The sequence below is a fragment of the Microcoleus sp. CZ3-B2 genome, assembly GCF_036705055.1.
In the GTDB taxonomy this organism is placed as follows: domain Bacteria; phylum Cyanobacteriota; class Cyanobacteriia; order Cyanobacteriales; family Microcoleaceae; genus Microcoleus.
The window spans coordinates 57,672-115,342 of sequence record NZ_JAUBTN010000003.1; the positions used below are offsets into that span (position 1 = coordinate 57,672).

General features: G+C 46.1%; 34 protein-coding genes and 2 pseudogenes. 18 read left to right on the forward strand and 18 right to left on the reverse strand.

Going from position 1 to position 57,671, the window contains the following annotated elements; genetic code table 11:
* Nucleotides 1-169: 169 nt before the first annotated feature.
* On the reverse strand, nucleotides 170-1,279 hold the full coding sequence (locus QUA97_RS02065) for a glycosyltransferase (RefSeq protein WP_333192619.1): 1,110 nt from the start codon (nucleotides 1,277-1,279) through the stop codon (nucleotides 170-172).
* A gap of 692 nt (nucleotides 1,280-1,971) precedes the next feature.
* Here QUA97_RS02065 and QUA97_RS02070 point away from each other — a divergent pair.
* Nucleotides 1,972-2,844, forward strand: a complete 873-nt coding sequence (locus QUA97_RS02070; protein WP_194070643.1) for an S-methyl-5'-thioadenosine phosphorylase — start codon at nucleotides 1,972-1,974, stop codon at nucleotides 2,842-2,844.
* A 102-nt stretch (nucleotides 2,845-2,946) separates the two neighbouring features.
* Here QUA97_RS02070 and QUA97_RS02075 read toward each other — a convergent pair whose 3' ends face one another.
* Nucleotides 2,947-4,173, reverse strand: a complete 1,227-nt coding sequence (locus QUA97_RS02075) for a tetratricopeptide repeat protein (RefSeq protein WP_333192622.1) — start codon at nucleotides 4,171-4,173, stop codon at nucleotides 2,947-2,949.
* Nucleotides 4,174-4,249: 76 nt separating this feature from the next.
* Between QUA97_RS02075 and QUA97_RS02080 the strand changes: the two genes are divergently transcribed.
* On the forward strand, nucleotides 4,250-4,741 hold the full coding sequence (locus tag QUA97_RS02080) for a WbuC family cupin fold metalloprotein (protein ID WP_194070641.1): 492 nt from the start codon (nucleotides 4,250-4,252) through the stop codon (nucleotides 4,739-4,741).
* Here QUA97_RS02080 and QUA97_RS02085 read toward each other — a convergent pair.
* A complete protein-coding gene (locus QUA97_RS02085) occupies nucleotides 4,706-4,912 on the reverse strand; it encodes a hypothetical protein (protein WP_333192625.1) in 207 nt (68 codons plus the stop codon). The genes QUA97_RS02080 and QUA97_RS02085 overlap by 36 nt on opposite strands.
* 28 nt (nucleotides 4,913-4,940) lie before the next feature.
* Nucleotides 4,941-5,423: a hypothetical protein gene (locus QUA97_RS02090; protein WP_194070639.1), complete on the reverse strand. Its 483-nt coding sequence runs from the start codon at nucleotides 5,421-5,423 to the stop codon at nucleotides 4,941-4,943.
* Between the two features lie 566 nt (nucleotides 5,424-5,989).
* Between QUA97_RS02090 and QUA97_RS02095 the strand changes: the two genes are divergently transcribed.
* Together QUA97_RS02095 and QUA97_RS02100 are read left to right on the forward strand one after the other, a co-directional pair.
* Complete coding sequence (locus QUA97_RS02095) at nucleotides 5,990-6,784, forward strand: DUF389 domain-containing protein (RefSeq protein ID WP_333192629.1); 795 nt, start codon at nucleotides 5,990-5,992, stop codon at nucleotides 6,782-6,784.
* Nucleotides 6,785-6,789: 5 nt separating this feature from the next.
* A complete protein-coding gene (locus QUA97_RS02100) occupies nucleotides 6,790-7,269 on the forward strand; it encodes a hypothetical protein (RefSeq protein ID WP_333192632.1) in 480 nt (159 codons plus the stop codon).
* 52 nt (nucleotides 7,270-7,321) lie between these two features.
* On the opposite strand, the gene QUA97_RS02105 is transcribed toward QUA97_RS02100, so the two are convergent.
* From QUA97_RS02105 to QUA97_RS02120, 4 genes are all read right to left on the reverse strand, one after another.
* Nucleotides 7,322-9,109, reverse strand: a complete 1,788-nt coding sequence (locus tag QUA97_RS02105; protein ID WP_194070638.1) for a PAS domain-containing sensor histidine kinase — start codon at nucleotides 9,107-9,109, stop codon at nucleotides 7,322-7,324.
* A 21-nt stretch (nucleotides 9,110-9,130) separates the two neighbouring features.
* Nucleotides 9,131-10,426 (reverse strand): RNA-guided endonuclease InsQ/TnpB family protein, encoded by a 1,296-nt coding sequence (locus QUA97_RS02110; protein WP_333192634.1) that lies wholly within the window; start codon nucleotides 10,424-10,426, stop codon nucleotides 9,131-9,133.
* Between the two features lie 135 nt (nucleotides 10,427-10,561).
* The gene (locus tag QUA97_RS02115) at nucleotides 10,562-13,639 is read right to left on the reverse strand and encodes a sensor histidine kinase (protein ID WP_333192637.1); all 3,078 of its coding nucleotides are present in this window, start codon (nucleotides 13,637-13,639) and stop codon (nucleotides 10,562-10,564) included.
* A 318-nt stretch (nucleotides 13,640-13,957) separates the two neighbouring features.
* The gene (locus QUA97_RS02120; RefSeq protein ID WP_194067736.1) at nucleotides 13,958-15,589 is read right to left on the reverse strand and encodes a serine/threonine-protein kinase; all 1,632 of its coding nucleotides are present in this window, start codon (nucleotides 15,587-15,589) and stop codon (nucleotides 13,958-13,960) included.
* A gap of 761 nt (nucleotides 15,590-16,350) precedes the next feature.
* Here QUA97_RS02120 and pheT point away from each other — a divergent pair.
* Nucleotides 16,351-18,795: a phenylalanine--tRNA ligase subunit beta gene (gene pheT / locus QUA97_RS02125; RefSeq protein ID WP_333192640.1), complete on the forward strand. Its 2,445-nt coding sequence runs from the start codon at nucleotides 16,351-16,353 to the stop codon at nucleotides 18,793-18,795.
* 112 nt (nucleotides 18,796-18,907) lie between these two features.
* Here the strand turns inward: pheT and QUA97_RS02130 are convergent, their stop codons facing one another.
* Nucleotides 18,908-19,477, reverse strand: a complete 570-nt coding sequence (locus tag QUA97_RS02130) for a Uma2 family endonuclease (protein ID WP_194067734.1) — start codon at nucleotides 19,475-19,477, stop codon at nucleotides 18,908-18,910.
* Between the two features lie 160 nt (nucleotides 19,478-19,637).
* Here QUA97_RS02130 and QUA97_RS02135 point away from each other — a divergent pair, with 160 nt between their 5' ends.
* The 4 genes from QUA97_RS02135 (at nucleotide 19,638) to QUA97_RS02150 (ending at nucleotide 27,175) form a co-directional block, all read left to right on the forward strand.
* On the forward strand, nucleotides 19,638-19,907 hold the full coding sequence (locus tag QUA97_RS02135; RefSeq protein WP_194067733.1) for a YciI family protein: 270 nt from the start codon (nucleotides 19,638-19,640) through the stop codon (nucleotides 19,905-19,907).
* A 13-nt stretch (nucleotides 19,908-19,920) separates the two neighbouring features.
* The gene (locus tag QUA97_RS02140) at nucleotides 19,921-22,947 is read left to right on the forward strand and encodes a hypothetical protein (RefSeq protein ID WP_333192647.1); all 3,027 of its coding nucleotides are present in this window, start codon (nucleotides 19,921-19,923) and stop codon (nucleotides 22,945-22,947) included.
* A complete protein-coding gene (locus QUA97_RS02145; protein ID WP_194067732.1) occupies nucleotides 22,947-26,615 on the forward strand; it encodes a helicase-related protein in 3,669 nt (1,222 codons plus the stop codon). Before QUA97_RS02140 ends, QUA97_RS02145 begins: the two co-directional genes overlap by 1 nt.
* A 101-nt stretch (nucleotides 26,616-26,716) precedes the next feature.
* Nucleotides 26,717-27,175, forward strand: coding sequence for a peroxiredoxin (locus tag QUA97_RS02150; protein ID WP_194067731.1), 459 nt, complete (start codon nucleotides 26,717-26,719; stop codon nucleotides 27,173-27,175).
* Between the two features lie 100 nt (nucleotides 27,176-27,275).
* Here the strand turns inward: QUA97_RS02150 and QUA97_RS02155 are convergent.
* A pseudogene (locus QUA97_RS02155) lies at nucleotides 27,276-27,393 on the reverse strand (IS1 family transposase); the annotation flags it as partial.
* 37 nt (nucleotides 27,394-27,430) lie between these two features.
* On the opposite strand from QUA97_RS02155, the pseudogene QUA97_RS28245 reads away from it, so the two are divergent.
* Nucleotides 27,431-27,604, forward strand: a pseudogene (locus QUA97_RS28245) (IS1/IS1595 family N-terminal zinc-binding domain-containing protein); the annotation flags it as partial.
* Nucleotides 27,605-27,646: 42 nt separating this feature from the next.
* Here QUA97_RS28245 and QUA97_RS02160 read toward each other — a convergent pair.
* On the reverse strand, nucleotides 27,647-29,119 hold the full coding sequence (locus QUA97_RS02160; protein WP_194067730.1) for a site-2 protease family protein: 1,473 nt from the start codon (nucleotides 29,117-29,119) through the stop codon (nucleotides 27,647-27,649).
* Between the two features lie 16 nt (nucleotides 29,120-29,135).
* Here QUA97_RS02160 and QUA97_RS02165 point away from each other — a divergent pair, with 16 nt between their 5' ends.
* The 5 genes from QUA97_RS02165 (at nucleotide 29,136) to QUA97_RS02185 (ending at nucleotide 35,694) form a co-directional block, all read left to right on the forward strand.
* On the forward strand, nucleotides 29,136-29,810 hold the full coding sequence (locus QUA97_RS02165) for an MBL fold metallo-hydrolase (protein ID WP_333192652.1): 675 nt from the start codon (nucleotides 29,136-29,138) through the stop codon (nucleotides 29,808-29,810).
* A 152-nt stretch (nucleotides 29,811-29,962) separates the two neighbouring features.
* Nucleotides 29,963-30,523: a sugar O-acetyltransferase gene (locus QUA97_RS02170; RefSeq protein ID WP_194067728.1), complete on the forward strand. Its 561-nt coding sequence runs from the start codon at nucleotides 29,963-29,965 to the stop codon at nucleotides 30,521-30,523.
* A 109-nt stretch (nucleotides 30,524-30,632) separates the two neighbouring features.
* Nucleotides 30,633-31,799: an RNA-guided endonuclease InsQ/TnpB family protein gene (locus QUA97_RS02175; protein WP_194067727.1), complete on the forward strand. Its 1,167-nt coding sequence runs from the start codon at nucleotides 30,633-30,635 to the stop codon at nucleotides 31,797-31,799.
* Between the two features lie 252 nt (nucleotides 31,800-32,051).
* A complete protein-coding gene (locus QUA97_RS02180; protein ID WP_194067726.1) occupies nucleotides 32,052-32,516 on the forward strand; it encodes a hypothetical protein in 465 nt (154 codons plus the stop codon).
* Nucleotides 32,517-33,306: 790 nt separating this feature from the next.
* Nucleotides 33,307-35,694: a cache domain-containing protein gene (locus QUA97_RS02185; protein WP_333192657.1), complete on the forward strand. Its 2,388-nt coding sequence runs from the start codon at nucleotides 33,307-33,309 to the stop codon at nucleotides 35,692-35,694.
* 149 nt (nucleotides 35,695-35,843) lie between these two features.
* Here QUA97_RS02185 and QUA97_RS02190 read toward each other — a convergent pair whose 3' ends face one another.
* Complete coding sequence (locus QUA97_RS02190) at nucleotides 35,844-36,443, reverse strand: cytochrome b/b6 domain-containing protein (protein ID WP_194067724.1); 600 nt, start codon at nucleotides 36,441-36,443, stop codon at nucleotides 35,844-35,846.
* A gap of 194 nt (nucleotides 36,444-36,637) precedes the next feature.
* Here QUA97_RS02190 and QUA97_RS02195 point away from each other — a divergent pair, with 194 nt between their 5' ends.
* Together QUA97_RS02195 and QUA97_RS02200 are read left to right on the forward strand one after the other, a co-directional pair.
* Entirely contained in the window at nucleotides 36,638-37,219 is a 582-nt protein-coding gene (locus QUA97_RS02195) for a manganese efflux pump MntP (RefSeq protein ID WP_194067723.1), read from the forward strand.
* Nucleotides 37,220-37,446: 227 nt separating this feature from the next.
* Nucleotides 37,447-38,001 carry a glutathione S-transferase family protein gene (locus QUA97_RS02200; protein ID WP_194067743.1) on the forward strand — a complete coding sequence of 185 codons (555 nt, stop codon included), beginning with the start codon at nucleotides 37,447-37,449 and terminating at the stop codon, nucleotides 37,999-38,001.
* Between the two features lie 174 nt (nucleotides 38,002-38,175).
* On the opposite strand, the gene QUA97_RS02205 is transcribed toward QUA97_RS02200, so the two are convergent.
* The 3 genes from QUA97_RS02205 to QUA97_RS02215 form a co-directional block, all read right to left on the reverse strand.
* Nucleotides 38,176-38,313 carry a photosystem II reaction center protein K gene (locus QUA97_RS02205; protein WP_068815178.1) on the reverse strand — a complete coding sequence of 46 codons (138 nt, stop codon included), beginning with the start codon at nucleotides 38,311-38,313 and terminating at the stop codon, nucleotides 38,176-38,178.
* A gap of 60 nt (nucleotides 38,314-38,373) precedes the next feature.
* A complete protein-coding gene (gene tgt / locus QUA97_RS02210) occupies nucleotides 38,374-39,504 on the reverse strand; it encodes a tRNA guanosine(34) transglycosylase Tgt (RefSeq protein ID WP_194067722.1) in 1,131 nt (376 codons plus the stop codon).
* Between the two features lie 223 nt (nucleotides 39,505-39,727).
* The gene (locus QUA97_RS02215; RefSeq protein WP_194067721.1) at nucleotides 39,728-40,177 is read right to left on the reverse strand and encodes a hypothetical protein; all 450 of its coding nucleotides are present in this window, start codon (nucleotides 40,175-40,177) and stop codon (nucleotides 39,728-39,730) included.
* A 259-nt stretch (nucleotides 40,178-40,436) separates the two neighbouring features.
* Here QUA97_RS02215 and cobS point away from each other — a divergent pair, with 259 nt between their 5' ends.
* A complete protein-coding gene (gene cobS, locus QUA97_RS02220) occupies nucleotides 40,437-41,234 on the forward strand; it encodes an adenosylcobinamide-GDP ribazoletransferase (RefSeq protein ID WP_333192667.1) in 798 nt (265 codons plus the stop codon).
* A 226-nt stretch (nucleotides 41,235-41,460) separates the two neighbouring features.
* Here cobS and QUA97_RS02225 read toward each other — a convergent pair whose 3' ends face one another.
* The 3 genes from QUA97_RS02225 to QUA97_RS02235 all read right to left on the reverse strand — a co-directional run bounded on the left by QUA97_RS02225 (nucleotide 41,461) and on the right by QUA97_RS02235 (nucleotide 57,622).
* Nucleotides 41,461-48,768: an amino acid adenylation domain-containing protein gene (locus QUA97_RS02225; RefSeq protein WP_333192670.1), complete on the reverse strand. Its 7,308-nt coding sequence runs from the start codon at nucleotides 48,766-48,768 to the stop codon at nucleotides 41,461-41,463.
* Between the two features lie 175 nt (nucleotides 48,769-48,943).
* Nucleotides 48,944-54,043 carry an aminotransferase class III-fold pyridoxal phosphate-dependent enzyme gene (locus tag QUA97_RS02230; RefSeq protein WP_333192673.1) on the reverse strand — a complete coding sequence of 1,700 codons (5,100 nt, stop codon included), beginning with the start codon at nucleotides 54,041-54,043 and terminating at the stop codon, nucleotides 48,944-48,946.
* A gap of 237 nt (nucleotides 54,044-54,280) precedes the next feature.
* Nucleotides 54,281-57,622, reverse strand: coding sequence for a non-ribosomal peptide synthetase (locus QUA97_RS02235; RefSeq protein WP_333192675.1), 3,342 nt, complete (start codon nucleotides 57,620-57,622; stop codon nucleotides 54,281-54,283).
* Between the last annotated feature and the right edge of the window lie 49 nt (nucleotides 57,623-57,671).

The window sequence follows — 57,671 nt, forward strand, 5'->3', positions numbered from 1 at the left end:
CCACTTATTTCTCATTATATAAAAAAATAAATCATTTCTACTCCGTTCGGGAATTCATCGCTAATAAACTATTACTAAATATCGGCGATAAATTCACCGTAAAGTTAAGCGTCATCCTGTTGAAATTCAATACTATTCAAATCTATAGCTTTTATTTTTTGACAACTAGCTAGTTTGCGACCAACTTGTTATGAAGCATTTTCAGTTGCAATAATTCTTCACCCAGCAGAGGAGGTAAGGGAATTTGAACTTTCTCCAGCATACTCTGAATCCGATATCTCCAATCGTGACGAGCTAAACTCTCAACATAGTTGCGTTTGTATATCGACTGAAGGCGCTGCGTGTCTTGTAAAAGTTCTTCAACTAACTCCACACTTTTTTGTGGATTGTCTGGTAACTCAATAGTTGCATCTTCCCAGTTCAGCAACTCATCATACAGAGGTGTAGTTGGACGTTTCCCAACAATCGCGCCACCAGTCGCAGCACCGTAAAACCACCGCAGCGTAATAAATGAGTAAGGAAACTTACGCATACCAGGATATATCGTGTCAAATGCTAAGGTAATTTTACTATTTCTCAAAATATGAAATAGTAGGAGAGTATCTTCTTCATCTTGACGTTTTTCGTAAGGCAATTTCGGAAATTTTACTTGGTTCCGGGGTGTCGATCTATAGTAGATTTTTTCGGAACCAGGTTGATTGAATTTATTAAAAAAAGCCTTGTGATACTGTTCGGGTATCCGCCCAAAGCTAGTTAAATCAATGGAACGTTTGACTTGACACGAACCTTGACCAAGAACATCAGCGCCAAAAGGCAGCAGCGATACTGGGATGTTAAAATATTGCTGGAGTTCATCTATAACTTCGGGTAGCGCAACGAATAAATGATCTAAATGATAGACATTTTTAGAGTAAATGTTAGGATTCCAGGAGTCGAACACATAACCGATAACAAGATCAAAACGTTGCCGCCACTTAGGTATGCTTGATAGTAGTTCTAAATCTGAGCCTGAGATGCCAATAGTCAGTAAAACATTGGATTTGTTCGACAATTCAGGTAAAGAGGCTAACTTATAGAAACCTGTAGTAGACTTGATAGCTTTACGGACAATTCGATTAGCTAGTGGAGGCAGTTCCGATGACCACTTTAGTAAGTCCTGACCCGATGGTATCAAAAGTTTTGCGTTGCAGGTTCGTACCAGAATATTTTCTAATTCAAAAACTGTGTCCCAGAAGACGCTAGATGATAAACCCCGTGAAGAGAGTATAAAAATATTCATAGCTAGTTGCTGACCTTAGAGTAGTATCCAAAGTATTATAGAATCCATTTGATATCTTTTGTAAAATCCTTCCTTACAGGGCAACTATTCTAGCCTAAATCTAGGATTATACTGATTCGCCCAAACCTAGTTGTGGTAATAAGTCGGGAATAGATGTCAAAGGGGTTCTATAGTGTGTGTCTGGTGACTATTGTGATGAAATGTTTAAGAATATTTACCGAAAAATTGAGGTAAGAGCCCCGTCATAAGCTCGACGGCTTTTCTATCTCTAAGGAAATTAAGCAATATTGAACTACGTAATATCCCTGAAAGTTTGTAGTAAGATTCAATACAAGTTTTTGAACAGACTTGAGGTAAGGGGTTCTGCCCAGAAGTAGGGTAGGTAAAATTTCAAACGCACCGCGAGAATGTAGTCGAAGGAGTTCAACTGGTATAAAAAGAATCGCCCGGGGTAAAAGCCGGGGTTCAAAATGTCTGTCAGACCTAAAGAAAGAAAACCAGTTCTGGTTGTTTGGAGAAATCCAACTAGGCAGGGCATTGTCTAGTAGGAGAGAGGGTGTCAGACGGGGCTTGCTCCGCATCCTTTGCCAGTATTCTAGAATTCCCACGCCTTCAGGCCCGGGAGTGTGTCAAGCTAATTTAACGGTGGCCCGATATAATCACTGTTGTGAAACTCAGGCATAAGGTAAAAAATGGCACAAGCAAAGATTGGAATTATCGGTGGCAGCGGTTTGTATAAAATGGCAGCCCTCAAAGATGTGGAAGAGGTAAAAATTGATACACCTTTTGGAACGCCGTCGGATGCCGCAATTGTGGGAACCTTGGACGGTACGCCCGTGGCATTTCTGGCAAGACACGGCCGCAACCACACTTTTTTGCCTTCAGAAGTGCCGTATCGGGCAAATATTTATGCAATGAAGAGTTTGGGAGTTGAGTATTTAATCTCAGCGTCGGCGGTTGGTTCTCTGAAAGCAGAGGCAAAACCTTTAGATATGGTAGTGCCGGATCAGTTTATCGATCGCACAAAAAATCGAGATTCTACTTTTTTTGGAGAAGGAATAGTCGGTCACATTACATTTGGCGACCCGATTTGCGGCGAATTGGCTAAAGTGTTGGCAAGTGCGATCGAATCCTTAAACATCCCCGATGTTACCCTGCACCGAGGCGGTACTTACGTCTGCATGGAAGGCCCGGCATTTTCCACAAAAGCAGAATCAAATCTTTACCGCAGTTGGGGGGCGACAGTCATCGGGATGACAAATTTGCCCGAAGCAAAATTAGCCAGAGAAGCAGAAATTGCCTATGCAACTTTAGCATTAGTCACCGATTACGACTGCTGGCACGAAGATCACGACAGCGTAACCGTAGAAATGGTGATTGCCAATTTGCACCGCAATGCAGAAAATGCCCAGAAAGTTATTCAAAAAACTGTAAGGATGCTAACAGAAAATCCTCCCGTTTCCGAGTCGCATTCTGCTTTGAAATATGCAATTCTGACTCCGCTGGATCGAGTGCCTGCCAGAACTAAGGATAAAATGGGTTTGTTGTTGCAGAAGTATTTATAGAGCAGACGCTAGAACCAGAAACCGGGTTTCTTAGATTAGTTTGGCATCCTACCAAAGATTTTTCGAGAGAAATCCGGTTTCTCAATGGTGTTCCAGACGGTATTAATTAATCAACTGCTTGAACGCATCGTGGTCGCGAATTTTTTCTAAATCAACTTCTGTTTGTGCTAACTGTTTACACAAATTAGGATTGAGATTGAGGGCGCGCTTTAAATTTTCAATTGCTAATTCAATTTTACCTTGTAGGGCGTAACATCGGGCTTTATTGTACCAAATTCTGTAGAAATCAGGTCTAATTTTAGCAGCATTGTCGTAGGAGTCGATCGCTGCTTCGTATTTTTGCAGTTTTGAGAGTGCAACGCCTCGATTGTTCCAAGCGTCAGTATAATCGTTCTTGATTTGTAGAGCTTTATTGTAGGAAATTACTGCTTGTTCGTATTCCTGCATTTTGGAAAAAGCAACGCCTCGGTTGTTCCAAGCATCGGCGTAGTCGGGTTTGGCTTGGATGGCTTGTTCGTAACAGCCGATCGCCTCCGGGTACTTCTGCAATTCCAACAATACTACGCCTCGGTTGTTCCAAGCGTCGGGATACTGCGGGCGAATTGTCGTAGCTTGTTCGTAGGAGGCGATCGCCTCTGGATACCGCTGCATTCTAGTGAGCACTACTCCCCGGTTGTTCCAGGTATCTGCTAAATCCGGCTGAATTTGCAGGGCGAGATTGTAAGCTGCGATCGCATCTTCGTAGCGGTTTTCAAAGAAACAAGCATCTCCCTGTTTGGCATAGTCTCCCGCCGTCAATAACTGTTGGTAATTGCCGTAGTTAACCGGAGTAAATTCTTGAATTTGGGCGTCGGGCAATAACAAGTCTGTTTCTGCATCCGCCTGGTGACTTTGGTGTTTAATTTCCCCTAAAATGCCTTCAGCATCGGAAATTAATAGTTTTAATTGAGAGATGGTATCGTAATGGAGACTTTCGATTTCTTGGCGAGCATTTGTTGTCTGCTGGGACAATTTATTAAACAGAAACCAAACCCCGACTCCGGCTGCTGTCGGAAGCAAAGTTAAAGCAATTACCAGCCCGTTTAGCAGTGTCGCCGTGCGCCCGAAAGCAGTGTCAACTTCTTCTTGAACTCGATCGCGAATTTCTGCTTTAATTTGCTGCTCTGGCAATTGTTGCTGCACCAACTGTGCTGCAGCCCTCGGTTGTGAGGCAGAAACGCTGCAGGCGCAGACTAGAATAGTCGAAAGGGCGATCGGGCTAATACTTGCTCTAAAAATACTTGACAAACGCATTGCCTTAGTGATACGCACCTGATTTGCGATTTTCATATGTCAAGAGATGCTGGTAAGTACGATCTCAGACTAGCCCATTTGTTTACAAAGTATTAAATACAGGATATCTGTTGTGCAATCCCCTCCGATTAAGTGCTTGACGCAGGAATTGCTAGACGAAGTTACAGCTTCCTCCCGCAGCAGCCCGCGCCAGCGACAAAACTACAATTTCCACGATTTGTCAGAAAAGGTGCAGCGGTTTGTCAACGTGCTGCAACCGGGTACCTACGTGCGCCCTCACCGACACCTCCGCCCGCCTGCAGTTAACGGTTTTGAGTTTTTTGTAGTGATTCAAGGAGCGGTAGGTATTCTTATTTTGAACGAAAACGGTCAAATCTTGCGATCGTTGCAAGTGGGTGCAGCCGGGCCCACTCGCGCTGTGGAACTTCCCGAGGGTACTATTCACACCTTAGTAGCTTTGGCTGCGGATACTGTGATTTTGGAGTTCAAGGAAGGGCCCTATGACGTGGCTGCGGATAAAGACTTTTTGCCCGGTTTTCCGGCTGAGGGAAGTGCGGCGGCGCGGGAGTTAGTCAGGCTTTGGGAAGCTGAGTTTAAGGGTTGACTGTTGGCTGTTGACTGTTGACTGTTGGCTGTTAACTGTTGACTGTTGGCTGTTGGCGGTTGGCTGTTGGCTGTTAACTGTTGGCTGTTGGCTGTTGACTGTTGGCTGTTGGCTGTTGGCTGTTGGCTGTTGGCTGTTGGCTGTTAACAAATAACAAATAACAAATAACAAATAACAAATAACAAATAACAAATAACAACTAACTAACAAATCTAATTGTTGTCATCCGATTGTATAAATCTGGGGCGGTGCGAATAATTTTTCTCAGAAGTTCATCTGTTACCCAAAAGATGAGGGGAAAGGAAAACTTGTTGCTGAATTCGCTGCAGACTAGGTTGGTAGAAACGAGGAGTCGATCGATCGACTCCACTGATTCCAAGCCGAGAATCATTAATGCTGGGGGCGTTTTGTTGTCTACTTCTGCTGCGATTGTCGTGTAGAGAGTTGTCGCCGATTTTGACAACAGCAGTTGTTGCGGTTTATGGGTACAAGTTGCTTGCAGGCGATCGACTATTTGCTGCCGCAATTCCAGGGAGTTGCAGTTGACTAAAACGAAAGAAAAGTAACCTTGGGAAAGATGGATCGCTCGAATTAAGGTTGAGAATGACCGCTCGTTATATTTAGCTACATCGTACTTAGTTGGAGCGTCTTTGGCTGTATTTTCTGAGTGTTTTTCAACCATAAATTACACTTATTTTATGTTTGATCAATCTTAGGGATTAAATGCTGTCGATCGAGACAATGTGAAGGGATATTTTTACTATAAAAATATTGGGCTTATCATAACACTATTTTCAAATAAAATCAATAGAACAATAGACATATAGCAATTCTCAAGTGAGTGAAGTATTGGCCAACAGACGAATCCTCTCAAAGCCTATGAATAGCAGGCTCGACAAGAATGAGGGGAAAAATCTAATTAATTAACAATTCTTCAATTTCTAAATCCCCCCAATCTAAAATCCTTCGATGCGGGCGCTGACGGCGAAGTCTCAAATCTCAAACTTTTACGATCGCGAAGCCGAAGTATCTAAATTCGTACCTCCAGAAACCTGAGAAAGGCTATGTTATTATGATATCTCTCACAGATATTTCCAGGTTAACCTCGACAGTGAGGAAGCGCAAGCACGCTTAGAAGAATGCTTGTCTAAACTGAAACATTCTAGGTTTTCCGGGTTTGCCTGGATTTGTTGAAGCTGCTTTCTCTAGAGAGAAGGTCTCGATCGAATTAGCAGATGAGTGAAGACGATGCGCCAACTATTTGTACAAGTTCCTCGGGCTTCTGGAAAAACAGTTTTAGAGATAGCGAAAGCCTGTAAAGGCACGAACTTAGCACAAATTGAAGCGACGGGAGTCGATCGAGGGCTGGATCTGGTGCTGATCCACGTTTCTAATGGCGAGGTTGAGGAACTTCTCGGAAAACTGCAAGATTTGCCGGACTTAAGTGTTACTCTGCTTCCCACAGGTGTGATGTCGCTGCATCCCCCAGCCAGTGACGCTGCGGAGCAAGTTACCAATGTTGAGGAACGCAGCCCGATCGAGATTTTTCTGGCTGGTTTGCAGAGTACAGGTTCTTGGAAAGGATTTCTTAGCTATGCCTTTTTCGCGGGAATCATTGTTTGGATTGGTTTGTACACTAATACCAGCTACCTGCTAGTTGCCGCTATGTTGCTGGCGCCGTTTGCAGGGCCTGCCATGAATACCGCCTTGGCTACGGCAAGGGGCGATCTCAAACTCTTGGGGTGCAGCATTTTACGCTACTTTGCGGCCCTGAGTGTCACGATCGTTACTACGGGATTGTTGAGTTTGATTCTGCAACAGCAAAACCCCACCAGCTTGATGATTGACGGCAGCCAAATTTCTTCGGTATCGGTGCTGATTCTCCTTGCAGCCGGAGCCGCCGGAGCGCTATCCCTGATTAAGTCCGATCGCAGCAGCTTGGTGTCAGGAGCGGCTACCGGAATGCTGGTATCGGCTTCCCTAGCTCCCCCTGCTGGTTTGATTGGCATGGGGCGGCAATTGGTCGTCGGGATCTGGCCGTAAACGGCGTGTTTTTACTGCTGTTGCAACTCGGCGGCATTAATTTAGCGGCGTCTTTGATGTTTCGTCTGTTTGGGCTATCGACTGAAGGAACTCGCTACGTGCGGGGGAAACGCGGTGTGTTCCCGGCGGCGGTGGGAGTTAGTGCGATCGTACTCACGGCATTAATCATCTGGCAATTTTCCAATTCGCCTAACCTCGAGCGTTCTAGTCTCGCTCAACGGGCAAATTCTCAACTGCAGCAGGTTGTAAAGCAAAGTGATTTAGCCAAGCTGGTAGAATCCAACGTTCGCTTCACCAGAGCCGACAATCCGGGGGATGATATTTTGCTGTCTCAAGTCTACGTTCAGCGTCAGCCGCAAGTCGCGCGATCAGCTCAACAAATTCGCGCTGACTTGACCAAAGCCATCCAAACTCGCTTGTTGAAAGAAGATTTTAAGGCAACACCATTGGTAGATGTCACCGTGTTAGAAGCCCCTCGGATTTAATACAATTTAAATCCAGTACAGCCGATCGCATTTAGTTAAAAATACCAAAAAATCAACTACCATTCTCGGCCAGCGGCAGAGTAAACCAAAAAATTGCCCCAGCACCGGGACTGCTAATTACCCCAATTTCCCCGCCGTGAGCGCCAATAATTTGCCTGCAAAGATATAAACCCAAACCCAAACCGACCGAATGTCGGGATTGATAACCCCTCACATAAAGGTCAAACAGATGTTCGCACTGTTCCGGCAATATTCCCACTCCGTCATCTTCAACCGTACAGTAAATCATGCTATTTTGGGAATTTGTAATTGCTAATTGGTAATTAGTAATTGGTAATTTTTCTATATTTTCTTTCGTTTTGCTTTGATTAATTTTGATTTGTTTTGCCGTTATTATTTGAGCGGAAACCGTTAAATTTAATCCGGGCATATTGTGTTTCAAAGCATTAGAAATTAAATTAGAAAACACCCGCCACAACTGAGTAGCATCAGCATTCACGGCGGGGAAATCATCCGGCACTAAATTTTTAAAAGTAGCTTGAGCCTCATTCATTAAAGGCTCCAAATCAGCCGCCGCTGCTTCCACTACCGCCCTCAAATCTACCCGCTCGCAATGCAGAAACAAACCGCCCAATTCTCCGGCGTGAATTTCCAACAGCGAATTGATCAAGCGCAACTGCTGTTCGCTACCTTGAATCATCCGATCCAAAACAGAACGGGGAATTGCGATCGAATCTCCAGTTTTTGTTTGCCAATTTTTTAGCACCATTAACATTCCCGCTACCGGGTTTCGCAAGTCGTGAGAAAGAGCGTGAATAAACAACCGCTGCGATTCTTGGGCTTGTTTCCGCTGCGTGATATCCTCAATTAAACCCTCATGATAAAGCACCGAGCCGGTGCTATCTCGTACCGCCCGCACTTTCTCGGAAATCCAGACAATACTGCCGTCACAGCGGTAAATTTTAGATTCAAAATCCGATACTGTGCCGCTTTCCTCGATCGATCGCAAAAACTCATTTCTGCGATCGGGATCGACGTACAACTGCCGATCGATATCAGTAAATTTTGCCGTCACCTCTTCGGGAGAATTGCAGCCATAAATCCGCGCCAAAGCTGGATTTGCAGTAATATAGCGTCCGTCGGGAGTGCTTTGAAAAATTCCCTCGCCGGCATTCTCAAAAATACTGCGATACTTCACCTCCGCCACCTCCAATTGTTGGTAAGCAGATTCCAACTTGCGTCTGGTACTAAACTCTTTTCGTTGCAGACATTCGTACCAATAAACCGACAAATCGCAAATCAAACAAAACCAAAACAAATACAAGTAAAACCCGGTCAGCCTAAAAGCACTATACTTAGCAAAACTTAAATTTAAAACCAAATTTATCCCGATGTGGCAGCACAAAACGCCGAGTTGAGAAATCAGGTGGAGTCGCCAGCGGACTGGCATCAGCGTAGCTTGGATCAGAAACGCTAAAGTCCAGGTAAAAATCGGTAATTCTCCGGCTCCTGCGACAGCTAACCCAAGCTGTATAATGACCGTCAGCGACCACGAAAACCCCAAAAACAGCAAACCGGGATAGCGCTGTCCAAAGGAGGTTTTTTGCAGCACAAAACAGGTCAGCAAACCCATTTCTACAGCAGCACTCGTGTACAAATAAACACTTTTAAATTCCTGGCGGACGAAGAATGCTTCGCCCATAAAATAGACAGTTATTGTCAAGGCAAAAAAGATGGCAATTCCGACAGCAGGGCGCAGCCTATCTTGGAGGAAGCGATTGCGCCACACCTCGTAAGCTGTTAACACCTGAACTGATTTTGCATTGCCCAAATAGTTCATAGCTAGTAAAAGTATAGTCATTTATGACATGACATAGGAGGCATTGAGTCCCTCCCCTTTCGCTCGTACTTTGAGCGGATTGACCCGCCTTGGCTGAACTACGCAGCTCTCTATCCCATTGCTAAACGCATTTGGGATTGCTTTTCTCAGGATGTTGTAAGAAGCATTAATATCGGAATTAATTAATTTACCGACCGATGTCTTGTACAATCCTCTCTTGATTCGCTTACCACTAAAGACGACACCATCAGCGCCAATATGCCCGTACACAGGAATCGGATCGAGATTCATGAAGCTCGACTTCGAGGTATAAGATTCTTCTTGCACAATCACCTTAATTCCCACCAATTTAGCTTTGTATTCTAACATTTCAATTACCAGATTATGAGGAATGCCGACAAAGTTTTGATTGTTTTGCTTTCCTAAGTTGATCTCGCTTTTCCATTGTGCATTCTTGCCAATCACTAGCGTTCCAATTTGTCCGGCGACCAAAATATCGACTATTAGCCGACTGGTATGATGCAAGTAATTATCGACTTTTTGGTGGCGACAGCGAGTTAAACGCTGAATGCGAGGTGAACTCTTGCGGCTTCCTTTTAACTGAGATTGTAACTGTGCTTTACGTTTGTTATAGAACTGATTAATCGATTTTAATGGTCGCCCGTTAATCAGGAGAGGGATAAAACCCGGCTGATTTGAAGTTAGCGCCACCAAATTATTCAGTCCTAAATCAATACTAGCTATAAATTTATCGTCGCTGACGGTGGACTCCGGTTCACTTCGACTACGCTCAGTACAAGCATTATAAATTACCTCGACTATATAAGAATCGCATTTGGGAACCAGTCTAACTTGACAAATCCGATCGGGATTTACTTTGGTCTTTATCAGGATTTCCGTACCCGAAAGTTTGATGATTCCTTTCTTCAATTGCTTGCTACTAATTGCCTGAATTGTATAGACAAGAATATTCCGACCCTTGACTTTATCTTTATACTTCGGTAGTTTCGGGCGACCCGTGAATTTAGAAGAATCAATTTTGTAAGCTTTGACTGCTTCAAAAAACGATTTCCAATTCTTGTCCAATATCATCAAGATTTGTTGACTGACCTTGGCGGGCATTGCCTTGTATGCTTGATGAGATTTCATCAAACGGTTCATCTCGTTATAATTGACATAACCCCATCCATAGACAAAACTCTGACGAATGACGTAGTTAGCGGAGTTGTAGAGATTCTTGGATTTAAAAGCTAATTCATCAATCGGGGCGAAACGGTGTTCCGTAGATTTAATGATGTGCCTCTCTGCTAGTTGCATCCAAAGTCTCCCTTTTTCAACGAGCGCAATTATTCTTTTATTTGACTTCCCTGACTATATGATACTACCATTGTTTATTGATGCTTACAATCTTAATGAAGTTTCATAATACCATTTTAGATTTTAGATTAAAGATTAAAGAATTGGGAAAGATCGATCGCCCGAATTGACAGCAGGTAGCGAAAACCAGAAAGTCGAACCGCCTCCGGGACTGCTTTCGACACCGATTTCGCCGCCGTGAGCTTTGATAATTTGCTTGGAGAGGTAAAGTCCCAAACCCAGTCCTGTTAATTGTCGGCTATTGGGGTCTCGAACGTAAAGTTCAAACAGAGATTCCCGCTGTTTGGCGCTGATTCCTACTCCATTATCTGTTACAGTACAGCGAACCATTTTTACGGTAGCTTCGGGCAATTTGTCGCCGATATTGCCAATTTGAGCCTGATACGGGGGGATTTGACAACTGCTTTCGGGGTGAAGTTCGGTTAGGGTTTCTGGACTTTTCTGGGCGGTGTCGCGCATCCCCGGACGATCGCCCGCAGCAGGTATCCGGTTAGCGATACAGCGGGCGATCGGATTATTGGAAGATGTTAAAAATTGTGAATTTTCTTCAAGATTTAGCGTTTTGTCAACTTCAATTACCTCAGCTTTAAAAGTGATATTGACTCCCGGATGATTGTGTTTGATCGCATTAGTTAGCAGATTTTCCAGCACCCGCTGTAAGTGTTTGCGATCGGCACAGACTAGCGGCAAATTTAGCGGAATTTCGTGAGTAAAAATTGCTTGATTTTTGGCTAGCATCGGTGCTAAATCGCCAATAATTGCTGAAGTTAAAGGCTGCAATTCCAGCGGTTCGGGATGGATAAAAATACCTTTTACTTCGCTAGCGTGAGCGTCGAGGAGGGCATTAACCATAGTCAATTGGTGTTCGCTGGCCTGAACGATGCGCTGCAAAATCGATCGCGAAACCGGAACATCCTGTACAGACTCACAGGACGATTTGTTGAGCAAATTTTTCAGCAATATCAACATTCCCATCACTGGAGTGCGGAGATTGTGAGAAACTGCGTGCAAAAATAAATCTTTGAGACGGTTGCTTTCTTGCAGTTCGTGCATTTTTTGCTGCAGTTGGCTGGTGCGTTCTTCGACTTGAGATTCTAAGTTGGCATTGAGTTCTTTTACTTGCTGCAAAAGTTGGGCTTGCTGGAGGGCGATCGCCACTTGGGTAGCGAGTTTTTCTAACAAATCAATTTCAAATTCCTGCCACTGGCGGGGCCCAGAACACTGGTTGACGGCCAAGATCCCGAAAAGTTCATCGCCGAGGACGATCGGCACATTTAACGTCGCCCGAATTTGATAGTCGCTGTATAATTGGACAACTCGATCGGCCCCTTGCACCGTAGCAGCATCGGAGACAATTCGGACGCGGTTGTTAGCATAAAAAGTTTTCTGCGTTTCGAGGTGATTCTCGTCAGTGAGCACCAACCCCACAATAGAACGGTATTGGACACCGACAGACTCAGCGACAATTTTACCGTACACCGGGCTGGGAAGATTTGCGGCCACAGCGTCCATAATACCGATGAAAGCGCGATCGGCCTTGAAAAATTGCCGGACTTCGGCAACAGTAGTATTAAGAATTTCTTCGAGGTCGAGGGAGTGGCGAATTCGCAGGGCCATTTCTGAGAGCAGCCGATCGCGCTCGGAGGATGTCCGCAAAGCAGCTTCGGCGCGGTGACGTTCGGTAACGTCTTGGACTGTGGCGGCTATGATGTTTGAGTGAATTGCTGACTGTTCGCAGACAGCGCGCACTCCGCCGTCAGGGAGCACAATTCGATAGTTAATGGAATAGGGTTTGCCCTCAAACATCGCTTGACATTGCGATCGCGCCACCAATTCTCGGTCTTCTGGATGTACGGCTTGCAAAAAAACGGATGGTGTCGGTTTGACAGTTCCCGGAACCAAGCCCAAGAGGCGATAAAGCTCGTCCGACCACCGCAGTTCGATATTGGATGATATATTGTTTTCTGCCGATTGTTCGCAACGATCGGCTGGCTTGATGGCGGTGAAATTTAAATCCCAATTTCCTAACTGAGCGATGCGCTGAGCGTTAGCTAAACTGGCTTCGCGATCGCGCAACAGAGCGGCCGTGCGGCGCACGAACTCCAGCGCTTGCTCGCGTTCAGCCACGGCTGCAGCCAACATCAGGGCCACAAGGGCGATCGTACCAGTAAAAGCTTGTAAAAATAAAACCGCCTGTTGCATATTTTCGCTTCTGACCAAAAACGGGCCGCCTCCCTGCACCGCTCCCAAAATCGCGATATAAGACACGATCGAATAAGCAAAAATCGCTCCCGGCTGACGAAATCGCAAAGCGGCCCAAACTATCAGAGGAAAAGGCAAATATTCCAGTGGATACAGAGCGCTCGCCGCCTGTGCTTTCGAGCAAAAAACTATCGAACTAACACTCAGTAATAAAGTTAGCCATAGAGCTATTTCTGAATAATTTAAAAGTGCATTTTGCACTTTATAACGATTATTGTTCTGAAATATTGATAAATAATTAGTAATTGGCAAGCGGTAATTTGCCCAGTTTAAAAATGCTAAAAAATTTGAAATAATTCGATCTTTTCTTGAAACATGAAAACTTTTAAAGGCGTGATTTAAAGTCAGCAGCACCGGTGTGACGATCAAGATTCCCATACCGTCTCCGAGCCATGTAGTCCACCAATTCCGAGAGAAATTGCTCCACTGAGCCCAACCAAAAATGCAAGTGCCCAAATTGCCGAGGGTAGAACCCACCAAAGTAGACCCGATGACAGCGCCGGCCACCAAACCCAGAACATCTCGCAGTCGATCGAGCTTAGTAGAAAATCCGCTGCGACTGAGCACGGCCTCCCCAGCCAGCGCTTGCATAGTGACGCTAAAGGCTGACGTGACAATGACGGCGAAGGGTACACTAGCTCCGGCGGTTGAGTTTAACAGCACCGAACCGAGGGCAATTCCCGGCCACATCCGCCGCCCTTGCAGCAGCAATGTCGCCAGAGCAATACCGGCGGGCGGCCACACCGGGGAGGCTTCGGCTTTTACCAGTCCCAGTACCGACACTGCGAGTTTTCCGGTGACAAAGTAGGCCAGGCCGAGGATGCCGGCGGAAAGAAGCAGTCGAGTGCGGTGGTTGAGCAGTTTCATGGTTTGTGCGATCGAATCCTCCATTGCTACTCTTTAATTTAGGCGGATGACGGGCGATCGAACTTCCTCCTAGCGAATCACCTGACAGGGGGAGAGGGGAGAGGGTTGGAAGCGGGGGAGAGTGGGAGAGTGGGAGAGGGGGAGAGGGGGAGAGTGGGACAGGGGGAGAGTGGGACAGGGGGAGAGGGGGAGATTGGGAAAATTAGTAATGACCAATGACTAATGACTAATGACCAATTACCAATTACCCATTACCCCTAACTAATGACTAATGACTAATGACCAATGACTAATGACTAATGACCAATGACTAATGACTAATGACTAATGACTAATGACTTCTTAAAATCCAAAACCCCGCTTACCATCCGGCTTAGTAGTCAACCAGTTTGTCTTTGCCATTGCTAGTTGTTCATCGCTAACTGTAGCGTCAGTCAGATTCGCGCCGCACAAATTTGCACCCCGCAAATTCGCCTTACTCAAATAAGCGCCCGTCAAATCAGCACCTCGAAAATCCGCGCATTCAAAATTAGCAGTGCTGCAATAAGCTTCAGTCAAATTTGCCGATCGCAAATTCGCATTAATTAACCTCGCATGACCCAAATTCGCACCCGACAAATCCGCTGCTTGCAAATTGGCCTTGACCAATCTAGCCTGATAAAAATTCCCCCCCGCTAACTGCGCTTTTTGCAGTTGCAAACCCGACAGTTCGCAGTCAGCAAAATCGCGCTTCCCCTTAAAATATGCCGCTCGCAAGCTGCTGCTGTCCCACTTAACAACAGCTTTCGTTACCTTCGGCACTGCTGAATTGCTGTTGGAAAATGCCGCAGTTCCGAAAGTTCTGCCGGACTCTGCCAGACTGCGAGAAACTCTCGGCTGCATCCCCGTATTTCCAGACTGGGTGAATGCAGTTCTACCGCGAATACTGTGGTTTGTTCGCAAATCTTCATTGATTTTGCTTTTCGGCGACGACCACGAAGAACCTTCTTCATTAAATATCGTCGGTTCTTCCACCGTGCGGATAGAGGAGTTGAATTCAGTTGCTAAACCCTTGTAAAGGTCAGCATCTTCATGTTCCCCATTTAGAGCTTTGATGACATCTGCTGCAGATTGAAAGCGGTGGCCGACTAGCGGCTTGAGCATTTTCTCAAGAATCCGCGAAAAACTTGGACTCAACTGAACGTGGGGCTGCCAAATAATTTCGCCAGTTACGGCATCGAAATCTAAATCCTTGGGCGATTTTGCTGTCAGCAAGTACAAGCAAGTCATTCCCACGGCGTAGATATCGCTGGCAAATATCGGCCGCAGCGCCATTTGTTCCGGGGGAGCAAAACTAAACGTGCCGACTGAAAATTTCGTGTTAGCGCCTTGGTCAGCGGGGTCTAATAATAGCGTTTGGTTAACTTGGTCTTTTACCGCACCGAAGTCAATCAAAACTAAGTGATTATCTTGACTGCGGCGAATAATATTTGCCGGCTTAATATCTCTATGAATTACTCCTTGGCTGTGGATGTATTGCACTACTGACAGAATTTCTAATAGAAAATTTTTAACGTCTGATTCGTTAAAACGCCCTGATTGCTTGACTTCTTGTTTCAAAGTCGAGCCTTTAACATACTCTTGAACTAAGTAAAATTGCCGCTCGATTTCAAAATAATCTAGCAGCCTCGGTACTTGCGGGTGGTCGCCCAGTTGGCCGAGGGTTTTCGCTTCTCGCTTGAATAATTCCCGCGCCATTTCTAAAACTCGCGGTGACGAACTGCTGGGTCGCAATTGCTTAACCACGCAACTCGGTTGACCGGGTAAAGAAATGTCTTTTGCCAGAAATGTAGCTCCAAAACCTCCTTGTCCCAAAGGTTCAATAACTCGGTAGCGAGCGCGCAGCAATAGCCGCGCGCCGCACGTCTGACACTGGAGAATAGAGTCAGCAGGATTTTGAGGATTGGGACAGCCGGGATTTACGCAGTAGCTCATATTGATTGAGTTTGCCTATGTTTTTCTGATTTTGTCAGCGTCGCTCGACTGCACAAATTCCCTGACAGCGCCTCTGTTAGAAATACTTATCTATACAGTTGCTGGCGGGCCGTGCTGCGGCGTGCGAATTGGAATTGCACCTAAGTCTTTTAGGCCGATATCTTTTCCCTATTTTGATTATGTCGCTGCTGTGAGTTTTTTCGGTAGATCATCCTGGAAGATAGTTTAAAGACTTGCTAAAGTTGCCCTTTTATGTGTAAAGTCTTTCTAAACTTAGGTGCTTTTGGCGTTGTTAGATATCCCTAGCATACCTCATGTTCTGAATGAGAATGCTACTCATCCGCCAGCCGCCATCAAGCTTTAGACCGATCGCTCTTTTGTGCTTATCTATACCCAAATCGGATTGACAATATTTAACAAGTGTGATATAGGGTTCCCATAATTGATTCTGGGACTGCAGAGTCATCAAACGGCATTCACCAGAAGGTAGAATGCAGGAGGCATCCGTCAGAATTTTTGATTTTTATTCATGATTGCTGATTGCTGACTACTGACTACTGACGACTAAGAGGGCCCGCACGCACCATCCACCGCCCCTACTAGCTGCTGACTACTGACTGCTGACTACCGACTGCTGACGACTAAGAGGGCCCGCACGGGGGCAGCGCCCCTACGGACTACGGACTACGGACTACGGACTACGGACTACGGACTACGGACTACGGACTACGGACTACGGACTACTAACTACTGACAAAATTATGCGTATTTCTCTAAACTGGCTGCGGGAATTGGTCGATGTGACAATATCCCCAGAAGAATTAGCCGAAACCCTGACAATGGCAGGGTTTGAAGTCGAAGAAATCGAAGACCGCCGTACTTGGGCCGACGGCGTAGTATTGGGCAAAATAGTCGCCTGCGAACAGCATCCCAACGCGGATAAATTGAGAGTTTGTCAAGTCGATGTCGGCAAACCAGAAGCCTTGAATATTGTTTGTGGGGCACCAAACGCTAGGGCAGATATTTACGTACCCGTCGCCGTTGTCGGCACTTTTTTGTCAACAATTGATTTAAAAATTAAACCTGCTAAATTGCGCGGCGTTCCTTCCGAAGGCATGATTTGTTCTCTGGCGGAATTGGGACTATCTAAGGAGTCAGCGGGAATTCACATTTTTGAACTAGAAAATCCCGAATTGGGCAGCGATATTCGCCCGCTGTTAGGTTTGGATGATGTGATTTTAGACTTAACAGCAACTGCGAACCGTGCAGACGCTTTGAGTATGGTGGGCGTCGCGCGGGAAGTGGCGGCCCTGACTGGGGCGAGTTTGAGAATTCCCGCCGCCGGTGGTGTTGCAATTGAGGACAAAAAAAGCGCCGGTTTAGCAGTAGAAATATCGGAACCGCAAGCCTGCCCAATTTACATCGGTACGGAAATTGAGGGTGTGAAAATCGCACCGTCTCCAGCTTGGTTGCAGCAGCGGTTACAGGCGGCGGGTGTGCGGCCGATTAATAATGTAGTTGATGTAACTAATTACATTTTATTGGAATGGGGACAACCGCTGCACGCTTTCGATCGCGATCGGCTACAATCTTTCACAGGTAATTCCGATGTCAGCATCGGCGTGCGCTTTGCCAAAACCGGGGAATCCTTCAAAACATTGGACGGACAAAACCGCAATTTGCAACCGCAAAACTTGTTAATTACTGCTAGCGATAAACCCGTAGCCTTAGCTGGGGTAATGGGCGGCGAAGACACGGAAGTTCACGAAGGAACTCAAAATTTGGTCTTGGAAGCAGCGATTTTTGACCAAGCAACGATTCGCCGTTCTGCCCGCGCTCAAGGCCTCCGCAGCGAGGCTTCTATCCGCTACGAACGGGGGGTGAATCAGGCGGCTTTGACGACGGCGTGCGATCGCGCTGTTGCCCTAATTTTGCAGTGGGCTGGCGGTGCTGCGACGGTGCAGAAAACGGCTAGTTCGGGGGAAGATTTGAGTTTTTCGCGGACGATTGAATTGCGTCTGGATCGAATTAATCAGGTTTTAGGGCAGTTAAAAAGAGGAGAAACTGGCGGTTCTCAATATTTGGAACCGGAAGAGGTGAAAAATATCCTCACAGCCTTGGGATGCGAAGTTGTTGCGACAGAAAAAGCACGGGTTTTTGCGATAACTGTTCCTGCTTACCGTTACCGCGATTTAGAAAGGGAAATTGATTTAATTGAAGAAGTGGCCAGACTTCACGGTTACGACAATTTCTGCGATACTTTACCCAGCGAAACAGAACCTGGTTATCTATCTCCAGAATACGCGCAAGTGCGGAATGTGCGATCGGCTTTTCGGGCGGCCGGTTTGACGGAGTTGATGCACTATTCTTTGGTGAAAACTGAGGGAGAAAATCAGGTTGTGCTGGCTAATCCGCTGTTTGTTGAGTATTCGGCTTTGCGGACTGAGATGCTGTCGGGTTTGATTGATGCTTTTGGGTACAATTTGGAGCAAGGAAACGGCGCGCTTAACGGTTTTGAGGTGGGCCGCATTTTCTGGAAAGACGGGGATGTAATGAAAGAGTCAGATGCCGTTGCGGGGATTATTGGCGGCGACCCGACGGCGTGGAAATGGCAACAGGGCGGGCGCGATCGACCTTTGACTTGGTTTGAGGCTAAAGGTGTCCTAGAAAGCGTGTTTCAAGGGTTGGGTTTGGCGGTGGAATATGCAAGCGATTCGTCTAATGGGCGCTTGCATCCGGGGCGCACAGCAGCCCTATCGTTAAACGGGAAACAGTTAGGAGTTTTCGGACAGTTACACCCGCAATTGCAGCAGGAAAAAAGTTTGCCTGAGCAGGTTTATGTGTTTCAATTAGATTTGGCGGTACTGTTGGGTGAGTTAGGGCGATCGCAGAATTCGACTAGCAAATTCGCGGGTTATTCGAGTTTCCCCGCTTCTGACAGGGATATTGCCTTTTTTGCACCGATGGAGGTTCCGGTTGTGGAGATGCAAAGTGCGATGAAGAAGGCGGCTGGTAGTTTGCTTTCTTCGGTGGAATTGTTCGACGAGTATCGCGGCGACAATGTACCGGCGGGACAACGTAGTTTAGCATTTCGGTTGATTTATCGATCGGGCGATCGAACTTTGAGCGAAACCGATGTCGAACCGGCCCAACAAAAAGTGCGCGATGTTTTAGTTGAGAAATTCGGCGTTAGTCTCAGAAGCTAACTGTTCGTAGTAAGGACGAGCCTCCGCATTCAAGAAAAACTAAAGTCCTCAGTGCGAACCTAAATCCCAGGTTGGTACTGAGGACTTCAGTCCTCAAAAGTCAGACATAACATTAATAACTTAGTGGACGCAACATCTCCGATACAAAAAAACAACAATCAGGAAATTGCAAAGGAGAAATACTCGCATCATCTCCAAGAACTACTATACTCTCATAACCATCCTGACTCGGTTCTCGGAATACGTGAAGTTGCCGATTATTAACATCCAAAACCCAATAATCTGCAATTCCTGACTCAGCATAAATTTTCGCTTTTATGCCGCAATCCGTTCTCAGAGTAGTATCTGCAACTTCAATAATCAGATAAATTTCTGAAGGAGTTGGATGGTGGTCTTCATAGTAAAGTGGATCTGGTATCACTACAGAAATATCCGGTTCAGGTTCCGAGTAATTATTCAACCGAACCGGGTCTTGCAGCCGCACCAAAACCTGCTCTCCCAAACGGTTTTCCAGTAGCTTCTCTGTCCGTTTAACCGCCGCACCGTGTGCTGTTCCTTTTGCTGCCATCTTTACTATCTGTCCTGCTAGTAATTCTACCCGTTCATCCTCATCAAAAATACCAATTTCCGTCATCCGGTCATATTCTTGAACCGTCAGCAGCCGAATGTCTAACAAAGTCATAGTTATCTCCTCCTATCTAACAATCCTAACTCTTCCCTCTCTTCCTCAGCGCCCTCAGCGCCCTCTGCGGTTCATCAATCTTATCCTAAAAAAATTCGTTAAATCCTGCTACTCTTATTGTACAATAAATTTTAAACAAATTCATCTAAGGCTCAAAACCGTGACGAAATATGTAATGTGGGGAAGTTACTGCCAAGACGTTCTCGAAAAACGCGCACCATTTCGAGACGCGCACCTAGCCGGACTTGCCAAGCAAAAAGAATCGGGTGTATTGATTACCATCGGCCCCACAAAAGACTTAACAAAAGTTTTCGCGATTTACGAAGCCGCAGACGAAACAGCAGTGCGAGACTTAGTTGAAACCGATCCTTATTGGCTAAATGGGATTTGGACTGAGTACAACGTCAAAGAGTGGATTCAAGCATTTTAACGGAATTAACAGGGTGAACATCTTAAGACTAGGCGACGACGAACTTGTGCCAGCAGATTATGGCGATTTGCTGGACAAACTTTTAGAGATTTTGCAGACAAAAAACCCATTTATAGTATGGAATAAAAGCCACCAATTAATAATTGATATTGATGCCATTGCTGCGGATGTTGCTAACAAGCAAGTACGGCAACCCTTGGGTTCTTTTGAACGTCAAGCACACTCTGCCACTGCCAACTTTCCGCAGCAAGTGGAAGAGCATTTTGGCACTCAAGTCAGGCAAATTCAACAGTCTTTGCAACAGCAATTAGCCTCCAAATTGCCCCCAAATACTTCTGTTGAAAAATTCATCGCTAGTTTGATTAGTCCTTTAGATTCACCCTCTTTTCGCGGAAGCGGCCAAGAGTTAGGGTTCAAATACGATTTTGGAAAACGCCACACTTCTTTAGAAAAAGAAAGGCTAACTTTGCAAGATTCAGGTTCTGGCAGCCGCGCGACTTTAAAATTTCATAAATTGACAGTTACTGTCCGAAATACTGATATTTTTGAGCAAGAACTAAAGCAAGGTTTGGAAAACTACATCAATGAAAATGCCGACACTAACGATGACAAACAAGAACTTAACTATCTTCTTGATGAGATGGTTAAAAATCCCGACTCTGATTTTCACAAATTGATCCGACTGGTAGACAAAGAAACCCTGGGAAAAATCCAAAAAGAAGCTAAAATTACTTATTTGGAGTATCTCCTAGAACACATCCGCCCCAGCAGCACAGATACCGCAGGCATCATCTATTTAGAAGATTTGATCCGCCGCCTCAGATTGATGGAAGATTTCATCAACGACAACAATAAAACCGATGGTGATTATGAGGTTAATTATGCTGGTGTTTCAGTTAATTACAGAGAGATTTTTGCCAGAGCGGAAGTTTTAGATGCACTGCCAATTATTCCGATTGTAGCAGGTTGCTTGGGAGAAAGCACCGACAGTTCTCAAAGCGAACGTAAATTTATATTTGGTCTCAAAGTCAAATTTGATAACTCAGTTCAATCGCGTGGTGGAAAGGACGTATTTGAATATTATCTGAACCTGCTCAATCCAGATAGTGAAGAACATAAAGCAGAATTTGAGGAAGATTCTAACCCCGAAACATTTGTACGGAAGGTGTTAAAAATTGCATTCTTATATCACTTTATTTTTGCATCTCCCCACACTCCAGAAACGGACAATTATAACCCTGAATTAGAACTTGAGTTTAATCCTATTCCTAGTTTTGAACACCTAATCAAAACAGTATTGAGTCGCGATAAGGAGGAAGTCAAAAAGAGACTTTTCCGAAATTTTGTGAATAGGTTTAACGAAGTCAATGTTAAATATAAAATAAACCATCTGAGAAAACTGTTGAAAAGCTTTCTGGAACGGCAGACAATTTTGCCCGATCGCACAGAAACAAGACACATCAACCTCAAAATGGGTCTGGTACAGGATATTGACAATATTTTGAATCAGCGTAGATTTTTTAATGATATTATGGAGCGAAACTACAAGCAAACGCTCCATTATATTACTGTCAAAGAACCCAGTGTCGATTGCCTATCTATTTGTCAGCTACCAGTCAATATTACTATAGAAGATGTCCGCTATTTTCCAACTGAAGAGCGCCAAAATTTCAGCATGGAGTATAACATAAAAGATGTTGATATTTTGCCTGTACTTTTTGCACCCAAAGCCGATCGTTCCAGAGCAATTTACGACAAGCATTTTAAGACAAAATTAATCTTGTTTCCCTATGACAATAGACGACTACACAGCGGTGCAAAAGGTTTGCAACCTGCGGCGATTTTTGTTTATAAATTTACCCTGTTGCTGCTATCTTATATCTGTCTGATAATTTTGCTGAAAAATACAGACAAAAACTTATTTATTCCGATGGTGAGACTTCACGAAGGCGACAATAAAAACCCTTCGCCCTCAGAAGAATTTATTGCTAAGCTTTCTAAAACATTGTCTCACATTTTGAGTGAAAAACAGCGCTCAACTTCTCAGGGATTTCGGATTGTGAAAACACCAAACTCTTACACAATTCGTAACGGTTTGAGTTCCATGTATTCCATCCTTCCCAAAAAGTTTTATTTCGAGAATGTGCGGCTAGCTTCTGAGTTGGACAAGTTAGCAATTATTGTCGTTTCCAGTCGCGATAGCGATGCGAAAAAAGGCGATCGAAACCGATTTCAAAGACAAGCCTGCTTAATTGGAGAAGTTGTGGGAATCAATCGCCTCGATGACTGCACAATTCAAGTCGAATTACTGAAAACACTTTCCGAGAATTACAGTGTCAGCCGTCTTTATAGTGAACCTGTAATTCTGGAAGATGTCATGAGTCAGCTTTACCGACAAGGATATCGGAATTTTGCATATATTTCCCAAGCACCTTACATGAGTACGCTGCATATTACCAAGACTGATGAAGATGAGGAATTGTCTTTCATGTCCAAAAAATTGCTCCGAACTTTGAAAGGAAATCGGCGGGATATTAAAATTTATCCGATATTTTTTGATAAATACTATGTTCGCAGTTTCCTAGGCGATAAAGGAAAATCTTTTTACATTCAAGATACAATGGAGCTGGAAAATTTGTTTGCTGATACCAATCAACAAGCTGTGATGTTTTTTAACTTGTTTAACGGCATTAAAGTTAAGGAGGAGAAAAACTTTTATAACGGTGTGATTTCCTACTCGACGCTGTTGCACATATACGGAGGCGTTTTGGACGATCGAGACATTCACGAAGGTTTGATTTATGATGGCGACATCAAAAATACTTTGCTGCACTATTTAACCATGTTTCACTTTTCTCGGTATGAAGCCCGTCAAAATATTAGTTTAAAACTCGATCCTTACGAGCGGATTATTGGCGATGAATCGGTTGGTGCTTTGTCTGTATTTAGTCATGCTGGCGGTAGTGCAGATTTTAATTCTTTGGCTTTTTTGAATAAGGTAAGAGAAGTATTGAATGTCAGCGAGGGAGGTACACAATAATGATTGGTGAAGATTTTGGACGGCTGTTTGAGGTTGGATTCAACATTGGTATTCTGGCATATATTCAGCGAGAAAAGATAGCTCACAATTTGGGAGATTCTTATCGATTGGATTTGCAGCAACTCAAGTTGCCAAAAATGATGGCGGAAATTACTAGGGAAGCGAATCTGCTGGCTAGTTTAGATGCTAAAATTGTTGAGAAATGGAGCCTGTTTTTTGTTCAAAAAGGCTTTATTGGTGGGTTGAATTTTTTTCGGGAGTATCTCCAATCTACGGGCTGGAATTTAAAGAGAGCGCAAATTTTGTACTGTCAGTGCAGTTTTAGCGAGGCTAACAGTATTAGAACTTATAATAAAGAAAATCAAAATGCAGGGTTTAAACAGGTATTATCTCAGTTAAAAACTGCCAGTCATAGTTTATCGGAGGAGGAAATTAATCGGTACATCCGCCGCTACTCGAAAAAAGGGGAGTTTTTGCAAGCTGATACGCTGATTTTGTTGCAGAATGGTAGAGATTTTAGAATTCTGTGCGTTGATTTATCTGTTTTTGCTCCCCCGTTTGTTTCGGGAAAAGTCGATAATCTGAACGAAATAGAGGTGATGCGGAAGTCTTTGCTCAGAGAAATTAGCTATTTGCGATCGAAAAGTGTTTTTTCTAATTTGCGAATCGATACGAGCACTTTAGGGATAAATTTTTCGGAGGATTTAAGCCGCTATTTTACGGCTTTTAAGTATAAAGATAAGGAAAGCACTAAGTTGATTCAGGCGGGTAGCTACGCTGATAGCTTTTACGGTTTTCTGCAAACAACTAATATTATTCCGGCTGGTGCTGAGGTTTTGTTGAATGTTGTCGGTTATAGCGATCGCACAATTAACGCAATTTCCCTCCGCAATGATAAAATTGACCTCTTGGCGACTTGTGCCAAAATTTACAAGCATGAAACTCGAAAAGAAGAAATTAGCGATGCTCGCGCTGATGTTTTAGATACAATTCAATGCAACGCGGCTCGCAGTTTTCAGCAAGGCAAAAAATTTGTTGATGCTTTGTTAACAATCGGCAAAAGTTCGACACCTGTATGTCATGCAGAGCGGATCGATAACTTTGTCAGTTCCCTAGATATTATATCAGATAAATTGGCAGATGATTTGGGAATTTCTCGCGGGCTGCATCTGAGAAACGCTCATGCTGAATTGATTGTGAAATCGCTGCAATCTGAGGAAGTTTATATTTTTTTAACGGGGAATCCGGGAATTGGGAAAACAACGGCGATCGCACATTTTCTGAAAACTCATGTAAACGATGGGTTTCTATTTCTTTACGTCAGTCCCCGCAAGCAAGTTAATTTAGATATTATCGAAAAATTTATCGATCGCCAAACAGGTTTATTGTGCGACGACAGCTTGTTTTGTATAAACACGAGTGCCGACATTATCGCCAACAATGCCGGAAAATGCACCGTCAATTACGCAGCTAATAACTATCACCAAGATTTCCAGCAAACAACTGTCAGCTTTATTAAAAACGGCGCTGAAAAACTGCGGGATCAACATCACAAACCGCAACTCGAAAAAAAGGGAGAAACGGTAATTAAACCTAGTAATTCTAAGACTAATGGAGTGCTAAATAGCGTTTCTCAAGCAATACATTCGCTGATTCGCTGCCAGACATCGAACAATATAGTAGCTGCGGTTTCTATCCAATCTTTGAAGGTGACAGAAACTAATCAAAATACTCTCCAACATTTAGAAAAGATATTTCAAGATACTTACAACAAACAGAATAAACAAGTCATTCCTGCTAAGATGCAAGAAATATCCAGCCGGATTAAACACATTTTCATTATGATAGATGAAATTACCGGAGACGACGGCGGGGTTGAGTTTCTGCATGGAATTGGCAAGCTGGTTAACAAATATCAGTTGCACGACCCAAAACAGGGTTTTAATACTAAAATTATTGTAGCAGATGCTTCGATTGTTGACCCGGATGTCATCAAACAACACCTCAGCGATACTTCACCGGAACCGGATAAAATATATTTCAAACAACTGCCAAAAACTGCTCAGGAAATTCCGCCTTTACAGGTTGTTCCTTTTGAATTTAAACGGTTGGCTGCTACTGTCATCAATACGAATTCCTATCCCGCTAGCAGTTTAGATATAATTTATAAGGTTTTTGTAGAGGCCGTGAAATTCAATGAAGATACTTCTTTGCATCTTAAGAATAATTTAGTGAAATCTGTGCAAGCGGAAATAGTTGCAGATATCGATCGCCGATTAGCAATACCTGGTGTGGAACAAATTATTGTCTACATTCAGGATAAGCGAAGATTGGCAGAACTGATCGAGAAAATTCAAAATCAGCGGGAATTTAAGCGCTATACGGATTATCTGGAAGTGCACGCGAATATCTCGGAAGAGGAAAAACAGCAGATACAAAAGTGCAAAAACACAGTTAAAGTAATTTTCATGACTGCATCGGGAAGTCGCGGCTTGTCTTTCCCGAAAACTAAGCACATTTTAGTTGATATTCCCCGCTTTCAGATTGAGAAAAATCTGATGGAGGTGATTCAGGTGATTTATCGGGGGCGCGGGGAAGATGATGATGGTAAGACGCTGGATGGTGAAGCTAAGGAGTTGGTTTTTTATTTGTCGGATACGGCATTTTACTATGCTGACGATCCGAAACTTTCGCTACAAGAAAGTAAGTTGAATTTGTTGAATTTGCTGCTGATTCTGAAGACTGCGGTGATGACGCGGATTTTGGGATACGGATATTTGGGTAGGGAAAAGTTTTTGATGATTCCGATTGGCGGTAAGTCGGTTTCGGCTGTGGGCGATACTTTTAGCAGCAAGATGGCGAGTCTAATTAAGGTTTTGAAAAGCGAACACCGCAGCCACCCTGGAAATATGTTGCTAGGGGAGGTTTCTGCGGGGCTGGAGGAGCTTTTGAGTCGCGGGGAGTTTGTTTTGCAAAATTCTGATTGTTCTCCTAAAACGGGCGATTCTTACTTGAAAATGCGGGAGGATTTTAATCGGAAGTTTTTGCAGGCGTGCAATCCTCTTGAGGGTTTGCTTGGTTGGGGTAATCTGGAGATTGGTCATGTTTGCGGTAGTTTTTTGGTGGTTCCTTTGGCGGCTAAGAGTTTGGAGGAAAACTACCAGATACGGCTGGATCGGGAAATTAAGAAATGTGTTGAGGGTAAACTGCTGCAAAAAATGTACCGTATTAGGGATAGCAAGTCTTCTCCTGAGAATTTACGATCGGCAATTAGAGGAGGTGCGATCGAGCTTTTGCAATTTCTCAGCGGCGATGTGGAGAAAACTCAGTATTTCCAGCAGCAAAGCCAGCAGTTCGATCGCTATTATGCCATACCTTTGTTTGCTTTTGTCAGCGGGGATGCGATGCAGGAATATTTTGCTGACACCAAGCTGGAGGAACCGGAGGATCTGATGTTTCGGGATATTTTGTCGGCTGCTGTGCGATCGACCTATCCGATAGACAGTATAATCCCGATCGGGCATAAGTACCGCGAATTCCCGTTTATCGTGTTTAGAAGCTACAGTTTAGAACAAAGCCGCGAAAAGATTTTTACCGATAAATACCTTTTGAGCTCTAACGAGTTGAACGCGCTCAATTTGATTTTGTCGAAGCAAGACGGGGGGTAAAACCCCGCAGTATGCCGATCGCAAACCTATTGGGCTGTAAAAAACTGTACAATAATAAAAGTTAAAATTTTCCGCAAACAGAGTTACTGAGTCAAACCAATATGGCAGTCAAAGTAGGAGATACGGCACCGGATTTTACCTTAACGTCGCAAACTGGCGCATCAGTCAGCCTCAAGGATTTTCGTGGTCAAAAAAATGTCATCGTCTACTTTTACCCGAAAGACGATACACCGGGATGCACGGCGGAAGCTTGCGCTTTTCGAGATAGTTATGAAGTTTTCAAAGAGGCTGGTGCGGAAGTGATCGGAATTAGTGACGATTCGCAACAATCCCACGAGAAATTTGCCTCAAAATATCAGTTACCATTTACACTGTTGAGCGATACGGGCAATAAGGTTCGGCAATTGTACGGGGTTCCGGCTACTATGTGGATTATGCCCGGTAGAGTGACTTATGTGATTGACAAACAAGGTGTTGTCAAGCATATTTTTGACTCGATGTTGGATTTTAAGGCTCACGTTTCGGAAGCGCTGAAGACTTTGGAAGCGATCAAAATTTAGGATCTTCCTTACTTAGTATGCCAAACTAACAATTAAAATGCCGGTAGTGCTTTTATGTAAAGGATGGAGAAAATTGAGGCGGTTGAACTTTCAGTATTTCTCATCGGATTTGGTGATTGTAGTCATGAATGAAGTTCCAAATAGCACTATGAGTGATTCTCCAACTTTTTAGAAAACGATAACGTCTTCCTGACTAATCGCGAAATTCGTTGCAAGAGGTCTATTGTTCAATCGTTGGCGTTGCTGAGTTAGAGTATGAATAGGAGGAATAATTTATGCAACGCAAGCGAATGTAAATCAACCCATATCCGTAAAAATGGCAAGAAGAAAGGAAAACAGAATCACATTTGTGTCCAATGTGGTCGTCAATTCATCAATGAGTATGAGCCCCAGAGAGGTTATAGGGAGGCCATCAAACGTGATTGCCTAAATCCGTTAAATCTTGTACCGCGATCGCTGCCGAACTTCCTTCTAAACATTTAACCACTGAACGAGTATCTTGGGAGCCGGCAACAAAATAATTAACAAAAGCCCGATCGCCAGCAACCCCAAAAAATCCCGCCGGTTATCCAATTCGCTAACATCATTCAACGCCGGTTCATCGTTGAGAGGTGTCAGCAATAAAATAATTGCCCACAGCAGCAAACCCTGTTCCAAAAAACCCAGCAGCAGCATACAAACTCTAGCAACTTGTCCGATCGCCATACTTGCTCGCTGGCCGAACATCGCGTGTACAATGTGCCCGCCGTCGAATTGTCCCACCGGCATCAAATTAAACGCCGTCAGGATCAAACCCAAATAACCCGCCACCGCCACCGGATGCAAATTAATCGAAGTTTCCACATTCAAAGCACCGCCCAAAGTTAACTTGCTCAACAAAGTCATCAGCAACGAAAAATTTGGACTAAAAGAGTCAAAGTTTAACATTCCCGACTTTTCAGAAAGCGGTACAATGGTTGAATGCTGCAAACCCCAAATTAATAAGGGAACTGTCGCAACTAAACCCGTAAACGGGCCGGCAATACTAATATCAAATAAAGCTCGGCGGTGGGGAATTGGACTCCGCATTTGAATGAAAGCTCCCAAAGTTCCCAAGAAAAACGGAATCGGAATAAAATAAGGCAAAGTCGTGCGAATTTTATAGAATCTGGCAGCTAAATAGTGTCCTGATTCGTGAAATGCCAAAATTGTAATTAGTGCCAGCGAGTAAGGCAAACCCCGGAGCAACATTGACGGGTTAGACTGCAAAACTTTTTCAGTAACTCCGGCAATTTGTGAGCCGACAATTGTAGTCGTAAACACCGCGATCAGCAGCAAAGCTAAGGCGAAAAAGGGTCTGGTAACAGGTGCAGTTTTGACGGGAGTTTCTACTGATTGGCGGCTGGGGTTAGGAACTATGGCAAAAAAAGGTTGACCGCTCAAACTGTTTTGAAATATGACTAAAAAGCGATCGCCAAAATGCTGTTCCACATTGTCCCGAATTGTTTGATAAGCCGCATCCGGGTTGGTGCGTAACTGTCCGCGACAAATCACAGCCTGCGGGCGAAATTCTAAATCCCGCAAAAAGTAAATTGACCAAGGAAAACAATCGCGCAAACTCGCTTCTTCCGCTGAATCGATCGGGCGCAGGGGCGGTTTTGGCTTGGCAGGTTCGCTCCCCGAGTCTGCTAAAATCTCAGGAGTCGATCGGGTAATTTCCTTGCGCCCCAACTGCACCAAAAACCAGTACAAGACAGGGCAAACCAAAAAAGGTATAATTACCAACTCCGGCGGTGCTGTTTTTTTTGCGTTGTTAGCTAAAACCCAACCGCTCCAAATTAGCGCCGGCGTCATCATTACCAGCCACAGCAGCCATACCGGAGTTCTGGTGATGCGACTGATGCTGCTCTCCAACAAGTAGTAAGATATCAGGCCCAAAACCAACAACCATAGTAAAAAAAACATAATATTTATTACTTCCTTGAAACAACAGAGTTCCGTCTCCAAACAGCCCAGGCTGGTACTGCCAAATATCTTTGCTTTCGCGCCTAACCGGGATACCCTGGGTGCGACAGCCTATTTCATTGTAGAAAACGAATCGAACATCTTAGTGGATTGTCCCCCTTGGGATGAGATTAACCAAACCTTTTTGGAGGAATGCGGCGGTGTGCGGCTGCTGTTTCTCACCCACCGCGGCGCTATGGCCAAGGCGCGGGAGATTCAGGAAGCCACGGGGTGCGATATCCTGATTCAAGAGCAGGAAGCTTATTTACTGCCGGGATTGCGGGTGACGGTTTTTGAGCGAGAATTTACTTTGAGCGATCGAATGAAAGCATTTTGGACTCCCGGTCACTCTCCTGGTTCCTCTTGTCTTTATGATAGTGGCAGCGGTGGAGTCCTGTTTTCCGGCAGACACTTGCTCCCCAACCGCGAAGGCGCTCCAGTACCCATTCGGACGGCAAAAACTTTTCACTGGCCCAGACAAATTAACAGCGTGAAGTCAATTGTCGATGGATTTTCCCCTTCGACTTTACAGTATATTTGCCCCGCTGCGAATACTGGTTTTTTGCGGAAAAAAGGATCTATCGATCGAGCTTTTGAGCAATTAGTCAATCTGGATTTAGCTGTTTGTTTGCAGTCAAAACCTGAACCCTAAATGTATGCTGCAACATCAAAAAATGATCTGACGCGCTAATTATAGCGGTAAGGTGCGTCTAGCGCACCCTACATTATCCTTCAGTCTCGTAAAAAGGAAGTTCGTTGGTCAAGTAGTGGTTTCAACCGCCAATTCTTACCGTGGAAAAAACTGTGGAAAAAACCGAAAAACAAAAAATGCTCGCCGGCGAATTGTATTTAGCTGCCGACGAACAATTGATTTTAGAGCGCCAGCGAGCTCGCCGCCTCGCCAGAACTTACAATTCTACCCGCGAAGACGAACCCGACAAACGGTTAGAAATTCTCGCCGAATGGTTCGGTGCCATCGGCCCCAAAGTCGAAATCGAGCCGCCTTTTTACTGCGACTATGGCAGCAATATTTATGCTGGAAACGGATTGTACATGAATTTTGGCTGCGTAATTCTTGACTGCAATCGAGTTAACATTGGTGAAAATTTGCTATGCGGCCCCAATGTGCAAATTTACACCGCTTTTCACCCCACAGACCCAGAAATTAGACTTTCTGGCCGCGAACTCGCCGCAGAAATTAATATTGGTAATAATGTTTGGATTGGTGGCGGCAGTATTATTTGTCCCGGAGTGACTGTGGGCGATAATAGCACGATCGGCGCAGGTAGCGTTGTGGTCAAAGATATTCCCGCAAATGTCGTGGCGGCCGGGAATCCTTGCCGCATCATAAAAATAATACGGTAAGTGGGAAACGAGCGTGTCTTCAGACCTGAGAGGGAAACGAGCGAGGCAATTTATTGCCCTTAATCTTTTTAGCTGACTATATTCACGGAATAAATGCTATAATGTGAGTATGACACAAAAAGCATTCAAGTACCGATTCTATCCAACTTCTGAGCAAGAAACACTGCTGAGAAGAACGATGGGTTGCGCTCGATTAGTTTACAACCGCGCTTTAGCTGCAAGGACAGAAGCATGGTATGAACGACAAGAGCGAGTCGGATACGCTGAAACTTCAACAATGCTAACCAATTGGAAAAAGCAGGAAGACTTGCAGTTTCTCAATGAAGTTAGCTGTGTCCCATTACAACAAGGCTTGAGGCATTTACAAACCGCTTTTACTAATTTCTTTACAGGAAGAGCGAAATACCCTAACTTCAAGAAAAAGCATCACGGAGGTAATGCTGAATTTACCAAGTCAGCTTTCAAGTGGAAAGATGGCAAGGTATTTTTAGCAAAATGTACTCAACCCTTAAATATCCGTTGGAGTCGTCAACTCCCTGAAGATTCAGAACCATCAACAATTACGGTGAAGCTCTCGCCCTCTGGACGTTGGACTGTTTCTTTGTTGGTAGATGTTGAAATAGCTGCATTGCCTGAATCTCCTGCTCAAATTGGTTTGGATCTGGGTATTACGGCGCTGATGGCTTTGAGTAATGGCGAGAAGATTGCTAATCCTAAAACCTTTAAAGCAAAACGGCGTAAATTGCGTCAAGCTCAAAAAGCGCTTAGTAGGAAGAAAAAGGGATCTAACAATCGCCACAAAGCAAGGCTGAAAGTCGCGAAAGTTCATGCCGAAATTAGCGATGCTCGTAAGGATTTTCTTCACAAATTGACAACTCGACTGGTTCGTGAAAACCAAGTGATTGCAGTCGAGGATTTGTCGGTGAAGAATCTGGTCAAAAACCAAAAACTTGCTCTCTCAATTAGTGATGCTAGTTGGGGTGAAATCGTCAGGCAACTTGAGTATAAGTGCAACTGGTATGGACGAACACTCGTCAAAATTGACCGATGGTTCCCTAGCTCGAAGCGGTGTGGACACTGTGGTTATATCGTAGATAAGTTGCCTTTAAATGTCAGAGAGTGGGATTGTACTAAGTGCGGTACACATCACGACAGAGATGTGAATGCTGCGAAAAATATTCTTGCCGCAGGGCTTGCGGTGAATGTCTGTGGAGCGACTGTAAGACCCGAACAGAGTAAATCTGTTAAGGCTGGTGCTATGAAGCAGAAACTCTAAGAAGTGATTCTTGGAATCTCAGTCGCTTCAGCGCTGAGAGTAGTCAACCGGCATTTGCCTTGATGTGGTACGATCGACTCGCTGGCGCGATCGGCTCTTTGGAGCTTACCCCAACAATTTTAGATATTTAGATACAGCCAGTTTGAGATTTTTCAAGTCAAAGCCCCCAGAAAAATCCGTGCAAAAAATCTAAAATCTAAAATCGCTTGATTTTTCGCGAACGGTTTTCAACTCCTACTCAAAAGATTTTTTATGACGACTGCAACAGTTTATCCCACCGCCCCCGATCTCTGCACCGACGATTACATCGCAGTGGGCTTGGCCACCTGCTTCATCAAAGAAGAAGGCGAAGTTCATCAAGTAAAAATCATCGAAGCTATCCCCTCAGCAGCTTTGGAAGCAATTGTCAAGGGCATTCCCACATCTTATGAAATGGCTTGGGGCACGACTTTAGGAGCGGTGCTGGAGGGCGACTCACCCAAAAGGCTGCCGGAATTTCCCTCGGAAGCTCAGTTTAGCGACGAATTCGGCTTTCGGGCGATCGCCGCAGCCCGCACTTACAAAATCCGCCCCCAAGCTCAAGTTCACATTCCGTCAGGAACAGTTCGCAATGACTTTACTTATTCCTTAGAACGTAAAAGAGTCCTCAATTCCGAGCGCATCGTTCGCACTGAAGACAATGTGAAACAGCACGATCACACTCACAAGGTTCTTTAAATTAAGTCGCCAAACTGCGGCAATTTAGCACCGAAAATAGTTTTGAGTTTTGAAATGTGAATTGAATATTTAATATCAAATCCTCTCTTCATCGGAATAGTAAATTCACTGTTGACTGTTGACTGTTAACCGTTAACATCATCCCGGTGCAATCGGAATTGATATAACACATTTTTAGTTCATTCATTAATAACTCAAAACTTTTAATGTTTTATTAAAAAAAACGCCAAACACATTAACTTAGGGTGCGTCCTTGCCCGTACCTTACTAAATTTCAACCTAGAGCATGGAATACGCATTTTATATGACTCTTAACAAGACTTAACAAAACAATTAAAGAAGAAAAATTTCATAACTCAAACAGCTTCTACAGTCCTCTTTGGTATAAGTTGGGAGGTCAAAAGAGGCTCATCTTCGTCTATAGGCCAGGCTTTCGCTCGAACTGGTAACAAGCAAAAGCCCGATCGCTAAAAAGCTTACTGTGTAATACTTCTTCCTGATGACCGATGACCGATGACCAATGACCAATGACTAATGACTGATGACTGATGACTAATGACTGATGACTGATGACTTAAGTAGTCGCTGAAATGTTTTAATTTATCAAAAATATGGTAAAATCTGATTCCAGTTTAACAGAGTGAGCCGGCCAACGGGAAAAAATCAAAAAATCCCCGCACTTATTCAATGCTAGTAGTTTTCAGACTGCTCGCAGGCGAGCAAGTGCATCGCAGGTGAGCTGAGGATTTTAATCTCACAAATTGGTCAAACCATGCGAAGCTTTGCGAAAGTGAAGTGGTGGAAATTAACAAGATTGTTGCCAGCGGGATTTAAGGGCAAATACAATTTTCCCTACAAAATTGCGCTGTTAATTTTGGGCGCAACAATTCTAGCAGCTAGCATCATTAGTTGCATCAGCTATTACAGCGTGCGCCGCTTGATTGTGGACAATTTAGAGCGAAATGCTTTGTTAGAGGTTAAGCAGGGCGGGAACAAGATCGATCGCTGGATCGGCACGAAAAAGGCCCAGATAGAACTCCTCGCAAACACTCCTTCGGTGCGATCGATGAATTGGTCAGTGGCTGGGCCTTATTTAAAATCGGAAGTCAATCGACTACAAGACTTCGAGCATTTGGCATTAATCGATCCCGACGGTTTTTATTTCACTACAAAAGTCGGCAGAGCTTTGATTAATGTCAGCGATCGCCAACACTTCAAAAAAGCAATGGCTGGCGAAGTCTATGTTTCAGATCCTACAATTTCTCGCACGCTAAAACAACAGAGTATTGTTCCCATTTCGGCTCCGGTGCGCTCAAATTCGGCAAATTTTCTGGACAAAACAGCCGACAAGCCGATCGGAGTAATGAACGGCATAATCAGCACCGACAGAATAGCCGAAGTAGTAAAAAAACTGGAATATGAAACAGGAACTTATGCTTTTGTTCTCAATTCTCAAGGAGTCCCCATTGTCCATCCCGACGCTCGGTTAATCGGAAATATCGACAAGCCGACTCCGAGTCTGTTGGAGTCCGCAGATACTAATTTGGCAAATGTAGCCAGGGAGATGGTTTATCAAAAAACAGGCATTTTGTTGACCAAAATCAACGATGCCAGAGTTTATGTTGCTTATCTTCCCTTAGAGCAAGCTGAATGGTCGATCGCCCTAGTAATTCCTTCCCACCACATCGAAAAAGAACTAATCGCCTTAAACATATTAGCAGCAGCCGCCACCATACTCTTAGCAGCAGCTATTGTCGCAGTAATTGCAGCAAATAAGCTGTTTGCCGAAAATTTCATCCGCACTCGCTCAGAGGCCCTGATTCACCGCTTGAGCGGCCGCATTCGCGCTGGCTTGCCGCTCGATCGCATCCTGCAAACAACAGTAGAAGAACTCGGTACATTGTTAAAGCTCGATCGAGCAATATTCGGCTGGTACGACCCCCGACAAGATACAGTAGAATTTTGCTGGGAATATTGCCGACAAGGTTTATCGGGGCGCTTGGGAATCTTCGGCGCTACCGGAGGGCCATCGGGAGATTTAGCTGCACGGCTGCACCGGTGCGAAACAGTAATTCTCAATAAAACCTCCGCCTCTGATGTCGCAGGATTTCCAAAACCCGCCCATCTCGAACTCACAAACAGCCGCTACGCAACAGTACCCGTACTTACTCAGACTAATCGGCTGGGATATCTGTTCACCATTGCTAATCGGCAGTTTGCGAATCCCAACGAATTAGAAGTTTTGGAAGCCATAGCAGATTCACTGGCGATCGCAATTTCTCAATCTCAACTCCAGGGACAAATTCAAGAAGAACTCAAACTTTTAGAAGAAGTATTAGCCCAACTGAGAAAAACCGAAGAGCATTTAGTAAAAAGCGAAAAAATGGCAATTTTGGGTCAACTCGCTGCCGGAATTTCCCAGGATATTAATAACCCAATTAACTTTATTTATGGTCGCCTGATTCACGTCAACGATTATATCAAATATTTGCTCGAAATAATTCACCTTTATCGCGAACAGTACCCCCAACCAGTGCCGCGAATTGCCAGAGAAATAGAAACCTTCGACCTAGATTTTATCAGCCAAGACTTGCCGGAAACTATCAACGCTCTGAAAATAGGAACCGATCGCATTCGGCAGCTCGTAGTGGCTTTTCGGAAAATTTCACTTCCTGACAAAGCTAACAAAGAACGCACCAACGTTCACGAAGGTATCGACAATATACTGCTATTGCTCGATCACCGATTGTCTCCCAAAGTATTAGTAGTCAAGGAATATAACAACCAGCCACCAATTTTGTGTTATCCCGGTCAACTCAGCCAAGTATTTACGAATATCCTCAACAATGCGATTGATGCTGTTAACAGTCTTGACAACTCCGAGCCAATCATTACAATTAAAACAGATATAGTAGAGCATTTTTCTGGCAGGTTTATTGCAGTATCGATCGCCCACAACGGCTGCCGGATTTCGCCAGAGATTCAACAGAGAATATTTGAACCATTTGGCAATACTAAATCCTGGAAAAATTTTACAGTGTTGGGACTATCGGCTTGCTATAAAATTATTGTAGAATTGCACGGCGGTATTTTTACCGTTCAATCTCCAGTACCGTCTGAAATTGAATCTCAAACTGGGGGCGGTGCTGAGTTTATCGTAGAATTGCCAATCGTTTGATATAAAGCCCGTAAAACAGAAAATCGTTGCTGCGAAGCCGATCGCGATCGGATTAGGGGAACAATAAAGGCGCGATAACAGCAAACAACCAGCCTCCCATTACCACGATTTCCACAACAATTAATAGGATATTTTTGTTCATTTTTACATTAAGAGCGATCGACAAAAGAGCGAATTTTGCGCCACCAAGCAGCCGGCGAATCCTCCCGGCGGTACGCAACATCAAACATCGACAAAATTAGCGGTAAACCCCCCACTTTCGCACTCATCAACAAGTGCATCAGCAGACAAAACACTAATACCGCCCAACCAGAAGCGTGCAAATAATACCAAATCTGCGTCAAATCCCCCGCCGGAAGCCATTCTTCCTTAACCATACTTCCAGAGGCGATCGCCCAAGTCAGCGCTAACAACATCAAAGTATTTACAATCCGGTGCAAACTGTACCACCAAATCGGTTTTCCCAACTGAGTTAGTTTGCCAAAAGAATCCGGCTGCACCAAGCGTTGTTGACCTGCGTGGAAACTGTACAATGCAAAAGCCGGCATGACTCCTAACAGCAACAGCTTGCCGAAAGTGCCGTGAATCCCGATGAGATCGGCAATCGGAGGCGCGGGGATTTTGCCCAACCGCCCGTCATAGGCGTTGTACACCAAAAATGCGGTCAAAATTGCTAAAAGGGCGATCGCACCGTTAAGCCCGTGCAGTAATCTGAGCAACAATGGCTGGTAAGGTTTAGATTGCGACATTCTCAACTCTGCTACTGAAAAACTCTTCACCATACTTTACAACCAATCCGGGCATTTTTCAACCTGCAAATTATGAAATAAATGTGATTTAAAAATGAATGTATTGTGATAAAAGCGTTATTTTATCGAGGTTTAGTGTAGACTAAAATTGTCTAAAAAACTCCTTTAATCGTAAAATTTCATAGTTAACAAAAATGGATGCAGCCACTACCGTCTTTCTTTCCTTGGGACTAGCAGCAGATGCTTTTGCTGTAGCGATTTCTAGCGGTTTAGCAATCAAACACATGAAGCTCAACAAAGCTTTAAAAATTGCCTTATTTTTCGGCTGCTTTCAAGCGTTGATGCCCGTAATCGGATGGTTGGCAGGTCTGAGTTTTAGTTCTTGGATAACACCGATCGACCATTGGATCGTTTTTGGGCTTTTGAGTTTCATTGGCGGTAAAATGATTTACGAATCGCTGCAGGGCGAAGAAAGCGAAAAAAAGTTCAATCCCTTACATACGGGGACTTTGATAACCCTGTCGGTGGCGACGAGTCTCGATGCCCTCGCAGTGGGAGTCGGATTTGCTGTCTTGAAAGATTCTATTGCTCAGGCGGTGACTGCGATCGGACTTATTACTTTCTTTTTAGCTTTTGCCGGCGTGTTTATCGGGCACAAATGCGGCAACTTGTTTGCTAATAAAATCGAAATATTGGGTGGATCAATTTTGATTTTTATTGGCAGTAGAATCTTGTTTGTGCATTTAACAGAAGCGACAATAATTACAGGACAGTAGTCAGTAGTCAGTAGTCAGTAGTCATTAGTTATTGGTAATTAGTTATTGGTTATTGGTTATTGGTTATTTGTTATTTGTTAGTTCCTATTCCCTGCGCGGGCCAATGCCCTGCGCGGGCCAATGCCCAATTCCCAATGCCCAATTCCCAATGCCCAATTCCCAATTCTCAATTCCCAATTCCCCAAAGATGCTATAACAGAAATATTACGTTAAAGGATAAAAATTCCGTGCTGAAACTTTACGGCGGAGCCCGCAGCAGGGCCTCTATTGTCCAGTGGTATCTTGAAGAAATAGCGGTTCCCTACGAATTCGTCACCCTAGATATGCAAGCAGGGGAACACTTGCAGCCAGAGTTTCTGGAAATTAACCCGATCGGCAAAGTACCGGCAATTGTGGATGGAGATTTTAAACTTTGGGAATCCGGCGCAATTTTGCTGTATTTAGCTCAAAAATACGGTAAAATGCCCGATAGTTTGGAGCAGCAAGCCGAAATCGTGCAGTGGGTCATGTTTGCTAACGCTACCCTCGGCCCGGGAATATTTGTCGAAGCAAGTCGCGATCGCGAAACCCCGAAAATGTTAGAACCGTTAAATCGCATTTTCGAGAAACAGCCGTTTTTAATGGGCGATGAATTCGGCGTCGCCGACGCAGCAGTCGGCTCAATTTTATGCTACATCCCGATGATGCTGAAACTAGACCTCAGCGCTTATCCGGCTGTTTTAGATTACATGAAGCGGATCTCGGAAAGACCGGCATTCCAAAAGGCGATCGGCGGTAACTGAAGAAAGGCGCTACACCGATTAATGATTCAACTCTCTCTCCTCCGACTCTGCGGACTCTGCGGACTCTGCAGTTAAATCTATCCGAAACAACCGCAAACCCGATCGAAACAAAAACTCAACAGCTAAAAGCAGGGGCTAATTTGTGAATAGCCCCTGCTTTTACTAAAATCCGACTTATCTGAACCCGACAGCCGCTTGCCAGACAAAAGCCAGCAGCAAGAAAAACACGGGAATCACTGGCAAAACATTAACCAGCGGGTCAAATATCGCATAAGCTTCGGGCAGTTTTGCTAAAAGTAATGCAGCTTCCATGAATCAACCTACCTATCCAACACAATTCTAATAATTGTCGCATATCTTCACCCAAGGAGCTCACGATCGATCGACAGTCGGTGTCAGCCAGTGGCCAAACTCTTCGGTAAATCGATCGGCCAAAATCGCCTCCCGCATCCTCCCAGTAAAGCGAATCAACTCCGTCACGTTGTGCAGCGCCAGCAAAGTATAGCTGAGTGCTTCCTTAGCCCGCGCCAAATGGGCCAAATAAGCCCGACTGAATTTTTGGCAGGTATAGCAAGGACAAGACTCATCCAGGGGAGCAAAATCCTCCCGAAACCGAGCATTTTTCAAATTCCAGCGTTCCCCTCGCACAAAAGCCGTCCCGTGGCGGCCCAGCCGAGTCGGAATCACGCAGTCAAACATATCTACGCCACTCGCTACAGCCAGCGCCATTTCCCGATAGGTGCCAATCCCCATCAGATAACGAGGTTTATTTGCCGGCAACAGAGGCGCAGTAACTCTCACAATCTCTGCGATCAAATCCCCCGATTCCCCGACGCTAACCCCGCCGATCGCATAACCGGGCAAATCTAAGTCTACCAACTGGTTCGCCGCGCGCGATCGCAAATCGGGGAAAACACCCCCCTGCACGATGCCGAACAAAGCTTGTTCCGGGCGCGAGTGAGCCTGCATACAGCGTTGCAGCCAGCGGTAAGTGCGATCTGTCGCTGCCTCCACCTCGTCCCGTGTAGCGGGGTAAGGCGGACACTCATCAAAGGCCATAATCACGTCAGCGCCCAACTCGTTCTGAATCTCGATCGATTTTTCCGGCGTTAAATTAATGATGCGGCCGTCGCGGGGAGCTCGAAAAGTCACCCCATTCTCCGAAATAGTCCGCATTTGGCTCAAGCTAAACACCTGAAAGCCGCCCGAATCCGTCAGAATCGGGCCCGGCCAAGCCATAAATTTGTGCAATCCGCCAGCGCCTGCGACAATTCGTTCCCCCGGCTGCAAGTGCAAATGATAAGTATTCGCCAAAACCATTTGAGAACCTGCGTCTTCAAGATGTGCCGGGGTCAAGGTTTTGACATTAGCCAGCGTCCCCACGGGCATAAATTTAGGCGTTTCCACAATACCGTGGGGAGTGGTAAAAACCCCTGCACGTGCTTGAGTATGGCTGCAGTTAGCCTTACATTTAAAAGAAAATCTCCCGTTGTCTTCAGTCATTAGTCTCCGTCGATCGTTAACCGCTACTGGGCAGTCGTTGTTATCTAACCTATTCTTATGGAGATTGAGACAAAAAACCCATGACTGAGCCCAAAAACGGAGACAAGCCCGGACTTCTTTCATAGATGACCAAAAATTTTAGACCAAAATTTAATCTCCCAGATTCATCTTTCGAGTAAATCTAAAATCTAAAATCTAAAATCTAAAATCGACTGACTGGTGATTAAAACTGAGAATCATCCTCATCCAATTGCAGATCCCAGTGGCCTGAGAGTACCTGATCGACAACCGCATCCAAAGCCGCAGCATTTAAATTCCGGGAGACTTGCTCTTGCAAAGGATTGGAGAGGGGAATTAACCGCAACTGCCGGCCGTCTTGAATCAGGTCAAAATAAGCACCCTCGACCGGGGACTGTTTCAGTTCCAGGTAATCAAAACTATACACGTTCAAATAAAGCCCGTGGTTGGCAATCAGGGTAGAACGGTGGGGGTTGGCGAAGACTTCGAGCACGTACCCTTCACCTTCGCTGTAAATCTTGCCATCTTGGATGTGAAGGTAGCGCACACGTCCTAAATCAAACAGCAATCTTTTGATATCGCGCTTGTTGACGACAATGCCTGTATCAATGATGCAAGGAGCAACTACCCTGTTATTCGATTGGTCGTGACTCATGGAACAAAAGCCTCTGTTGTAGTATTTTCCCGTTTTGAAAATCGGGGAGTTAGCTAGAATTCTGGATACGGGAAACCAGAATCTTGAGTTTAGTCATTTTAGATAGGGAGCTTCGGGAGCGCTGCCGGCAGAGGTTTTCCGGGGAAAATTGCTCGGACAGGAGGAATGCCCGATCCAAAGGACTAGCGTGTTACAGTTCCAATTCTGGCACAAGCTAATGAATTGACAACTGTATACAAAATGAAAAAATTTCTATCTTATGGTGGATGATCAATTGGTTCGCTCTACGATCGACTTTTTCCGGAATCAAGGCGCTGCTATGGCAGCTGCAGTCGCGTTTTATACTTGTTTGCCGGTGCCTGTGTCTTGGACTTTGGAGTTCCGGGGCATTGCTCGTTTGGCTCCGGCGATCGGGCTTTTGATCGGCGGGATGCTGGGACTGGCGGATATTGGGTTGCAGTTGTTCGGTATGCCTGCCCTGACTCGATCGGCCTTGGTGGTAGTTTTGGGCATCGCCATCACTGGGGGGCTGCACCTAGATGGGGCTATGGACGCGGCGGACGGGCTTGCCGTACCCGACCCTGTGCGCCGACTGGAAGTGATGCGGGACAGCGTTACAGGGGCTTTTGGGGCGATGGCTGCGATCGCGATCGTCCTGCTGAAAACTGTCGCTCTTTCGGATTTGAATCACTATCGGTGGCTGGCTTTGATGGGTGTGGCGGGTTGGGGGAGGTGGGGCCAACTGGTGGCGATCGCCCGCTATCCCTATCTCCGCCCGGAGGGTAAGGGAGCTTTTCATAAAGAATCGATTTATTCACCTTTTGATTTTATCCCAGGAGTTCTGTTGTTGGTGAGTTTGAGCGTGCTGCAAGTTGTCTTGGAGGGCGATCGGTGGCTGTTGGCGGTGGGGATGGCTTTGGGCGGAAGTGCGATCGGAATTTTTGTCGGAGCCTGGTTTAACCACCGTTTGGGCGGCCATACGGGCGATACTTACGGTGCTGTAGTGGAGTGGACGGAGGTTTTGTTGCTGTGTCTTTTGGTGGCTTTGGAAGGGTGAACAGTTGACTGTTATCTGTTATTTGTTATCTGTTATCTGTTATTTGTTATCTGTTATCTGTTATCTGTTATTTGTTATCTGTTATCTGTTATCTGTTATTTGTTAACCAATAACTGTCAATCAATAACCAACAACAAATAACCAACAACAAATAACCAACAACCAATAACCAATAACCAACAACCAATAACCAATAACCAATAACCAATAACCAAAAGACTTAACATTATTGACAATTCATTTGCCGAGCGCGATCGACTGCGGCTTGCAATTTTTCCGCCAGTATCCGAACGTGCGGCTCTTGTAACATCCCCAAATGATCGCTAGGGATCTCGTGAATCTCTATTCCTCCTGTAACTACCTCGCCCCAACCCAATGCGGGATCGGCATCAAACAAGATGGCACTCTCAACCGCTTTGAAGATAGTCGCTCCACCCGAGTAAACTCCTGCTACATAGTGTCTCAATGCCTCTTCATTGAGTTCTCGATGAGTGAAGTTTTCCAGCTCGATCGGCAAGGGACGCCCGATCGCTTGGTAAAACTTAGAAGAAATCCTCCATATTTGATTAGTAATACTTTCGACTTTTCCCGCCAGATTGCTCTGAGTTTTCCCCAGAAATACACCGGGAGTCATGTGTAAAACTTTCATCGCGCGTTGACCGCGTTTTTTTTCAGACGATTTTTTAAAAGCATCCGGGCCGTAGGTATCCAACAATCCCAGCAAAGCTACCTTTTCACCTTTGGCATCAAGTTGCCTAGCTATCTCAAAAGCTACTGTCCCGCCAAAAGATACTCCTAACAGAAAATAAGGCCCGTGCGGCTGGAAAACTTGCATTTCTTTGATGTAATAAGCTGCCAATTCCTCAACTCGATTGGGGGGAGCCAGCTTTTCATCCATAATCTGGGTAGACAGTCCCAAAATAGCCTGCGATTGCTCCAAATGATTCAGTAAAGGACGGTAAAATTCCAATCCCCTACCGAGTACGTGAATGCAGAATAGAGGAGGTTTGTAACTCCCTGTTCCCGGTTGAATCACTACCATTGATGGAGAGGGTGAAGACCATTCCGGTTCGCGGAGAATATCAGCCAATTGCTCAACGGTTGGCGATTGGAAAATAGTAGAAAGCGGCAGTTTTTTGCCGAATATTTTTTCGATTTCAGCTAACAAACGCGCCGCTAACAGCGAATGCCCTCCTATCTCGAAGAAATTGTCCCTGATGCCAATTGAATTGATCCCTAAAACTTGTTCCCAAATTTGCTTCACTTGGAGTTCTAATTTGTCCCGGGGGGCAACAGCAATTGTTTGATCGGGTGCAACCCTGGCAGATTGCCACTTTTGACTTGCCAAAGCGCGGCGGTCAACTTTGCCGTTGGGGTTCAAGGGCAAAGCGTCGAGGAAGACAAACCCAGCGGGTATCATGTAGTCTGGCAGTCTTTTTTGCAGGAAACTCCGCAGGGTATTGGCGGCGAGAATTTTGCCTGGGCCCGGGACTACATAAGCTGCGAGACATTTGTTCCCCGAAGCATCTAACTGAACTGCCACAGACACTTGACTCACATCTAGATGTCCGGCCAGTACGGCCTCAATTTCTCCTATTTCAATGCGGAAGCCGCGAATCTTTACTTGATTGTCAATGCGTCCCAAATACTCGATGTTACCATCGGGCAGATAGCGGGCTAAATCCCCTGTTTTGTAAAGGTGATTTGCAGAAGGAAGAAGGCTTGAAACCGATCGCCCTTCGGCATTTTTCCATCTATCTTCTTGGTTGGCGATCAAAGGATTTGGAATGAATTTTTCGGCTGTTAAATCCGGGCGGTTGAGGTAGCCTCTGGCTAAGCCTGCACCGCCTGCATACAACTCGCCCGGAACGCCGATCGGCACTGGCTGCAAATGGCGATCGAGTATGTAAACTTGAGTATTGGCGATCGGTCTGCCGATCGGCACCGAATTGCTAATTTGACTGTCAGGGGCGATCGCCGCGCAGCAAGTAAAAGTCGTATTTTCTGTCGGCCCGTAGCCGTTAATTAATTGGCAGTTTGGAGCCTCTCGCAGCAACTTCTGGACGTGGGGAACAGATAAAACGTCACCGCCTGCCAACAGTTGGCGCACACCCTTTAAATCCTCAATGCGATCGTCCACCATCAAGTGAAACAGTCCGGCGGTCAACCACAAAATAGTCACATTGTATAAGCGAATCGCCTCTCCCAGCTCTGCTAAAGATGGAGTTCCTGGGGGAAAGACAACCAGTTGCGCCCCGTTAAGCAGCGCCCCCCAAATTTCCAGCGTCGAAGCGTCAAAGGAAATCGGAGCCAGTTGCAGGAAGACTTCGGCGGCGCTGAAGCTCGCATAATCGGTGTTTTTAACTAACCGCACTACCCCACGGTGGACGACGCAAACGCCTTTTGGTTTGCCTGTGGAACCGGAAGTATACATGACATAAGCCAGATTTTCCGCCTGCGCGAGATAGGCAAGATTGTCCTCACTTTGTGCGTTTATTTCCTCCCGCACCTGCTCCAAACAAACTATTTTTGCTTCAGTATCGGGCAGCTTTTCTGTTAAATGCTGTTGAGTTAACAGCACCGATAGGGCGGCATCTGACAGCATGAATTCCAGACGCTCTTTGGGATAAGCTGGATCTAAAGGCAGGTAAGCAGATCCGGCTTTGAGAACAGCCAAAAGCGAGACGATCGCATCCATAGAGCGATCGAAACAAACACCGATTAAAACTTCCGGCCCAGCCCCCAAAGTTTGCAAGTAATGTGCTAATTGATTGGCCCGACAATTTAGCTGTTGGTAGGTTAGCTGTTGTTCGCCAAAAACTAAGGCTACAGCGTCGGGAGTTTGTTCTGCTTGAACTTCAAATAGTTGGTGAATGCAGGCTGATTCGGGATAATTTGTGTGAGTGTTATTCCACTCAATTAATAGCTGCTGTTGTTCTATTTCTGTCAGCAGGGGCAATTCTGAAATCTTCTGCTTTGGATTGGCTGCGATCACTTCTAGTAAAGTCTGGAAATGTCCCGCCATCCGAGCGATCGTTGACCCATCAAACAAATCAGTATTGTATTCCCATGCTCCTATCAATCCAGAAGCCGTATTCTCTATTGATAGAGTCAGGTCGAACTTGGAAGTGCCGAATTCCACGGAATAAGAACTTACCGATAACTCAGGCAGTTCTACAGAATTAACCAAAGCGTCGTCGAGGACAAACATCACCTGGAACAGAGGCGTATAGCTTAAGTCTCGCGTTGGTTGCAATGCCTCTACCAACTGCTCGAAGGGCAAGTCTTGATGCGCGTAAGCTTGCAGCGCGACTTCCCGAACTCTGGCGAGTAACTCCTCAAAACTGGGGTGGTCGCCGAGGTCGGTACGCAGCACTAAGGTATTGACAAAAAAGCCAATTAGTCCTTCAATTTCCCGCCGATTGCGACCAGCTACAGGCGTACCCACTACGATGTCCTCACTGTTTGTATAGCGGCAGAGTAATGTCTGAAATGCCGCCAAAAGGGTCATAAACAGAGTGACTCCCGCTCGCTTGCCCAGAGCGGTAAGTTCCGCGCTCAATTCCAGGGAAAGGGCTGCATAGTAATATCCTCCCCGGAAGGTTTGAACAGGCGGTCGCGCTCGGTCTGTGGGTAATTCTAATAAAGCTGGAGCGTCCAATAGTTGTTGCTTCCAGTAGTCAAGCTGGGTTTCGAGTATTTCTCCTTGCAGCCACTGCCGCTGCCAAAGAGCAAAGTCGGCGTACTGTACGGATAATTCTGGTAAAACCGGAGCCATGCCCGTGCTGTTGGCTTTGTAAAGTTCTGCTAACTCTCGCAAGAACACGCCTACAGACCACCCATCAGAAATAATGTGGTGCATGGTAAGCAGCAAGACGTACTCGGTTTCACCTAGCTGCAGCACCAAACCTCGGAGCAAAAGCTCTCGTTCCAGGTTAAAAGGTCGATTTGCTTCTTCATTTACCCATCGTTGCGCTTCAATTTCTCGCTCGCTTTCTCCTAGGTGCAACAAGCTGACTACTTGTAGTTCCCAACTGTGAGTTGAAGCGATAACCTGAATGGGTTCTCCCTCTACTGTCGCGAAGTTGGTGCGTAAGGCTTCGTGACGCCCGATAATTTCGTTGATGCTGTTCTGTAGCGCCGTTATATTGAGCTGACCGAAAAGACGCAACGCTACCGGGATGTTGTAAAAGGGACTGTTGGGCTGTAACTGGTCGAGAAACCACAGTCGCTGTTGAGCAAAGGATAGTGGGATGGACTCTGACCTTGGAATTGGTAGAAGCGGCTCTGCTTCTTGTGATTGTCCGTTAGAGAGCGAATTCTCTACCCGAGAGGCGAATTCGGCAATGGTGGGTGCTTCAAACAAACTGCGTAGCGCTAATTCGACGGCAAAGGTATCGCGCACTCTCGAAATTACTTGAGTGGCTAATAAGGAATGTCCGCCCAGTTCAAAGAAATTGTGGTGAACGCCCACAATTTCAATTCTCAGGACATCCGCCCAAATGCTGGCTAGCATCTCTTCAATAGGAGTTCTTGGGGCTACTAATGACCGTTGCAGTTCGGGTCGAAATTCTGGTGCGGGTAAGGCGCGACGGTCTACCTTGCCACTGGGGGTTAGTGGCAGGGCATTCAACATCACCAATGCTCCCGGTATCATGTAATCAGGCAGTTTCTCTTTGAGAAAACCCCGCAAGTTGCTAGTGGCGATCGTGGACGAGTTGTTGGCGACAATGTAAACTGCCAGATATTTTTGACCTGGAACATCTTCTCGCACTATAACTACAGTTTCTCGCACACCGGGGTACTGCGCGATCGCTGCCTCAATTTCCCCCAGTTCGATGCGGAAGCCGCGAATCTTGACTTGATTGTCGATGCGACCTAGAAACTCGATGTTACCGTCACTTAGGTAACGGGCTTTATCGCCAGTTTTGTAGAGGCGTGACCCAGATTGAGTGGTGAAGGGGTTAGGGATAAATTTTTCATCAGTCAAATCGGGACGGTTTAGGTAGCCTCGGGCGACGCCAGCACCGCCGATGTGTAGTTCACCCGATACGCCGATGGGGACTGGCTTTAGGAGGCGGTCGAGAATATAAATTTGCGTGTTAGCGATGGGACGACCGATAGGAGGAAGTATCGGCCAATTGTCCGCTGAATTAGTGAGGGTAAAAGTGGTGACAACATGGCTCTCCGATGGTCCATAATGATTGTGCAAAGTACAATCAGTTAGCTTGCTCAACCAGCTAGAAATGGCGGGAGTAATCTGCAACTGTTCACCAGCAGTAATGATTTCCCGTAAATAGCTGGTAACTAATTCACTACCAGTAGCTACCTCAGCTATTTGCTGTAAGGCAACAAAGGGGACAAACAGTCTCTCAACAGCTTTTTCTTGGAGTAAACCTAACAAAGCGAATGCATCTCGTCGTAATTCCTCTGCAATCAAGAGTAATGTCCCTCCAGAACACCAAGTAGAAAACATTTCTTGGAAGGAGACATCAAAGCTGATAGGAGCAAATTGTAGAGTTTTTGCCCCGCTAGAAATTGTCGTATTTTGAAGTTGCCACAAGATCAGATTGCAAAGAGAAAAATGATTCATTGCTACTCCCTTAGGCTGACCTGTAGAACCGGAAGTATAAATCACATAAGCCAAGTTAGTTGCTTGCACACCAGTGATTGGATTCTCCTCACTCGACCGGGAAATCACCTGCCAATCAGTATCTAAATAGACAAACTGCGCTTCATATTCAGGTAGCTTCTCAACCAGTCGCTGTTGCGTCAACAGCACCTTAACTTGAGCGTTTTGGAGCATAAAGCTCAAGCGTTCAGTAGGATACTCTGGGTCAAGCGGCACATAAGGACCACCAGCCTTGAGGATACCAAGCAATCCCACTACCATCTCTAGGGAGCGCTCCACGCAGATACCCACCGAAACTTCTGGCCCCACACCCAGAGTTCTCAAGTGATGTGCTATTTTGTTAGCCCGTTGGTTGAGTTGGAGGTAGGTCAACTGTTTATCTTCAAAAACCACCGCAATGGCATCGGGCGATCGCGTAACCTGTTCCTCAAACAACTGGTGGATACACTTATCAGAGGGATATTCTTTTGTGGTGTTGTTCCATTCCGCTAGCAACTGGTATCCCTCTGCTTCGGTTAGCAGGGGCAATTCTGAAATCTTCTGGTTTGGATTAGCAACTATTCCCTCTAACAGCACCTCAAATTCAGCCATGCGGCGGCGGATTGTCGCAGCATCAAATAAGTTAGTATTGTACTGACACTCCAGCACGAGTTTGTTTTTTGTTTCGCTGGCATTCACCGCCCATTCAAAATTTTCATAAGTTCTCGGATTCGAGAAGACTTCAGCCTTAAAACCTTCAAAATTCAGCTGATCTTCCGTAAGCTGCACATCCAAATTAAAACTTACAGGCACTAGCGGAATGCGACTGAAATCCCGTGGCATTGCTAGTTTTTTGACCAGAGTACCGAAGGTTAGCTGCTGGCGTTCGATCGCATCTAAAACTCCAGTGCGGCGCGATCGCAAATAATCGATAAAAGATTGTTCTCCGTTAATTTGGGTACGCAACGGCAAGAAACTTACGCAGTGTCCGGCAAGCTTGTCTTTGCCCCCAACAAGCTGTCCCGCCGCCGGCATTCCGACAACCAAATCCTCTTGTCCGCACAAGCGGTAGATAAAAGCTTCAAATCCAGCCAAGAGAATTGTAAAAAAACTGCACCCTGCTTTCTTTCCCTGGCGTTTGAGGTTAGCAACCAAATCCGGCTTTAGTTCCCAATCTTCCCGCGAACCCTTGTAAGTTCTCAAAGGAGGCCGCGCTCTGTCTGTCGGCAAATCCAGCACTGGAATCGTGCCTGAAAACTGATTTAACCAATACTTTTCAGCGGCAATAACTTCGGGGCTTGTTGCTTGTTCTTCTTGTAAAATTGCGTACTCTATAAAACTTTCTGGCTGTGGAAGATTGACCGCTAAGCCTTGATTTTTTGCAGAATAAATTTCACCCAAATCAGGGAATAATATGCCCCAAGACCAGCCATCGCAAATGATGTGGTGACCGGTGAGAATAACGATGTATTCCTGTTCTTGCAGCTTGATAATTTGACTGCGAAACAGCGGCCCGCGCACTAAATTGAAAGGCTGCTCGACTTCTTGGCGGCGCAAATAAGCTAATTTAGATTCGCGATCGCGATCGTCGAAAATTGACAAATCTATCAAAGGAATATCAATTTCGATCGCAGAGGCAATGCAAAGAGTCGATCCGTCAGGGCTAAATGTTGTCCGCAGCGACTCGTGTCGCTGCACCAATTCTTGAATGGAAAATCGGAGAGATTCAACGTCGAGATTTCCTTGCAATCGCAGACACATCGACTCGTTGTAAGCGCAATTAGCCTCGTCTTCCATTTGCACGGCAATCCAGATTTCCTTTTGCGATTCCGTCGCGGGTACGCAAGCAAAAAGTTCTCCGCCTGCAAATGGATCGAAGTCTACAGCAGTTAGTTTTGGTTGTAAATCTACGGTTGTTTTCATTGCAATTAACGTTGATGCACGTAAATAAATTAAATTGTCTTTGTTGTAGTTTGAAAAAGGTAGATTGGGATTTATCGTTGGGTGGGGGCGGGTTTATGAGATTATTAGTCTTAGGCATAGATGGTTGGTAAAACCCGCCCCTACAGGATTTAATTGCCAATTATCACTGTTATTTCTATAAGCTTTCTCCTACTTGTAAATGTTTGCCTGGACGCTCTGGATCTGCTACGTACCAAGCGGGATTGCCGTTAGGATCTCGCCCTAATTTCGCACCGGGTACGGGAGCATTGTTGGCGAAAGCGGTTGAGGACTTTCCTCCATTAATATTACTGTGATTGTGGAATTCGATCGCCCTCACAGTTTCCCCCGATCCACCGCCTAAAAATCCGGCTGACTGCAATTCGGCAATACTGTTTTTAAATGCCTCCTTGATAAAAGCAATATCTGCGTCGGAATGGGCTAAGGTCAGGAAACACGGGCGGTGATCCCAAATGTGAATGCCTTTTTCTCGCAGCGAGTAGAAAAGCAGTTCTCCATGCGTAAAATCTTGCGGGTAGGTGATTTTGAACAGGGAACCAAAGTTTTTAACCGTGAAAGGTGCTTGTTCGCGATCGAACATGGCGTTCAATTCTGCAACTAATTGGTCAGTTTTGGCATTGAGATCGCGCTGCAAGGAAGACCCGCCCCGTTTCAAATATTCGAGGGATGCTTTGGCGGCTGCTAATGTCAGCGGGTGGCGCACAAAAGTTCCGGCAAAATAAGTAACGCCTACTTCGGGGAAAGAGTCGTCTCCGAATTGCCAAAATCCGCCATCTAATGCGTCCATCCAAGCCGATTTGCCCGCAATTACCCCGATCGGCATCCCCCCGCCGACGACTTTGCCGTAGGTACCAATATCTGCTTGTACGCCGAAGTATTCTTGGGCGCCGCCCGGTGCGACTCGGAACCCGGTAATCACTTCGTCCATAATGAAGGCGCAACCGGCTTGCTCGGTAATCCGGCGCACTTCGTGGAGGAATTCTCGCGGTTGCCAGTCGGGGCGGCGGCTTTGTACGGGTTCTACCATGATGGCTGCAAACTCGCCCGCCCGCGCTTTGAGGATTTCCAGGGATTCGGGTTCGCCGTAGTCGAGGATTAAGGTGTTGTCAACGGCGGATTGGGGAATTCCCGGTGCTGCTGGGAGCGATCGCAATTTCTTAGTTCCGCGCACGATTACTTCGTCGAAATTTCCGTGATAGTCTCCGGTAAACGTGACGATCGTATTGTTGCCGGTGACGGTGCGCGCGAGTCGCATTGCACCCAAAACTGCCTCAGAACCGGTATTGCAGAAGGCGACGCGATCGTGCTTGGTCATTTCGCACACGAGTTCGGCGACTTCCCCGGCTAGCGGTGTTTGCGGCCCGATTTCAAAGCCTAATTGCATTTGGGCGGCGATCGCTTCTGTAATAAATGAAGGCGAATATCCGAAAAAGTTCGACCCGAAACCGTTGGTTAAATCGACATACTCGTTACCATCTTCATCCCAAAGTTTAGAACCGGACGATCGCCCCACCACGATCGGATAAACCAACTCTTTCATCGTCCGGTTAAAGCCGGAAACTACGCGCGGATCTGCGAGGTGGTGGCGGTGAGTCTGAGTGTACTGTTTCGATTTTTGGGTTCGCGCCGTATACCGCTTGACAAATGTTTCTAAATATGCAGTTTGCGATGGAGTTAAGGCACCGCGATCGGATGTGTCGATGCGGGCGGCTGCGCCGAATACTTTTTTGGGCTCGGCGGTGGGTTCGGCGGATGGTGCAGGTTGGGCGGCTGGGGCGATCGTGCTGCCATTATTGTGGGATTGCGGGATCTGTTGCACCGGTGCGGGGGGCTGCACCATTTGAGGTGGGGCTGTCGGTGCCGGCTGCGCGGGAACACCGCCACCTAACAATTCTAGGTGTCGCGACATAATCTGCAACTGCTGGCCGATCAAGTATTCGAGGTTGCTCGATTGTAAGGGTTGCAATAGATGAGCTGGCGGGGCAGGCAGATTTACCGGGGCGCTGGCGGCAATTGGTGCGGGAGGCGCTGCTAGGGGCGGTGCTACCGTGCCCGGAGATGCCGGAGGTGCCGGAGGTGCTACCGCCACAATTGCGGGCAAAACTTCCGGCGGCAAAGATCTGTCGATAAATTCAGATAAAGTTTCGAGACTGGGGAAAGTTTCTAGTAGCTGGCGGAAGGTAATTTTAACGTTAAATTCTTTTTGCAAGTTCAGCGCTACTTGAGTCAAAGACAGAGAATCCAAACCCATTTCTAAAAAGGTTAGATCGTCGCTGACGCTACCTAAATCTTCACCAGAAGTTTCTTCTAAGATATTTTTGATTTTGGGAATGAGCCTTTCTTTGCGAGCTGGTTGTTGGGTTGCGACTTGTGAATTTGGCATTGGTTGTTGACTGTTGACTGTTGACTGTTGACTGTTGACTGTTGACTGTTGGGAATTGGGCATGGGGAATTGGGAATTGGGAATTGGGAATTGGGAATTGGGAATTGGGAATTGGGAATTCTCCCCATCTCCCCCTCTCCCCATCTCCCCATCTCCCCCTCTCCCCATCTCCCCATCTCCCTCTCTCCCCATGGGTTCTATCCAGAAGCGTTTGCTTTCAAAAGGATAAGTTGGCAAGGGGATGCGATCGCGCGTTTCCTCCTGATAAAAACTCTGCCAGTCGATCGCCACTCCGCAGAGCCAAAGCTGTCCGACGGCGCTTAACAAAGCAGTCCATTCAGCGTTGTTATCTGGATTATCGGTTAGAGAAGAAATAGCAACTTGCTGTTTCAAATCCTTCGATTGTTTGCGAGCCAAAGTAGCAGCCGTTGTTCTCGGCCCGACTTCCAAAAGCACGCGATTCGGATCTTGCCAAAGTTCTTTGATGCCGTCGGCAAAACGCACTGTCGCCCGCAAATGCCGCGCCCAATACATCGGATCTGTTGCTTGTTCTGCGGTGATCCAACTAGCAGTTACAGTCGAAACAAAGGGGATAGTTGGCGCTGACAATTGCACTTTTTTCACGTATTCACCGAAAGGTTCGACGATCGAATCTACCATCGGCGAATGGAAAGCGTGGGAAGTGTGCAAGTGTTTGCAGACAATCTTTTCGCTGGTTAATTGCTGTTCAAAAAGTGCGATCGCATCTGTCGGCCCAGAAACCACGCACAAATCCGGCGCATTCACCGCCGCCACTGCCAAATCCCCACTCAAACGCCCTTCGACTTGCGCCGCCGGCAACCGTACCGACAGCATCGAACCACCGGGCAAATCTTGCATCAAGCGCCCCCTCGCAGCCACCAGCATCAAGGCATCTTCCAGGGAAAACACGCCGGCGATAGTTGCCGCCACAAATTCGCCGATGCTGTGCCCGATCGCACCTTGGGGAATGACACCCCAACTCTGCCACAGTTGGGCCAGCGCGTACTCTACGGTAAATATCGCAGGCTGAGTCAAGAAAGTTTGGCGGAGGGATTCGGCGGCTGTCGCTTCATCGCTGCCGGGATATAGCACTTGGCGCAAATCTCGGCCGAGGTGCGGCTGCAAAATTTCGGCGCAGCGATCGACCGTGGAACGGAATAAAGGCTCAGATTCGTACAAATTCAAGCCCATATTGACGTATTGCGCCCCTTGTCCCGGAAACATGAAGATTACCGCCGGATTTCTCGATTCGGCGCAGCGGGTTGCTGTACGTAGCGGTGGCAGGGATTCTAGTAGCTGCACCGCATCGTTTAAATCGCTGCAAACGGCGAAGCGGCGATAATTAAAGGCTTGCCGCCCGGTTTGCAAGGTGTAAGCAGCATCGGCGAGATCGATCTCTGGGTTTTCGGCGAGGTGCGATCGCAAGTTGGCGGTAGCCGCGTCCAAAGCAGATGCTGTTTTTGCCGACAGCAGCAGCAACTGTCTGGGGCGAGAAGAACTTGACGGTGCCAGCGCGGGCGCTTCTTCGAGGACAACGTGAGCGTTGGTACCGCCGACACCAAAGGAACTGACTCCGGCTCTTCTGGGCGTTTTCCCGGCTTTCCATTCCGCAAGTTCGGCGTTGACGTAGAAGGGACTGTTGGCAAAGTCGATCGCCGGATTCGGTGTTTGGTAGTGGAGAGTGGCGGGTATTTGTTGGTGTTTGAGGGCTAAAGCTGTTTTGATCAGCCCTGTGACTCCGGCGGCGGCGATCGTGTGTCCGAAGTTGCTTTTGATGGAGCCGATCGCGCAAAATTGTTTGGCTGAGGTTTCGCGTGCAAAAGCTTGAGTCAAAGCTGCAATTTCGATCGGATCGCCCAGAGGCGTTGCCGTGCCGTGGGTTTCGACGTAGGATATCGTTTCTGGATCTACGCCGGCCATCGCCTGGGCCATCGCGATCGCGTCTGCTTGTCCGTCCACGCTGGGCGCTGCAAAGCTGACTTTGGCCGCCCCGTCGTTATTTAAACCAACGCCGCGAATTACCGCATAAATTGTATCTCTGTCGGATCTCGCCTCTTCCAAACGCTTGAGTACCACAGCCCCGGCAGCGTTGCCGAACACAGTGCCTTCAGCCTTAGCATCGAATGGTTTGCAATGTCCGTCGCTGGAAAACATCCCCCCTTCTTGATACAAATAACCGCTATTTTGGGGAGCTGTAATCGAAATTCCGCCGGCGAGAGCTAAATCGCATTGATAGCTCATCAAGGCATAAAAAGCTTGACAAACTGCAACTAATGATGTAGAGCAAGCGGTATGTACGCTGACGCTGGGCCCTTTAAGATTGAGTTTGTAAGAAGTGCGGGTAGCAATGTAATCTTTTTCATTTCCTACCATTACCTGAAACTCGCCCGCGCGGGAAATTATGTCCGATCGCCCGGCGATGTTGTTGGGAAAATAAGTATTGTTGCCCGTACCGGCATAAACTCCGATCGAACCGTTAAAAGTATTGGGATCGCAGCCTGCATTTTCGAGGGCGGCCCAAGCTATTTCTAAAAAAACCCGTTGCTGCGGGTCGGTAATTTCGGCTTCGCGGGGACTCACGCCGAAAAATGCTGCATCAAAGCGATCGGCACCGTCAATAATGCCTCTAGCTTTGACGTAATTCGGATCTTGTCTGAGATTGGGGTCAATGCTAGGGTCTAGTTCTGCGTCGCTGAACAGCGCTGTAGACTCGACTCCGCCGCACAAATTTTGCCACAATTCATCGACACTCGCAGCACCGGGAAAGCGACCGGCCATGCCAATAATTGCAATCCCGTCAAGTTCTTCTGAGTTTTCCTGTGAATTAGTCATAAGTAAGCCCCTATTATAATTAAACGTAAAATACCCAAGTTTCAACAGCTCGTTAGATTATTTTTCTTCTGTCTATCCTCCTCTTTTAAATAACTAAGACCTGACCAATAACCAATAACCAATAACCAATAACCAATAACCAATAACCAATAACCAATAACCAATAACCAATAACTAATGACTAATGACTAAGGACTAATGACTAATGACTAATGACTAATGACTAATGACTAATGACTACCGTCTTTTGCTAAATTGCTTCGATCGATTAAAAGCAGCTTTTTGTCGATCGGCCCGATCTTGAAATTTATTACTAGACTGATTCGTACTCTCTCCTTGGTTTAAATAATTGGCCAATTGGGCGATCGTCGGGTGCTGGAACAATTTGACAACTGGCAAGTCTTTTTCTAATAGAGTCCGCACTTGCACGGCAATTTGCAGAGTCATCAGAGAATTACCTCCAATCTCGAAGAAATTGTCGTGAATGCCGACGCGATCGAGCTTCAGCAACTTAGACCAAATGCCCGCTAGCACTTTCTCCAAATCGCTTTGCGGTGCCGCGTAACCCTGGGACAGTTCTTGTCGCTGGGAGTCAGGTGGCGGCAGGGCGCGGCGGTCAATTTTGCCGCTGGGTGTCTTCGGCATCGCCTCCACAGTCACAAACACCGCAGGCACCATGTAATCGGGGAGTTGTCCTTGCAATTGGACTCGGAGGTCAGCAATTGTTAGTTGCTCTTGTGGATTGACTGCTAAATAAGCCACCAATCGTTTGTCTCCCGGTTCGTCTTCCCGCGCTAGCACCACAGCTTGTTTAATTGCCGGATGTTTTGCGAGTGCAGTTTCAATTTCTCCCAACTCGATGCGGAAGCCGCGAATTTTAACTTGGCCGTCAATCCGTCCGATGTACTCGATATTACCGTCGGGCAGATAGCGGGCTAAATCTCCTGTTTTGTAAAGGCGATCTCCTGAAGGCAGAAGGGAAAAATCTGATTCCTGTTCGATCGTGCTTATTTCATTGTGTTTAAAAGGATTGGGAATAAATCTTTCAGCAGTCAAGTCGGGGCGGCTGAGGTAGCCGCGCGCCAAACAGATACCTCCAATGTGCAATTCTCCAGCAACGCCGATGGGTACGGGCTCACCATTCCGGTGTAACAAATAGATTTCCGTGTTGGCAATAGGGCGGCCGATCGCAGGCAGTGCAGGCCAATTTTCCGGCGGGCCGCTGAGGGTATAAGCTGTGACAACGTGGCTCTCCGAGGGGCCGTATTGATTGTGCAGGGTGCAATTTTCTAGCTGCTGAAAGAAGCTGGTAATGTAACGGTTGACTTGCAACTGTTCGCCGGCGGTGACTACTTCGCGCAGCGATTTTGGTACTAGCTGATAGCTATCGGCGGCTTCGGCTAAATGTTGCAGGGCGATGAAAGGGAGAAATAGTCTTTGAATTTTTTCTGTGTCGATTAGCTGCAACAAACTCCGCGCATCTCGCCGCATTTCTTCGGTGATGAAAACGAGGGTGCCGCCCGCACACCAAGTACAAAACATTTCTTGAAATGAGACATCGAAGCTGAGGGAGGCAAATTGCAGGGTTTTGGCTGCGTCTTCCAAGGTGGAGTTTTGCAGTTGCCACGCAATTAGGTTGACTAGGGCGCGGTGCGGGAGGAGAACTCCTTTGGGTTTGCCGGTGGAACCGGATGTATATATTGTATAGGTTAAGTTGTCGGGAGATACGGTGCTGGCGGGGTTTTCGGTGCTGTAATTGGCGATTTCTTGCCAGTTTGCGTCCAAACAAACGGTTCGCGCCTGATGTTCCGGCAAGCTTGACACTAGGTGAGATTGCGTGAGTATAACGGGAGTTTTGGTGTCGGCTAACATGAAAGTCAGCCTTTCTTTGGGATAAGCTGGATCGATCGGCACGTAAGCTGCGCCTGTTTTGAGAATGCCTAAAACGGCGATCGCAATTTCTAAGGAACGTTCCATGCAAATCGCAACTAAAACATCGGGCCCGACTCCTAATTGCTGCAAGTAATGGGCGAGTTGATTCGATCGCGAATTGAGTTCGCCGTAGGTAAGCTGCTGTCGGGAATTGTGGGGAAAAATGGCAGCAATGGCATCGGGCGATCGCTCGACTTGGGCTTCAAATAATTGGTGAACGCATTTGTTGTCGGGATAATTTGCCTCAGTTTGATTCCAGGTCTGCAATTGAGCAATTTCGGCTGCTGTCAGCATTGACAATTTGCTGATTTTCTGCTGGGGATTGGCGGCTATACTTTCGAGCAAAGTTTGCAGGTGTCCCAACATTCGGGTAAGGGCGTTTTCATCGAACCGCTGGCGATCGCCCGCAATTTTCAGCAGCAATTGGTCTCCCCCGTAGCCGTAAACTGTTAGGGGAAAACTCGTCTGTTCTAAAAGCTGAAATTCTCGGTTTTTCCAGTCATCGCCTAGAGATTGCAAGGCAGAATTGAACTGGCACTTTTCAACTACTAGCAAGCTTTCAAATAAAGCGCTGCTGCGGGGTATTTCGCTCCATTCTTGAGTTTTGGCCAGCGGTACGTTACTGTATTCTTGCAGCAAATTCCATTGATTTTGCAGTTGTTTCAGCCAATCGATGGCTGGCATTTCTGGAGTGACAATTACTCTCAGCGGCAAAGTATTGATGAACAATCCTACTGCTGGTTCTATTTTTTCTCTATTTGGCGATCGACTGTTGCAAATAGATCCAAATACTACATCTTGCGAACCGGAACAGCGGCTCAAAAGTAAAGCCCAGACTCCTTGCAGCAGGGTATTCAGGGTTAGTTGTTGTTCGTGAATTAGAGAGTTTAAAGCTGCGGTAACACTGCTAGAAAGTCTGATTTCTGGTGATGATAAATTTTCTTGCGGGTTTGCTATCTTCCCTACCGGGGAAACACCGCCAACCAAAGGGGTACGATCGCAAAAACCGCTTAAGTATTGCCTCCAAAATGCTTCTGTTTTCGAGATATCTTGCTGCATTCGATGGCTGGCATCTCGATCGCCACTGGGCGGTGTTAATTCTAATTGCCGATCGCCAGTCAGGGCTTCGTACAAGGTAAAAACTGCTTGCAAAACAGTTATTGCCGAGGTACTGTCAAGCAAAATATGGTGATAAGTCCAGATGAGTTTGTATTCGGTTTCCGCAACTCGGAACAAAGCCAAACGCATCAGCGGCGCTTGAGTGAGATCAAATCCTTGCAGGCGATCGGCTTGTAAAAATGTTGCGAGTTGGCGGGTGCGATCGCCCTGGGAAAAACAACGCCACTCTCCCTCAACAATTGGTACTTCGACTTGTGGGTGTACAGTTTGCACCGGCACCTCTCGATCCAGCCAACTAAAACTCGTTCTCAAAACTGGATATCGATCGACACTTTGGCGCCAAGCATCGACAAAAGCTGAAACATTCAATTCTTCGCCCAGGCTGCACAGTACCTGTTCGATATCTACCCCTGACTGTTGGCCCGAAAGGCCCTCGAACAACATCCCCTGCTGGATCGGTGAAAGTTGATAGGAAGATTCGCTATCAGTTGCTACAGATTGGGGACGGTCTGCTGCTGGCAAAGACATACTTACCTGCGAGTATTGAACTAAAAACTTTGGAGCAAGTGTTACCGGA

Coding starts and splice junctions, on each gene's coding strand:
- QUA97_RS02065 (WP_333192619.1), bottom strand. CDS start 1,279: ATGAATATTTTTATACTCTCTTCACGGGGTTTATCATCTAGCGTCTTC.
- QUA97_RS02070 (WP_194070643.1), top strand. CDS start 1,972: ATGGCACAAGCAAAGATTGGAATTATCGGTGGCAGCGGTTTGTATAAA.
- QUA97_RS02075 (WP_333192622.1), bottom strand. CDS start 4,173: ATGAAAATCGCAAATCAGGTGCGTATCACTAAGGCAATGCGTTTGTCA.
- QUA97_RS02090 (WP_194070639.1), bottom strand. CDS start 5,423: ATGGTTGAAAAACACTCAGAAAATACAGCCAAAGACGCTCCAACTAAG.
- QUA97_RS02095 (WP_333192629.1), top strand. CDS start 5,990: ATGCGCCAACTATTTGTACAAGTTCCTCGGGCTTCTGGAAAAACAGTT.
- QUA97_RS02105 (WP_194070638.1), bottom strand. CDS start 9,109: ATGAACTATTTGGGCAATGCAAAATCAGTTCAGGTGTTAACAGCTTAC.
- QUA97_RS02110 (WP_333192634.1), bottom strand. CDS start 10,426: ATGCAACTAGCAGAGAGGCACATCATTAAATCTACGGAACACCGTTTC.
- QUA97_RS02115 (WP_333192637.1), bottom strand. CDS start 13,639: ATGGAGGATTCGATCGCACAAACCATGAAACTGCTCAACCACCGCACT.
- QUA97_RS02120 (WP_194067736.1), bottom strand. CDS start 15,589: ATGAGCTACTGCGTAAATCCCGGCTGTCCCAATCCTCAAAATCCTGCT.
- pheT (WP_333192640.1), top strand. CDS start 16,351: ATGCGTATTTCTCTAAACTGGCTGCGGGAATTGGTCGATGTGACAATA.
- QUA97_RS02130 (WP_194067734.1), bottom strand. CDS start 19,477: ATGACTTTGTTAGACATTCGGCTGCTGACGGTTCAAGAATATGACCGG.
- QUA97_RS02145 (WP_194067732.1), top strand. CDS start 22,947: ATGATTGGTGAAGATTTTGGACGGCTGTTTGAGGTTGGATTCAACATT.
- QUA97_RS02150 (WP_194067731.1), top strand. CDS start 26,717: ATGGCAGTCAAAGTAGGAGATACGGCACCGGATTTTACCTTAACGTCG.
- QUA97_RS02160 (WP_194067730.1), bottom strand. CDS start 29,119: ATGTTTTTTTTACTATGGTTGTTGGTTTTGGGCCTGATATCTTACTAC.
- QUA97_RS02175 (WP_194067727.1), top strand. CDS start 30,633: ATGACACAAAAAGCATTCAAGTACCGATTCTATCCAACTTCTGAGCAA.
- QUA97_RS02180 (WP_194067726.1), top strand. CDS start 32,052: ATGACGACTGCAACAGTTTATCCCACCGCCCCCGATCTCTGCACCGAC.
- QUA97_RS02190 (WP_194067724.1), bottom strand. CDS start 36,443: ATGTCGCAATCTAAACCTTACCAGCCATTGTTGCTCAGATTACTGCAC.
- QUA97_RS02195 (WP_194067723.1), top strand. CDS start 36,638: ATGGATGCAGCCACTACCGTCTTTCTTTCCTTGGGACTAGCAGCAGAT.
- QUA97_RS02205 (WP_068815178.1), bottom strand. CDS start 38,313: ATGGAAGCTGCATTACTTTTAGCAAAACTGCCCGAAGCTTATGCGATA.
- tgt (WP_194067722.1), bottom strand. CDS start 39,504: ATGACTGAAGACAACGGGAGATTTTCTTTTAAATGTAAGGCTAACTGC.
- QUA97_RS02215 (WP_194067721.1), bottom strand. CDS start 40,177: ATGAGTCACGACCAATCGAATAACAGGGTAGTTGCTCCTTGCATCATT.
- cobS (WP_333192667.1), top strand. CDS start 40,437: ATGGTGGATGATCAATTGGTTCGCTCTACGATCGACTTTTTCCGGAAT.
- QUA97_RS02225 (WP_333192670.1), bottom strand. CDS start 48,768: ATGAAAACAACCGTAGATTTACAACCAAAACTAACTGCTGTAGACTTC.
- QUA97_RS02230 (WP_333192673.1), bottom strand. CDS start 54,043: ATGACTAATTCACAGGAAAACTCAGAAGAACTTGACGGGATTGCAATT.
- QUA97_RS02235 (WP_333192675.1), bottom strand. CDS start 57,622: ATGTCTTTGCCAGCAGCAGACCGTCCCCAATCTGTAGCAACTGATAGC.